The sequence below is a fragment of the Neobacillus sp. 19 genome (genome assembly GCF_049463095.1).
Lineage (GTDB): Bacteria > Bacillota > Bacilli > Bacillales > Cytobacillaceae > Neobacillus.
Genome location: NZ_JBMPZU010000052.1, coordinates 1 through 57297, shown reverse-complemented (window position 1 = coordinate 57297; position 57297 = coordinate 1). Strand labels below are relative to the sequence as shown.

At 38.2% G+C, this 57297-nt stretch carries 65 protein-coding genes, 4 pseudogenes and 1 riboswitch (1 of these 70 only partly in view); of the genes and pseudogenes, 61 read left to right on the top strand and 8 right to left on the bottom strand.

Features of this window, described 5'->3' with window-relative positions:
* The 5 genes from ACO1D1_RS16380 to lysA form a co-directional block, all read left to right on the top strand.
* A protein-coding gene (locus tag ACO1D1_RS16380) for a stage V sporulation protein AA (protein ID WP_423336479.1) crosses the window boundary here: on the top strand, window positions 1-251 show its 3' end. Its footprint begins 373 nt before the window's first position; only the last 251 of its 624 coding nucleotides appear in the window; the start codon falls outside the window, past its left edge; it ends in the stop codon at window positions 249-251.
* A complete protein-coding gene (locus ACO1D1_RS16375; protein WP_149870855.1) occupies window positions 238-663 on the top strand; it encodes a stage V sporulation protein AB in 426 nt (141 codons plus the stop codon). The genes ACO1D1_RS16380 and ACO1D1_RS16375 overlap by 14 nt, the downstream gene beginning before the upstream one ends.
* A gap of 29 nt (window positions 664-692) precedes the next feature.
* Entirely contained in the window at window positions 693-1268 is a 576-nt protein-coding gene (locus ACO1D1_RS16370) for a stage V sporulation protein AE (RefSeq protein WP_423336478.1), read from the top strand.
* Window positions 1255-2745 (top strand): spore germination protein, encoded by a 1491-nt coding sequence (locus ACO1D1_RS16365; protein ID WP_149870853.1) that lies wholly within the window; start codon window positions 1255-1257, stop codon window positions 2743-2745. Before ACO1D1_RS16370 ends, ACO1D1_RS16365 begins: the two co-directional genes overlap by 14 nt.
* Window positions 2746-2900: 155 nt before the next feature.
* Window positions 2901-4205, top strand: coding sequence for a diaminopimelate decarboxylase (lysA, locus tag ACO1D1_RS16360; RefSeq protein ID WP_149870852.1), 1305 nt, complete (start codon window positions 2901-2903; stop codon window positions 4203-4205).
* A 30-nt stretch (window positions 4206-4235) separates the two neighbouring features.
* On the opposite strand, the gene ACO1D1_RS16355 is transcribed toward lysA, so the two are convergent.
* A complete protein-coding gene (locus ACO1D1_RS16355; protein ID WP_149870850.1) occupies window positions 4236-5099 on the bottom strand; it encodes a DUF1002 domain-containing protein in 864 nt (287 codons plus the stop codon).
* 485 nt (window positions 5100-5584) lie between these two features.
* On the opposite strand from ACO1D1_RS16355, the gene ACO1D1_RS16350 reads away from it, so the two are divergent.
* Window positions 5585-5935, top strand: coding sequence for a GNAT family N-acetyltransferase (locus ACO1D1_RS16350; RefSeq protein ID WP_149870849.1), 351 nt, complete (start codon window positions 5585-5587; stop codon window positions 5933-5935).
* A 29-nt stretch (window positions 5936-5964) separates the two neighbouring features.
* Here the strand turns inward: ACO1D1_RS16350 and ACO1D1_RS16345 are convergent, their stop codons facing one another.
* Window positions 5965-6486 (bottom strand): DUF309 domain-containing protein, encoded by a 522-nt coding sequence (locus ACO1D1_RS16345; protein ID WP_149870848.1) that lies wholly within the window; start codon window positions 6484-6486, stop codon window positions 5965-5967.
* A gap of 85 nt (window positions 6487-6571) precedes the next feature.
* Complete coding sequence (locus ACO1D1_RS16340; RefSeq protein ID WP_149872750.1) at window positions 6572-6658, bottom strand: YjcZ family sporulation protein; 87 nt, start codon at window positions 6656-6658, stop codon at window positions 6572-6574.
* Window positions 6659-6853: 195 nt separating this feature from the next.
* On the opposite strand from ACO1D1_RS16340, the gene ACO1D1_RS16335 reads away from it, so the two are divergent.
* The 18 genes and pseudogenes from ACO1D1_RS16335 to ACO1D1_RS16250 all read left to right on the top strand — a co-directional run bounded on the left by ACO1D1_RS16335 (window position 6854) and on the right by ACO1D1_RS16250 (window position 23611).
* Complete coding sequence (locus tag ACO1D1_RS16335; RefSeq protein WP_149872749.1) at window positions 6854-7624, top strand: segregation/condensation protein A; 771 nt, start codon at window positions 6854-6856, stop codon at window positions 7622-7624.
* Window positions 7611-8195, top strand: a complete 585-nt coding sequence (scpB, locus tag ACO1D1_RS16330; RefSeq protein WP_423336477.1) for an SMC-Scp complex subunit ScpB — start codon at window positions 7611-7613, stop codon at window positions 8193-8195. The genes ACO1D1_RS16335 and scpB overlap by 14 nt, the downstream gene beginning before the upstream one ends.
* A gap of 105 nt (window positions 8196-8300) precedes the next feature.
* Window positions 8301-8720 carry a hypothetical protein gene (locus tag ACO1D1_RS16325; RefSeq protein ID WP_423336511.1) on the top strand — a complete coding sequence of 140 codons (420 nt, stop codon included), beginning with the start codon at window positions 8301-8303 and terminating at the stop codon, window positions 8718-8720.
* 32 nt (window positions 8721-8752) lie between these two features.
* Window positions 8753-9241, top strand: coding sequence for a YpuI family protein (locus ACO1D1_RS16320; protein WP_149870845.1), 489 nt, complete (start codon window positions 8753-8755; stop codon window positions 9239-9241).
* A gap of 115 nt (window positions 9242-9356) precedes the next feature.
* A complete protein-coding gene (locus tag ACO1D1_RS16315) occupies window positions 9357-10247 on the top strand; it encodes a superoxide dismutase (protein ID WP_149870844.1) in 891 nt (296 codons plus the stop codon).
* Window positions 10248-10400: 153 nt separating this feature from the next.
* Window positions 10401-11546 (top strand): D-alanyl-D-alanine carboxypeptidase family protein, encoded by a 1146-nt coding sequence (locus ACO1D1_RS16310; RefSeq protein WP_423336476.1) that lies wholly within the window; start codon window positions 10401-10403, stop codon window positions 11544-11546.
* Window positions 11539-12126, top strand: a complete 588-nt coding sequence (locus ACO1D1_RS16305; protein ID WP_149872748.1) for a nucleoside recognition domain-containing protein — start codon at window positions 11539-11541, stop codon at window positions 12124-12126. Before ACO1D1_RS16310 ends, ACO1D1_RS16305 begins: the two co-directional genes overlap by 8 nt.
* A 7-nt stretch (window positions 12127-12133) precedes the next feature.
* Window positions 12134-12670 (top strand): spore maturation protein, encoded by a 537-nt coding sequence (locus tag ACO1D1_RS16300; protein ID WP_149872747.1) that lies wholly within the window; start codon window positions 12134-12136, stop codon window positions 12668-12670.
* A 195-nt stretch (window positions 12671-12865) separates the two neighbouring features.
* Window positions 12866-13603, top strand: coding sequence for a 23S rRNA pseudouridine(2605) synthase RluB (gene rluB, locus ACO1D1_RS16295; protein ID WP_149870842.1), 738 nt, complete (start codon window positions 12866-12868; stop codon window positions 13601-13603).
* Window positions 13604-13701: 98 nt separating this feature from the next.
* Window positions 13702-14226 (top strand): thiol-disulfide oxidoreductase ResA, encoded by a 525-nt coding sequence (gene resA, locus ACO1D1_RS16290; protein ID WP_149870841.1) that lies wholly within the window; start codon window positions 13702-13704, stop codon window positions 14224-14226.
* A 23-nt stretch (window positions 14227-14249) separates the two neighbouring features.
* A complete protein-coding gene (gene resB / locus ACO1D1_RS16285) occupies window positions 14250-15875 on the top strand; it encodes a cytochrome c biogenesis protein ResB (protein ID WP_149870840.1) in 1626 nt (541 codons plus the stop codon).
* On the top strand, window positions 15876-17057 hold the full coding sequence (gene ccsB / locus ACO1D1_RS16280) for a c-type cytochrome biogenesis protein CcsB (protein ID WP_149870839.1): 1182 nt from the start codon (window positions 15876-15878) through the stop codon (window positions 17055-17057).
* A 197-nt stretch (window positions 17058-17254) separates the two neighbouring features.
* The gene (locus ACO1D1_RS16275; RefSeq protein WP_149870838.1) at window positions 17255-17971 is read left to right on the top strand and encodes a response regulator transcription factor; all 717 of its coding nucleotides are present in this window, start codon (window positions 17255-17257) and stop codon (window positions 17969-17971) included.
* On the top strand, window positions 17968-19746 hold the full coding sequence (locus ACO1D1_RS16270) for an ATP-binding protein (RefSeq protein WP_149870837.1): 1779 nt from the start codon (window positions 17968-17970) through the stop codon (window positions 19744-19746). The genes ACO1D1_RS16275 and ACO1D1_RS16270 overlap by 4 nt, the downstream gene beginning before the upstream one ends.
* Before the next feature lie 200 nt (window positions 19747-19946).
* A pseudogene (sigX, locus tag ACO1D1_RS16265) lies at window positions 19947-20499 on the top strand (RNA polymerase sigma factor SigX).
* A complete protein-coding gene (locus ACO1D1_RS16260) occupies window positions 20474-21667 on the top strand; it encodes a hypothetical protein (protein ID WP_423336475.1) in 1194 nt (397 codons plus the stop codon). Before sigX ends, ACO1D1_RS16260 begins: the two are co-directional and overlap by 26 nt.
* Window positions 21668-21843: 176 nt before the next feature.
* Window positions 21844-22590 carry a peptidoglycan DD-metalloendopeptidase family protein gene (locus ACO1D1_RS16255; RefSeq protein WP_149870834.1) on the top strand — a complete coding sequence of 249 codons (747 nt, stop codon included), beginning with the start codon at window positions 21844-21846 and terminating at the stop codon, window positions 22588-22590.
* Window positions 22591-22725: 135 nt separating this feature from the next.
* Window positions 22726-22861: riboswitch (FMN riboswitch) on the top strand.
* 162 nt (window positions 22862-23023) lie between these two features.
* Entirely contained in the window at window positions 23024-23611 is a 588-nt protein-coding gene (locus ACO1D1_RS16250) for an ECF transporter S component (protein ID WP_149870833.1), read from the top strand.
* Between the two features lie 110 nt (window positions 23612-23721).
* On the opposite strand, the gene ACO1D1_RS16245 is transcribed toward ACO1D1_RS16250, so the two are convergent.
* Window positions 23722-23970, bottom strand: coding sequence for a ferredoxin (locus tag ACO1D1_RS16245; RefSeq protein ID WP_098574836.1), 249 nt, complete (start codon window positions 23968-23970; stop codon window positions 23722-23724).
* 260 nt (window positions 23971-24230) lie between these two features.
* Here ACO1D1_RS16245 and ACO1D1_RS16240 point away from each other — a divergent pair, with 260 nt between their 5' ends.
* The 5 genes from ACO1D1_RS16240 (at window position 24231) to ACO1D1_RS16220 (ending at window position 28651) form a co-directional block, all read left to right on the top strand.
* Complete coding sequence (locus tag ACO1D1_RS16240) at window positions 24231-25268, top strand: helix-turn-helix domain-containing protein (RefSeq protein WP_149870832.1); 1038 nt, start codon at window positions 24231-24233, stop codon at window positions 25266-25268.
* The gene (locus ACO1D1_RS16235; RefSeq protein WP_149870831.1) at window positions 25268-26776 is read left to right on the top strand and encodes a RecQ family ATP-dependent DNA helicase; all 1509 of its coding nucleotides are present in this window, start codon (window positions 25268-25270) and stop codon (window positions 26774-26776) included. Before ACO1D1_RS16240 ends, ACO1D1_RS16235 begins: the two co-directional genes overlap by 1 nt.
* Window positions 26773-27381 (top strand): CPBP family intramembrane glutamic endopeptidase, encoded by a 609-nt coding sequence (locus ACO1D1_RS16230; RefSeq protein WP_149870830.1) that lies wholly within the window; start codon window positions 26773-26775, stop codon window positions 27379-27381. The genes ACO1D1_RS16235 and ACO1D1_RS16230 overlap by 4 nt, the downstream gene beginning before the upstream one ends.
* Window positions 27374-28102, top strand: a complete 729-nt coding sequence (locus ACO1D1_RS16225; RefSeq protein WP_423336474.1) for a LysM peptidoglycan-binding domain-containing protein — start codon at window positions 27374-27376, stop codon at window positions 28100-28102. Before ACO1D1_RS16230 ends, ACO1D1_RS16225 begins: the two co-directional genes overlap by 8 nt.
* A 93-nt stretch (window positions 28103-28195) precedes the next feature.
* Complete coding sequence (locus ACO1D1_RS16220; RefSeq protein ID WP_149870828.1) at window positions 28196-28651, top strand: DUF2663 family protein; 456 nt, start codon at window positions 28196-28198, stop codon at window positions 28649-28651.
* Window positions 28652-28681: 30 nt separating this feature from the next.
* Here ACO1D1_RS16220 and cotJC read toward each other — a convergent pair whose 3' ends face one another.
* From cotJC to ACO1D1_RS16205, 3 genes are all read right to left on the bottom strand, one after another.
* The gene (cotJC, locus tag ACO1D1_RS16215; RefSeq protein ID WP_423336473.1) at window positions 28682-29251 is read right to left on the bottom strand and encodes a spore coat protein CotJC; all 570 of its coding nucleotides are present in this window, start codon (window positions 29249-29251) and stop codon (window positions 28682-28684) included.
* 77 nt (window positions 29252-29328) lie between these two features.
* Window positions 29329-29589 carry a spore coat protein CotJB gene (locus tag ACO1D1_RS16210; RefSeq protein ID WP_149870826.1) on the bottom strand — a complete coding sequence of 87 codons (261 nt, stop codon included), beginning with the start codon at window positions 29587-29589 and terminating at the stop codon, window positions 29329-29331.
* A complete protein-coding gene (locus ACO1D1_RS16205) occupies window positions 29586-29816 on the bottom strand; it encodes a spore coat associated protein CotJA (protein WP_149870825.1) in 231 nt (76 codons plus the stop codon). The genes ACO1D1_RS16210 and ACO1D1_RS16205 overlap by 4 nt, the downstream gene beginning before the upstream one ends.
* Window positions 29817-29961: 145 nt before the next feature.
* On the opposite strand from ACO1D1_RS16205, the gene ACO1D1_RS16200 reads away from it, so the two are divergent.
* From ACO1D1_RS16200 to fni, 14 genes and pseudogenes are all read left to right on the top strand, one after another.
* Window positions 29962-30597: a CBS domain-containing protein gene (locus ACO1D1_RS16200; protein WP_149870824.1), complete on the top strand. Its 636-nt coding sequence runs from the start codon at window positions 29962-29964 to the stop codon at window positions 30595-30597.
* A gap of 111 nt (window positions 30598-30708) precedes the next feature.
* A complete protein-coding gene (locus ACO1D1_RS16195) occupies window positions 30709-31491 on the top strand; it encodes a metallophosphoesterase (RefSeq protein WP_423336472.1) in 783 nt (260 codons plus the stop codon).
* 80 nt (window positions 31492-31571) lie between these two features.
* Window positions 31572-32156, top strand: a complete 585-nt coding sequence (locus tag ACO1D1_RS16190; RefSeq protein WP_423336471.1) for a genetic competence negative regulator — start codon at window positions 31572-31574, stop codon at window positions 32154-32156.
* A gap of 215 nt (window positions 32157-32371) precedes the next feature.
* Window positions 32372-33649 (top strand): Glu/Leu/Phe/Val family dehydrogenase, encoded by a 1278-nt coding sequence (locus ACO1D1_RS16185; protein ID WP_149870821.1) that lies wholly within the window; start codon window positions 32372-32374, stop codon window positions 33647-33649.
* 186 nt (window positions 33650-33835) lie between these two features.
* The gene (locus ACO1D1_RS16180; protein WP_149870820.1) at window positions 33836-34807 is read left to right on the top strand and encodes a YpdA family putative bacillithiol disulfide reductase; all 972 of its coding nucleotides are present in this window, start codon (window positions 33836-33838) and stop codon (window positions 34805-34807) included.
* Window positions 34808-34813: 6 nt separating this feature from the next.
* Window positions 34814-35770, top strand: coding sequence for an asparaginase (locus tag ACO1D1_RS16175; RefSeq protein WP_149870819.1), 957 nt, complete (start codon window positions 34814-34816; stop codon window positions 35768-35770).
* Window positions 35771-35859: 89 nt separating this feature from the next.
* On the top strand, window positions 35860-36549 hold the full coding sequence (prsW, locus tag ACO1D1_RS16170) for a glutamic-type intramembrane protease PrsW (RefSeq protein WP_149870818.1): 690 nt from the start codon (window positions 35860-35862) through the stop codon (window positions 36547-36549).
* Window positions 36550-36651: 102 nt separating this feature from the next.
* Entirely contained in the window at window positions 36652-37533 is an 882-nt protein-coding gene (gene sleB, locus ACO1D1_RS16165) for a spore cortex-lytic enzyme (RefSeq protein ID WP_423336470.1), read from the top strand.
* A gap of 14 nt (window positions 37534-37547) precedes the next feature.
* Window positions 37548-38897: a germination protein YpeB gene (gene ypeB, locus ACO1D1_RS16160; RefSeq protein ID WP_149870816.1), complete on the top strand. Its 1350-nt coding sequence runs from the start codon at window positions 37548-37550 to the stop codon at window positions 38895-38897.
* A gap of 67 nt (window positions 38898-38964) precedes the next feature.
* Window positions 38965-39150, top strand: a complete 186-nt coding sequence (locus tag ACO1D1_RS16155) for a YpfB family protein (protein ID WP_149870815.1) — start codon at window positions 38965-38967, stop codon at window positions 39148-39150.
* Window positions 39151-39286: 136 nt separating this feature from the next.
* Window positions 39287-39961, top strand: coding sequence for a (d)CMP kinase (gene cmk, locus ACO1D1_RS16150; RefSeq protein WP_149870814.1), 675 nt, complete (start codon window positions 39287-39289; stop codon window positions 39959-39961).
* Between the two features lie 2 nt (window positions 39962-39963).
* Window positions 39964-40545 carry a lysophospholipid acyltransferase family protein gene (locus tag ACO1D1_RS16145; RefSeq protein ID WP_149870813.1) on the top strand — a complete coding sequence of 194 codons (582 nt, stop codon included), beginning with the start codon at window positions 39964-39966 and terminating at the stop codon, window positions 40543-40545.
* Window positions 40546-40690: 145 nt separating this feature from the next.
* Window positions 40691-41830, top strand: a complete 1140-nt coding sequence (rpsA, locus tag ACO1D1_RS16140; RefSeq protein ID WP_149870812.1) for a 30S ribosomal protein S1 — start codon at window positions 40691-40693, stop codon at window positions 41828-41830.
* A gap of 11 nt (window positions 41831-41841) precedes the next feature.
* Window positions 41842-42901, top strand: a pseudogene (gene fni / locus ACO1D1_RS16135) (type 2 isopentenyl-diphosphate Delta-isomerase).
* Between the two features lie 43 nt (window positions 42902-42944).
* Here the strand turns inward: fni and ACO1D1_RS16130 are convergent.
* Complete coding sequence (locus ACO1D1_RS16130) at window positions 42945-43085, bottom strand: YpzI family protein (protein ID WP_149870810.1); 141 nt, start codon at window positions 43083-43085, stop codon at window positions 42945-42947.
* A 120-nt stretch (window positions 43086-43205) separates the two neighbouring features.
* Between ACO1D1_RS16130 and ACO1D1_RS16125 the strand changes: the two genes are divergently transcribed.
* The 18 genes and pseudogenes from ACO1D1_RS16125 to ACO1D1_RS16040 all read left to right on the top strand — a co-directional run.
* On the top strand, window positions 43206-43802 hold the full coding sequence (locus tag ACO1D1_RS16125; protein WP_149870809.1) for a YphA family membrane protein: 597 nt from the start codon (window positions 43206-43208) through the stop codon (window positions 43800-43802).
* Window positions 43803-43954: 152 nt separating this feature from the next.
* Complete coding sequence (der, locus tag ACO1D1_RS16120) at window positions 43955-45265, top strand: ribosome biogenesis GTPase Der (RefSeq protein WP_149870808.1); 1311 nt, start codon at window positions 43955-43957, stop codon at window positions 45263-45265.
* A gap of 21 nt (window positions 45266-45286) precedes the next feature.
* Window positions 45287-46342 (top strand): NAD(P)H-dependent glycerol-3-phosphate dehydrogenase, encoded by a 1056-nt coding sequence (locus ACO1D1_RS16115; RefSeq protein WP_149870807.1) that lies wholly within the window; start codon window positions 45287-45289, stop codon window positions 46340-46342.
* Window positions 46343-46565: 223 nt separating this feature from the next.
* The gene (locus ACO1D1_RS16110) at window positions 46566-46751 is read left to right on the top strand and encodes a DUF2768 domain-containing protein (protein WP_149870806.1); all 186 of its coding nucleotides are present in this window, start codon (window positions 46566-46568) and stop codon (window positions 46749-46751) included.
* Window positions 46752-46783: 32 nt separating this feature from the next.
* The gene (locus ACO1D1_RS16105; RefSeq protein WP_423336469.1) at window positions 46784-47494 is read left to right on the top strand and encodes a hypothetical protein; all 711 of its coding nucleotides are present in this window, start codon (window positions 46784-46786) and stop codon (window positions 47492-47494) included.
* Between the two features lie 302 nt (window positions 47495-47796).
* Window positions 47797-49275: a stage IV sporulation protein A gene (spoIVA, locus tag ACO1D1_RS16100; protein WP_149870804.1), complete on the top strand. Its 1479-nt coding sequence runs from the start codon at window positions 47797-47799 to the stop codon at window positions 49273-49275.
* Between the two features lie 359 nt (window positions 49276-49634).
* Window positions 49635-49907: an HU family DNA-binding protein gene (locus tag ACO1D1_RS16095; RefSeq protein ID WP_007084878.1), complete on the top strand. Its 273-nt coding sequence runs from the start codon at window positions 49635-49637 to the stop codon at window positions 49905-49907.
* A 154-nt stretch (window positions 49908-50061) separates the two neighbouring features.
* Entirely contained in the window at window positions 50062-50625 is a 564-nt protein-coding gene (gene folE, locus ACO1D1_RS16090) for a GTP cyclohydrolase I FolE (RefSeq protein ID WP_149870803.1), read from the top strand.
* A 37-nt stretch (window positions 50626-50662) separates the two neighbouring features.
* A complete protein-coding gene (gene mtrB, locus ACO1D1_RS16085; protein WP_149870802.1) occupies window positions 50663-50899 on the top strand; it encodes a trp RNA-binding attenuation protein MtrB in 237 nt (78 codons plus the stop codon).
* A 212-nt stretch (window positions 50900-51111) separates the two neighbouring features.
* A complete protein-coding gene (locus ACO1D1_RS16080) occupies window positions 51112-51933 on the top strand; it encodes a heptaprenyl diphosphate synthase component 1 (RefSeq protein WP_223820793.1) in 822 nt (273 codons plus the stop codon).
* Between the two features lie 3 nt (window positions 51934-51936).
* Complete coding sequence (locus ACO1D1_RS16075; protein WP_149870801.1) at window positions 51937-52641, top strand: demethylmenaquinone methyltransferase; 705 nt, start codon at window positions 51937-51939, stop codon at window positions 52639-52641.
* Between the two features lie 40 nt (window positions 52642-52681).
* Window positions 52682-53644 carry a heptaprenyl diphosphate synthase component II gene (gene hepT / locus ACO1D1_RS16070; protein ID WP_423336468.1) on the top strand — a complete coding sequence of 321 codons (963 nt, stop codon included), beginning with the start codon at window positions 52682-52684 and terminating at the stop codon, window positions 53642-53644.
* 141 nt (window positions 53645-53785) lie between these two features.
* Window positions 53786-54232 carry a nucleoside-diphosphate kinase gene (gene ndk / locus ACO1D1_RS16065; protein ID WP_149870799.1) on the top strand — a complete coding sequence of 149 codons (447 nt, stop codon included), beginning with the start codon at window positions 53786-53788 and terminating at the stop codon, window positions 54230-54232.
* A gap of 168 nt (window positions 54233-54400) precedes the next feature.
* The gene (gene aroC / locus ACO1D1_RS16060) at window positions 54401-55573 is read left to right on the top strand and encodes a chorismate synthase (RefSeq protein WP_149872745.1); all 1173 of its coding nucleotides are present in this window, start codon (window positions 54401-54403) and stop codon (window positions 55571-55573) included.
* Window positions 55573-56045: pseudogene (locus ACO1D1_RS16055) on the top strand (iron-containing alcohol dehydrogenase); the annotation flags it as partial. The gene aroC and the pseudogene ACO1D1_RS16055, both read left to right, overlap by 1 nt.
* On the top strand, window positions 56025-56642 hold the full coding sequence (locus ACO1D1_RS16050) for a 3-dehydroquinate synthase family protein (RefSeq protein WP_423336510.1): 618 nt from the start codon (window positions 56025-56027) through the stop codon (window positions 56640-56642). The pseudogene ACO1D1_RS16055 and the gene ACO1D1_RS16050, both read left to right, overlap by 21 nt.
* A gap of 18 nt (window positions 56643-56660) precedes the next feature.
* Window positions 56661-57032 (top strand): chorismate mutase, encoded by a 372-nt coding sequence (aroH, locus tag ACO1D1_RS16045; protein WP_149870797.1) that lies wholly within the window; start codon window positions 56661-56663, stop codon window positions 57030-57032.
* Window positions 57033-57080: 48 nt separating this feature from the next.
* Window positions 57081-57297, top strand: a pseudogene (locus ACO1D1_RS16040) (histidinol-phosphate transaminase); the annotation flags it as partial.

Below are 57297 nucleotides of genomic sequence, written 5' to 3'. Positions count from 1 at the left end.
GTGTCCATGAAAAAATCTATACCATCATCACGGGTGAGAAGGACACGAAGCCATTACTTTTTCAAATACCTTATTCCATTGGTCTCGGTCTAGGCATGATTCTATTTTTCAATCATGTATTTAAGAAGCGGCTAAATGAAGAACCAAGTCCACTTGAAGTAGAAATGTTTAATTATCAAATGGATTTAGACAATTATGTCATTATTCATGAAAACAAAGAAAGTATGAAACGGCTTAATGACAACGATTAAAATATTGGCAGTATTATTTATTGGATTAGCAAGTGGATTAGCCGTAGGTTCTGGTTTTGTGGCGTTTCTTACCGTACTTGGAGTAATTCCAAGGCTGATGCAGTTAAGTAAGACAATGAAAATGATTCATCAGTATGAATGGGCTGTTGTAACCGGTGCTTTAGCAGGAGTCATCGGAAGCCTAAGAGATCCAGTATTGCATATTCCATCCTTTTTTTTAATTCTGTTGGGTATTACTGGCGGAATATTTGTTGGGATGCTGGGAGCTGCATTGACAGAAGTATTAAATGTTTTCCCCATTCTGGCGAAAAGGATTCGGCTGGATGGGCAAATTATCATATTAATCATGGCAATTGTATTTGGAAAAATATTTGGAGCTATTTTTCAATGGCTTTATTTTGTTCATCATTAAAAGGGTTTGTTATGAAAGGACATCAAAGTATGAGTAATCGGAGGCGGGTCATATTAGTAACAGATGGTGATGATTATGCAAGAAGAGCTGTTGAGTATGTTGCAAAGGAGATTGGCGGACGCTGCATTTCCCATTCTCATGGGAATCCTTCTACACTAACGGGTCCGGAAATCGTTAAGTTAATAAAAAAGGCCCCCCATGATCCTGTATTGGTGATGTTTGATGATAGCGGCATTGTAGGGGAAGGAGCGGGTGAATCAGCACTAAAGTTTGTAGCATTACATAAAGATATAGAGGTCCTTGGGGTTATTGCGGTAGCCGCAAAATCGAGACATGAGGAGTGGACAAGGGTAGACGTAAGTATTGACCGCGAGGGAGAGCTTACGCCGTATGGTGTTGATAAATATGGTATAGCAGAACTTGAAATCGGGAGAATAAATGGGGATACCGTTTACTGTCTTGATGAACTAGACATCCCCATTATCGTAGGAATTGGTGATATTGGCAAAATGGCAAGGCGTGACTCTTATAAACTTGGTTCACCAATTACAAAAAAAGCAGTGGAAATAATCCTTGAAAGGAGTGGCTTTCATGGCAAGAAATAATGAGCAAATGTGGCCGGTCCCGGAATCCGTAAATGAAATTGAAAACTATATGAAACAACGTGCAGGCCTTGGGGTAAGTTTTGATATAGGGATTAGAAAGTTAAAAATTCTTAAAAAAGATGTTCATATCTATTATGTAAATGGATTATGTGATTCGTTATATATCATTCAGCTGATTGAAGAATTAGTAGAGATCAATGATCATGAAAAATTATCAACAGATTTATTTAAAATTATTGATAATAGACTTGTTAACCAGTCGGTTGAACAGGTTAAAACACTTGATAAAATAGTCACTCAAGTCCTGTCAGGATTAATTGCCATTGTGATGGAAGGGCAAAATACTGCACTTGTCGTCGACGTAAGGAGCTATCCTGGCAGATCCCCGCAGGAGCCTGATACGGAAAAGGTTGTTCGAGGATCTCGTGATGGATTTGTCGAAAATATTATTCTCAACACAGCATTAACAAGAAGGAGAATCAGAGATGAACGGCTTCGCTTTGAAATGCTTCATGTAGGAAAGCGTTCAAAAACGGATGTAGCTCTTGGTTATTTAGAAGACGTAGCAGACGCTGATTTATTAAATATTCTACGTAAGGAAATTCTAGCAATCGATGTTGACGGAATTCCTATGGGAGATAAAACCATTGAAGAGTTTATCGTTAAACAAGGATGGAATCCGTTTCCAATGGTTAGATATACCGAAAGAGCAGATGTGGCGGCAGCTCATATTTTAGAAGGTCATGTGATTATTTATTGTGATACCTCACCAAGTGTCATTATCTCGCCAACCACTTATTTTCATCATGTTCAGCATGCTGAAGAATTTCGAGAATCACCGGCAATGGGGACATTTGTCCGTTGGACGCGGTTTTTAGGTGTTCTTGCGTCGATTGTGTTACTTCCGTTATGGTTACTATTCGTTTTGGAGCCGTCCTTATTACCTGAAAAGGTCTCCTTTATAGGTCCGAATGAACAAACTAATATTCCTGTTGTGGTTCAATTAATCATGGCCGATTTCGGTATCGAATTTTTAAGGATGGCAGCCATTCATACCCCGACTCCGTTATCAACTGCAATGGGCTTAATTGCTGCTGTGTTGATTGGTCAAATCGCGATTGACGTTGGTCTATTCGTTCCTGAGGTAATCCTTTATGTGGCAGTGGCAGGTATAGGAACATTTACAACTCCAAGCTATGAATTAGGTGTGGCCAATAAAATGGCCAGAATGGCATTAATGATATTGGTAGCGATCTTCCATACGCCAGGATTAATCATAGGCAGCACATTAATGTTTTTATTTGTTGTAAAAATGCGTGCGCTAAATACACCATACTTTTGGCCATTTCTTCCTTTTGAACCAAAAGGATTTATGCAGATTGTCTTCCGCAGGGCGATCCCTGGATCATTACTTAGACCTAGTATTGTCCACCCGCGGAATCGTTACCGGCAGCCGCCAAAGGCGAATGAGAAATAATTGCGGTTTTTTTTCTGTTATGCTAAAGTAATTTTAATTAAATAAAGGGATAAAAAATTTAAAAATAGGCAGTATCTTATGGAGATTCTGTCTATTTATTTATTATAATGGACTACATAAACTAAAGTGAGTTGTTTACGGAGAGAGGGAATAGAATGTATTTTTATGGGTCAACTGGGGTAAATAAAAACGGGCATTTAGAAATAGGCGGGGTTGATGCTGTCGAATTAGCGCAGCAATATGGAACACCGCTTTATGTGTATGATGTCGCCTTAATGAGAGAAAGAGCACGAGGATTTAAACAAACATTCGAAGAACTTAATGTAAAGGCACAGGTTGCTTATGCCAGTAAAGCATTTTCAACGATTGCCATGATCCAGATTGCAGAGGAAGAGGGGCTATCACTCGATGTTGTGTCCGGCGGAGAATTGTACACGGCCATAAAAGCCGGATTTCCGGTAGAAAAAATTCATTTTCACGGAAATAATAAAAGCCGGGAAGAATTGGAAATGGCATTAGACCACAAAGTTGGTTGTATAGTAGTTGATAATTTTACAGAACTGGAACTATTAAAAACAATCTGTCAAAAGAAACATGTGAATGTTAGTATTTTATTAAGGGTTACACCTGGAATTGAGGCACACACCCATGACTACATTTTAACTGGACAAGAAGATTCAAAATTTGGTTTTGATCTTCAAAATGGACAGGCGGAAGAGGCATTAAAAATGGCGATTCAGCTTAAAAATTTTGATGTTCTCGGAATTCATTGCCATATTGGTTCACAAATTTTTGAAACAACCGGGTTTTTGCTGGCTGCAAAAAAAATTGTTGAAAAGATGGAACAGTGGAAACATGAGTTTTCCTTTGAGGCAAAAGTGCTGAACTTGGGCGGCGGTTTTGGGATTCGTTATACAAAAGAGGATGAGCCAATACCCCCATCCCAATATGTAAGGGAGATTATTACTGAGGTGAAAAAATTGGCCGAACAGCACGCATTAACTATGCCGGAAATCTGGATAGAGCCTGGCCGGTCACTTGTTGGTGATGCCGGTATTACCCTATATCAGGTCGGTTCTTCAAAAGAAGTTCCAGGCGTCCGTAAATATTTAGCTGTTGATGGCGGAATGAGTGATAATATTCGCCCAGCTCTTTATCAAGCGAAATATGAAGCGGTCCTTGCTAATAAACCATTAGCTAAAGCCGATGAAACCGTCTCAATTGCCGGGAAATGCTGTGAATCGGGTGATATGTTAATTTGGGATTTACCACTTCCCGAGGCAGGAGAAGAGGATATTCTTGCCGTATTTTGCACAGGTGCATATGGCTATTCCATGTCGAACAACTATAACCGGATTCCGCGGCCTGCTGTCGTATTTGTTGAAAACGGAAAAGCCACTCTTGTTGTAAAAAGAGAAACGTATGAGGATTTAGTAAGGCTCGATCTGCCACTCAAATAAAGAAAAGCTGCCGCAATGCGGCAGCTTTTCTTATGAAAAAATAGATTTTATTGCATCGATAAGCCAAATGAAAAATTGCTTGATTTTTTCTAAAAATCCCTGACCTTCTTCGGATTGCAGGAATTTTGAAATCCGGTCTTTCGCTTTATTTAGCTGATCGCTTACTTGGTTCCAGTCAATGTTTAAATCCTTCAGTTTGTTAAAAAAGTCAATCAGCCTTTGCATTTCATCAGCGGTAAGGGTTACATTTAAATCTTTTGCAGCCTGTTCAATAATTTTTCGTAGTTCTTCATCATTTTTCGGTTTGTTTTTAGCAATTTCTTCTTTTACTTTTGCAATTAGGGCAGCAGCATTCTTTTCACCGATGGAGTCACCGAGTTTGGCGGTTTCTACCATTTCTTGATTCGCAGCCTGTTTTACCTCTTCTGGAATCGTTTTATCGGCTGAAATTTCATATGCCTTGATAATGCCTGTTAGGGCTGCGGTTCCGGAAACAGATATAGGGGCTGTAATATAGATATTGGCATCTTTAACCCCTGCGGTGATCAAGGCATTGACATACATTTCATCCGTAACCCAGTTAATGTTCTTGGTTTTTACCGTTATCCCTGACCCTTTAGGTGCAATGGTAATGGCTGAGGAGGAGATGGCCTTAGTGCCGATAAGTGATTTTGCGACATAGTTCCCTAAATATTGATGCTCCTCTTGATTCGATACAGTGACAATTTGGACGTCAGTTGGTGCACCCATTTCTTCTAGCAGGGTAGTTTTTTGTGTTTCCGTTAAATTTTCGCCTAAGGTAACAATCATATCCCCCTCTGCCATGTCCGCAAAGCTGTGGTTGGGCAGAGTGAATATCATCATTGATAGCAGAAGAACGATTATTTTTTTCATTGTTTGCCTCCTTGAAGTGTATCCATAAGAAAAAGGTTTTTTATAGCTCTTTTACTAATATAACCGAAACCCTTAATATAAACGAAAAATTTACTCTGGAAGTTTCATAGTTTTAAAAATATTTATGGTTTAATTTACATCTTTGAAAGTGAAAATAGATTATTTTTGTTATTTAGTGTAGAATGGTGGCAGGAAAGAACTCTTTTGGGGGATAAGTTTTCATGAGAAAGAATTGGATTTTGTTTGGTGTCCTTATTGGTATTTCGGTCATATGGGGATTAATCTACTGGCTTTTTATTGCACCTAATCGATAGAAATTTTTGTATTTGATGATTGCCTTTAATTTATGTATGATTGTGTTTAGTGAAACATAATAAAATCTACTACATATAATGTATAATGATTAGTAATGATTTTTTTGGAAAAAATATACTATTGTTAAACCAGGAATTTCATCGGTTTATTTAATATAATGAGGGATCAAAATGTTAATTCGTTATAAGAAGACATTCGAAAAAATCGCCATGGGTTTATTGTCCTTTATGCCAAATGAAAAGGATTTGAAGAAGCTCCAGATCACAATGAAGGAATATGAGACCGAAGAGGATTGGCAGCTTTTTTTGTGGAAAGAAGAAGACATAATTGGACTTCTTGGTATTCTTTATCAGAATGATGCGAATGCCTTGGTGATTCAGCATATATCAGTAAACCCTTCCCATCGTTTTCAGGGTATTGGGAAAAAAATGGTGAAGGCATTGAAAGAAATGTATGCAGACAAGGAAATAATCTCAAATGAAAATACGGCGGCATTTATTGAAAAATGTGATGTTTGCTAGTTAGACTATATCAAAAGGCAGAGAATAAATTATTCTTTGCCTTTCCGCATTTTCAAGGACTGATGTCTTTCCTCGATAACGCCTGATCGATCCCGTAAGGTATGGCGATGAATGAGGCTGATATTAGTGTAATCACTATCTTTTCCCCAGGGAAAACCTGCTTTTACACAATAGTTTTCGCACATTTTTAGCAGCGTTGAGTCACAAATCGGTAAATCAAAACTGCTATAGGCTGCCTCTTTTTCAATTAAGGATAAACGGACTGTTAATAAATCATTTAGGAGCTGCTTCTCCAAGCCAAGTTTTCTTAACCAGCCAGCCTGTGTCTCAAAAATCTTTATTGCCTTTTCTAATGTCCTTCTTGCCCCATTGAAATTGCTCCTGCGGTGATGATAGGTAGAAACCGCTAATAATATGAGACCAACCCAGATAGATGATTTATTTCGGCAATCTGTGTTTTTCCAATATTCCTCAAGTATTTCATGACATTCAAAATAATCCCGGTCTCCATGAAAATGGGCTAAAAATTGGATATACTCTTTTGGATACAAGCAATCACTCCTAAGCAGTTTATGTAATTTCTATTTTAACATAAAAGCCCGCCAAAATTGACGGGCCTCATATTGCGCTTATTACTTAGTAAACCCAAGCAGCACCAACGATAATTAATAAAATGAATAAAACAACAATTAAGGCGAAGCCGCCGCCATATGCGCCATCCATATTAAAACCTCCTACATATTTTTTATTCGTTTCCTTGTCATTTTATGTAGGAGTATTGTCCATTGTTATGGGCAAACATCCTGTTTTCAATAGAAAGTATGATAGGTGATTTTTCTATTGGATAACCCCTTCGGAATCCTCTATACTATACATGGTGTACAAAAATTTATTTTTTAAGAATTTTGGTGAATGAACATGCCATATCAGGTGAAGATTGATGCGTTTGAAGGGCCGTTAGATTTGCTTCTCCATTTAATTAATCGGCTCGAAATTGATATCTATGATATTCCAGTTGCTGAAATTACCGAGCAATACTTCCTATATATTAAAACGATGAATGAACTGCAACTTGATGTTGCCAGTGAATTTTTAGTAATGGCGGCTACATTACTCGTAATTAAAAGTAAGATGCTTTTACCAAAGCATGAAGAGGTATTCGATGAGGCTGATTCTGAACTGACGTACGAAGAAGACCCGAGGGAAGAGCTTGTTGAGCGCTTAATTGAGTATCGAAAATATAAAGAGGCTGCACATGACCTGAAAACAATGGAAGAAGAACGAGGACTTATGTATACCAAGCCGCCAAGTGATCTTTCTGATTTTGCAAAAGAAAAACAGCCGGAAAAAGCAGAATTAAATGTCTCTTTGTACGATATGCTTGCTGCCTTCCAGAAGCTTCTGCGAAGGAAAAAATTGCAGCGGCCAATGACAACAAAAATTGCCCGTCAAGAAATATCGATAGAAAAAAGAATGACAGAAATTATGGTTGAATTAAAACAGCTTAAAGGAAGAAAAAACTTTAATGAATTATTTCCATATCCCGCTAAGGATCATATAGTTGTAACGTTTCTGGCTATATTGGAACTTATTAAGAGAAACGTGATCGACGTGGAACAGAACGGAAACTTTGGTGACATCTTTGTGGAAGCTGTAAAGAAAGGGGCAGAAGCAGTTGGAAATAATTAATTGGAGCAGCATACTTGAAAGCCTATTATTTGCAGCCGGTGATGAGGGCCTTTCGCTAAAGCAGCTAGCGGAGGTTTTGGAAGTAGATGAACTTAGAGTAAATGAACTGATTGAGAACTTAAGGAAGGAATATGAAGAAGCGAATAGAGGCATAATGGTTGTCCAACTGGCTGGAACCTACCAACTTGCAACTAAGAAAGAAAATGCGGTCTATTTAAAGAAGCTAGTCGATTCTCCCCATACATCTACACTGTCTCAGGCAGCGTTAGAGACGTTGGCCATTATTGCCTATAAACAGCCCATTACCCGTGCTGAAATTGAGGAGATTCGCGGTGTGAAAACGGAAAGGCCGCTGCATACACTTGTATCAAAGATATTAATTAAGGAGGTTGGCAGGGCTGAAGGGACAGGAAGGGCTTTTCTATATGGTACAACAAAGGAATTTCTTGATTATTTTGGTTTAAAAAGTCTCAAAGAGCTTCCACAGCTTCCGGAAAAAGTGGAGGAAAAATTTATCCAAGAAGAAGCAGACCTGTTTTTTGAGAAATTTACAGAAACAATTAATTCCTAAACTACAATCACAGGAAGTTTTTATGCTAAAATAAATATACGTTTTCATAATGGTTATTCAGTTATCCAAGAAGAATTGGGCATTTCGATGAGGAGCGGGATGAAGTTGCTAATTAAAGAGTGTAAAGGTTTTGAATTAGAAAAAGAAAAGTCAAATACTTCAGAGGACTTTTTTAACAGAAGTGAAGTGAAGTTCGTTGAGGATGGAGAGGAAAAAACCCTTCACGTTCTATATGTGAGGTATTTTGATCAAATTATCTCTGAGTTTACTCCGTATCAGCAAGACCCGGTTATTACCCAAGAAGGATTTGAAGTGTATTTTAAAGAAATAGCAGCACTTGTCTGTCTGTTGAAAAATCCTGGTCTTCGCAGCCGTAAACGTCTATATATTAATTCTAAGCATGAATTTGCTGCTTATTTTCAAAATATTAATTTTACAAAATTACCTGAAATATTGCTTTCTGTTAAACAAAATAAAGGGTATGAGCTTCGATCACCACTTGAGTTTGTCTTGCAGCCGCAATAAACGATCCATGGGGATATATTTAGGGGGTAATTATGGGAAATACGTTGGTTAAAACGCAGCTAAATGATGTGAAAGAATTTTTAACGAAGTCGATCGCAACACTTGAGGATTTTTTAAATGAATCAACTATTTCGCAATTATCAATAGAAACTGATGAGGATCGTAATTACAATAAATTAGTCTTTTCTAATTTACGGAAATTAGTTGTATTTAGTGGAGAAGGTCTTGAAACTTGCTCTATTATTTTGCTGAACGAACCTTTTCAAAAAGCGGCAGCAGAAAAAACTCTTTATAAAATTTATCATCAATGTATCGAAGAGTTTTTCTCGCCGAAGAATGATGCATGGTTTGAAGATAGCAGGTCTGCCTATACAGGAAGGAACTCAATTAAATTTTATCGAAATGTTTCGGAGAGTATAGTACAACTGATCCAGAGCTTAGAAGGAGACTTTCAGAGAATTAGAGAAGAACTGGAGTACTATGAAACAGATTACCGAACAAAGATGATACAAACGAAATAAAGTGATGACTGTCCAGTAGATGGGCAGTCTTTTTCGTTCTTAACCATTGAAAAAACTCATACCCTTTAGGAAGAATGCCTGATGACCAAAACACTGAATAGATGGAGTGAGCAGAATGGATCGTTTCAGCCAATATGTAAATGAACTATTTGATTGGAATGAACAAATGAAGCAATTTCTACAATCAGAGAAGGTTGGCCACGACTCTGAATTATGGGAAAAACTTGATGAATTTACCGAATTAATTGAAGGTACGAACCGGGAGTTATCATCAGAAGAATTGCTTAGTTTGCAAGCGAAAGCCGAGAACATCCATGAGCAATTGGAGCATTACTTTCGAAGGAAACAAGAGGTTGGGAATATTTGGATTATAGAAAAAGCTCTCCCTCCTGGCGGGCATACCCTTCCAGATCTGCCATACCCCTATAATGGTTTAGAGCCATATATATCAGAGGAAATCATGAAATTGCATCACGACAAGCACCACCGATCATATGTTGATGGATTAAATCGGGCGGAACTCCATTTAAAAAAGGCAAGGGAAACCAATGATTTTTCATTGATAAAACATTGGTCTAGAGAACTTGCCTTTCATGGATCGGGTCATTATCTTCATACAATTTTTTGGCGGGTTATGAGCCCCAATGGCGGAGGAAATCCACAAGGATTGTTAAATGAAGAAGTACAACGATATTTTGGAAGTGTTGAGGCCTTTAAAAAACAGTTTTCAGAAGCTGCCAAGCAAGTAGAGGGTGGCGGATGGGCCATTTTGGTTTGGTCACCGAGAGCGAGACATTTAGAAGTACTGCAAACTGAGCGGCATATGTTGTTAACGCAATGGGATACAATTCCTCTCCTCGTTCTCGATGTTTGGGAGCATGCTTATTATCTGCAATATAAGAATAACAGGGCAGAATATGTAGACAATTGGTGGAATATCGTGAACTGGCATGAGGTAGAAATTCGGTTTGAAAAAGCGGCAGATATTAAGTGGCCCGCCTTTTGATCCAGAAAAAAGCAATGAATTTAGCATTCGACCCCTTATCGAATGCTTTCTTTTTTATCTATGAAATTGTCATAACAGTCCTTGTCTTGCATAAAATTGAATTGTACAAGGCTAAATAAGATAGATTGCTAAGAAGGAGACGAGGTTGATCGGATGAGAATGAAATCAAAACTGTTAACAATTTCCCTCGTGGTCTCACTATTTATGGTTAACATTCCTCAAAAGGTTGATGCTTCTCCTGGGGTAAGTGCAGCAAGCGCTGTGCTAATAGAGCAGAAAACTGGACGAGTTCTCTTTGAGAAGGATGCACACACAAAGAGAAGAATCGCTAGCATAACTAAAATCATGACAGCGATTCTTGCGATTGAATCGGGGAAATTGAATCAAACAGTTAAAGTGAGCGAACAAGCGACTCGTGCCGAAGGGTCGTCGGTTTATTTAAAACCTGGCGAAGAAATTAAGCTTAACGATCTTGTCTATGGTTTAATGCTGCGGTCTGGTAATGATACTGCTGTGGCCATTGCCGAGAAGGTGGGAGGAAGCTTAGATGGCTTTGTCTATTTAATGAATCAAAAGGCTAAGGAAATTGGGATGTATAATACCCATTTCTCCAATCCACATGGACTTGATGATCATGAAAATCATTATTCTACGGCATATGATATGGCCATCCTCATGCGCTATGCAATGAAAGACAAAACCTTTCAAAAAATCTCAGGGACAAAGGTATATAAAGCACCGAATCCAACAGAAAATTGGGACAGGGTATGGAAAAACAAAAATCGCCTCCTAACAAAATATAAGTATACTACTGGCGGAAAGACCGGCTATACAAAACGTGCAAAACGAACGCTTGTCACGACAGCCACAAAAGGGGATATGAATTTAATTGCTGTAACTTTAAACGGCCCGGATGATTGGAATGACCATATATCTATGTATGAAGGCGGGTTTAAAGAATATGATATGGCGGAAGTGGTTGCAAAGGGGAAAATCGATGCAGCAAACACCCAATATTATAAAGGTGTTTTGTATGTAAAAAAATCAATTGTTTACCCCGCCACTAATAATGAAATGAATTTGTTTTCTGTTAAATTGAAATTAAATAAATCTAAGAAAAAATGGATCGTTTCGAAAAATGAAGAAATAGTTGGAAAAGCAGCTGTATATTTGGATGGAAAAGTTGTTCAGGAGGAACCTATTTATTTCCAAAAAGTTCAAGAAAAAAAGAAAAAGAGTCTGTTTGATTTTGTAAAGGAAATTTTTCTTTCGATTGTCGGTGTGAATGGCAATGGTTAATTACATTTGGGTAGGTATGATGATCATTGGATTTGTATTTGCGCTGTTTAACGGGACAATAGGAGAAGTAAATAAGGCAGTTTTCGATGGTGCTAAAGAAGCGGTCACACTCTGTATCGGTCTCATTAGTGTTCTTGTTTTCTGGCTTGGAATGATGCGGATTGCGGAAGAGTCCGGGCTCCTCGAAAAACTGTCAAAGTTATTTCGTCCACTGGTAAAAATCTTATTTCCTGAAGTTCCCCATAAACATCCGGCGATGGGCTACATCCTATCTAATATGATTTCGAATATGTTTGGTTTAGGAAATGCTGCAACCCCCCTGGGAATCAAGGCGATGGAGGAACTAAAGAAATTAAATGGAGGGAGAAATGAAGCAAGCAGATCTATGGTTACCTTTTTAGCCATCAATACTGCAAGTATTACAATTATTCCCACTACGGTTATTGCTATAAGGATGAACTATCATTCTGCATCACCAACAGAAATCGTAGTGCCTACTATCATTGCAACGATCCTTTCAGCAATAGGGGCAGTGCTGATTGACCGTTATTTCTATTATCGCAGAAGTAGAAAAGGATGATGAAGTTATGGGGTTAATCTCAACTATTTCACTGACTTTTATTCCTTTGCTAATTGGGTTTATTCTTTTATATGGCACATTTAAGCGGGTGCCAACGTATGAAAGCTTTGTTGAAGGGGGAAAAGAAGGAATAAAAATAGCTGTTTCTATCATTCCCTTCCTGGTCGGAATGCTAGTTGCCATCTCAATCTTTCGTGCGTCCGGTGCATTAGATGCCTTGATGAATTGGATTAGGCCTTTGATGACGACGATGGGAATACCAGCAGAAATTGTTCCCTTGCTTATTATTAGGCCAATCTCGGGAACAGCTGCGCTGGGAATGACCAGTGATTTAATTGCCGTTTACGGTCCTGATTCTTTCATTGGTCGGCTTGCATCTGTCTTGCAAGGAAGTACCGATACCACGTTTTATGTATTAACCGTTTATTTCGGTGCAGTTGGGATTAAAAAAATGGGTGATGCCCTAAAAGTAGGACTCCTTGCGGATGTGGTAGGAATTATCGTTTCTATTATCATAGTTGGTTTTATTTTTGGCACTAAATAGTTTAAAGCTAGGGTATGTTCCATTAGGAACATACTTTTTTATTTTTTCAATAAAATAATAGCCGTTACTTTGAAAAGTGGAGAAATTGTGTCATAATTCATGAGGATAGAATAATGAAATGCTCCCTTACTAAATAGGAAATATTTCTATTAAGGTCAGGTTTTCAATATATCCGGAAAATTTTGAGGTGAAAAAATGGAAAGATTACAAAAGGTAATAGCCCGGGCGGGTATTGCTTCAAGGAGAAAATCCGAAGAGTTGATTAAAGAAGGCAGAGTAAAAGTGAATGGCAAAGTTGTTACTGAACTGGGTATAAAGGTCTCCCCATCAGATAAGGTAGAGGTAAATGAAATCCAAATTGAGAAAGAGGAACCCGTTTATTTCCTTTTATATAAGCCGAGAGGAGTTATATCAAGTGTCAGCGATGACAAAGGCAGGAAGGTTGTCACTGATTTTTTTTCGCAGTTTAAGGAAAGAATTTTCCCGGTCGGCCGTCTTGATTATGATACATCAGGATTGCTGCTAATAACAAATGACGGCGAGTTTGCTAATTTATTGATGCACCCAAAAAATGAAATCGACAAAGTGTATGTCGCGAAAACAAAAGGAATTCCTTTAAAGGAAGACTTGAGAAAATTGGAAAAAGGAATCCGTCTTGAGGATGGAAAGACAGCCCCTGCGAAGGTCAAATTGCTATCGGTAGATAAAAAGAAGCAAACAGCGATTGTTGAAATTGCCATTCATGAGGGCCGAAACAGGCAAGTGAGAAGGATGTTCGAAGCGATCGGAAATGAGGTTCTGAAATTAAAGCGTGAACGATATGGTTTCTTAACATTAAATGGGTTAAAAACCGGTGAGGCAAGAGAATTGACTCCACACGAAGTAAAGCAGCTGAGAGCTCTTGCTATGGATAAACCAAAGAAAAATTCATAAAATCGTCACAATTGCTACTTACCTTAACACTATGTAAGTATTGGAAAATGCTATAATTTAAGACGAACTGTGTCGTGTTATGTACGGGAGGTTTTTTTATGAAGAAACGGCGACTTGTCATAAGGACTATTATTTTACTTATTTTAGCTGCTGCGGTTGGTTATTCTCTTTATTCTAATCTTACAAAAGATAACAAACAAAAGGTTGCGGTGGGGGATGCGGCTCCTGACTTTGCCTTGGTCGATATGCAAGGAAATAAACACCGCCTTTCTGACTATCGCGGGCAAGGAGTGTTTTTAAACTTCTGGGGAACTTGGTGCCCCCCTTGTAAGAAAGAAATGCCTTATATCAATAATCAATATCATCAGTATACGGATCAAGGTGTACAAGTCGTGTCTGTCGATATACAGGATACTGAACTTGCGGTTAATCAATTTGCTGAACGTCTCAAGCTGGATTTCCCGATCATGATTGACAAGGATAAAGAAGTGATGAATGTTTATGGTGTAGATCTTCTGCCTGCAACATTTTTAATTGATAAAGACGGCAAGGTGGTAGAATATTATACCGGCGAACTCACGGAATATAAGGTTAAGGAGTTTATGGAGAAAATAAAACCATAAGGGATTGTAGGGAGTTTTTTACAATGAAAGATGTAAAATGTGAATGCGGGCATGTAAATCCGCATGGAACCGTGTTATGCGAAGCCTGTGGTAAAGTGCTGGATGAACAGGATCGAAATAATAAAGAACTTCTTGATATGCGGTATGAGGGAAGTGCCAGGCGCTCACAAACGTATAGCAAAACCTTTATTGATAAAATATGGAATTTTTTTTCGTCGGTAAAGGTAGGTGTTTGGCTGATTATCATTACATTGCTTGCCTCCATAGTAGGAACCATTCTGCCGCAGGAAATGTATATAAACTTGCCGGCGGATGTGTACTATGAACAAGAATATGGCTGGTTTGGCAACTTATATTATCAGTTAGGATTTCATGATTTATTCGGCTCATGGTGGTATTTATTATTAATTGCCATGATCGGTATTTCCCTTGTTATTTGCAGTCTTGACAGGGTTGTTCCGTTATATAAGGCATTAAAGGCACAAAGAGTCACTAGACATGAAGGGTTTTTAAAGCGTCAAAGGGTATTTGGTGTGAATGAGACCGTCGATGAAAAAGATTTTCTCACCATCAAAAAGAACCTAAAGGAAAAACGATATCACGTTCGCGAAGAAAATGGTGATTTATTAGCTGAAAAAGGCCGATTTTCCCGCTGGGGTCCCTATGTAAACCATGTGGGCCTAATTATCTTCTTATTTGGCGGAATGCTTCGGTTTATCCCTGGTTTTTATGTGAATGAGAACTTATGGGTAAAAGAAGGTGAAACTTCTGTCGTACCGGAAACAGGTGAACGCTTCTACATTAAGAACAACCAATTTATTCTGCAGCACTATGATAAAAATGAAGATAAAACGTTCGAAAAAGCGCTTGAGCAAGCTGGTGATGTTGTTAAGAATTATCAATCGAACGTTGTTTTATTCGAACGTGTTAGTGAAAACCTTCCGGGTGAGGAGCCTAAATTAGAAAAGATTAAGGAATATAAGATTCGAGTGAATCATCCGTTGTCCTTTGATGGTTACTCCGTTTTCCAATCCTCATATAGAAGTGAGCTCAAGGCGATGACTTTTTTGCTAACAAATAAAGATACAAATCAGACATTTGGTGAGGTTCAAATTTCCCTGGAAGATCCAAAGGCTAAATATGATTTGGGGAATGGCTATTCTGTCAGGATATTAAATTATTTTCCGGACTTTGAATTTGACAAGAATGGGGAACCTTCTACGAAATCGCGTACACCCAATAATCCTGCCTTTGTTTTTGAGATGACTTCACCTGATACTGCAAAACCTGAAACGAGTTTTGTTGCCATTAAGCAAACGATTGAGCCGTTCGGTGATAATACGTATAAAATGGCATTTAAAGGGATAGATACGAAAAATGTTTCAGGTTTCACTGTTCGTAAAGACTCATCCTTATGGGCGTTCATTTTAGGAGGCATCATTTTTATGATTGGTGTCATTCAAGGTGCTTATTGGAACCATCGGAGAATTTGGGTGCAAAAGAAGAACGGCCAAGTTTGGGTTGCTGCCCATACAAATAAAAACTGGTACGGATTAAAACAGGAACTTAATACGATACTTCATGATACAAAGCTTGATATTCCAGAAGATCAGCTTCAAAGGGAACATGCGGATAAGGAGGGCATCTAGTTGGCAAATTTAAGCAGTAATTTATTATTTATCGCTTTTATTCTTTATTTAGTTGCAACACTATTTTATGGTGGATCAATTAAAGCGAAGAAGGGAAATGAAAAGAAAGGAACCAACAAATGGGGGACTATTGCCGTATTTTTAACGATCGTCGGCTTTATTTCACAGCTTGGTTATTTTATCACCAGATGGATTGCGGCAGGACATGCTCCCGTAAGTAATATGTTTGAGTTTACGACATTCTTCGGAATGGCTCTAGTTGGTGCATTTATCGTTCTTTATTTTATTTACCGGACAACTTTACTCGGACTATTTACCATGCCTGTAGCAATCCTTGTTATTGCTTATGCAAGTATGTTTCCTAAGGATATTTCTCCGTTAATACCGGCATTGCAAAGTTATTGGCTTCATATCCATGTTACCACTGCAGCAATCGGGGAAGCGATTCTGGCCATCAGTTTTGCAGCAGGTCTTATCTATCTAGTAAAGGCAATTGATCAGACAAGATCGAGCAAACGAACCTTTTGGCTTGAAGCGGTTATGTTCTCATTGGTTGTGGTACTTGGTTTTGTTGTTGTATCCTCCGTATTTTCAGGCATGGGTTATCATGAGAAATTCAATTGGATTGATAAGAATAGTAATCAAGCCGTTGTAGAATATAAGATGCCTGCTATTACTGGCCCTAATGAAGGAGAATTACTGACAAAAGACGGATTTAAGCCAATCATTGAGATGCCTGCAATTATTAATGCCAAAAAATTAAATACAGTTGTATGGTCTTTACTAGCAGGGATTTTACTTTATGGTGCTATTAGGCTAATCTTAAGGAAGAGGATTGCAGCAGCACTTCAGCCGCTTGTAAAAAATATTAAACTCGACTTTGTTGATGAGATAAGCTATCGCTCAGTGTTAATCGGTTTCCCTGTATTTACGCTAGGGGCACTTATTTTTGCAATGATTTGGGCGCAAATGGCCTGGTCAAGATTTTGGGGCTGGGATCCAAAAGAGGTTTGGGCACTCATCACATGGTTGTTCTATGCCGCTTTTATGCATCTCCGACTCTCAAAAGGCTGGCATGGCGAAAAATCGGCATGGCTTGCCGTAATAGGCTTTGTCATCATTATGTTTAACCTTGTTGCCGTTAATCTGGTTATTGCTGGTCTGCATTCTTACGCCGGGTAAATGACTTGGATAGGAAACAAATTATATAGCCTTCACTTTTTTATAAGTGAGGGCTTTTTTAAAACATAATAAAACGGTAAACTATCTAATAAATTGGCGTTGTCAAATTTTTGACACTTTTTAAAAGAGTATTTACCGTGAAAATATAGAAAAATACAATACCATTTTGTACAATAAACTTCATGGGGGGATTATTAATGGAAAAAGACGTGAAAATTTTAGTTGTTGATGATGAAGAAAGAATTCGCCGTTTATTAAAAATGTATTTAGAACGCGAAGATTATATAATCGATGAAGCAGAGGATGGAAATGAAGCCTTAGCAAAAGCATTTACTAATGATTATGACGTCATTTTACTTGACTTAATGATGCCGGGTAAGGATGGCATTGAGGTTTGCCGTGAATTAAGAGAGAAAAAGGCTACTCCTGTTATTATGTTAACAGCAAAGGGAGAAGAGGTAAATCGAGTTCAGGGCTTTGAAGTCGGGACGGATGATTATATTGTTAAACCATTCAGCCCCCGGGAAGTGGTCCTACGAGTAAAAGCATTATTAAGAAGGGCATCACAAACAACCTATTTGCAAACAGAAACAACTACAAAGGATGTTATTGTCTTCCCTCATTTAACAATTGATAATGATGCACACAGGGTGAGTGCAAATGGCAAGGAAGTAAGCTTAACGCCTAAAGAGTATGAATTGCTTTATTTCTTGGCAAAGGCACCGGATAAAGTGTTCGATCGGGAACAATTGTTGAAAGAAGTTTGGCATTATGAATTTTTCGGAGATTTACGAACAGTGGATACACACGTAAAACGTCTCCGTGAAAAATTAAACAAGGTGTCAGAGCAAGCTGCGAGTATGATTGTAACAGTGTGGGGAGTCGGCTACAAATTCGAGGTTGTAAATGAATGACCTTTTTACGAAGCGTTGTAGGTAAACTTTGGTTTACCATCCTTTTATTAGTTTCATTTGTTCTATTTATCTTAACAGTCATGCTGCTAGAATTCTTTCAAAACTATAACATTGATCAAACAAAAAAGGCTTTAACCAATACGGCTGAAAAAATTGCCTATGTTTTGGAAGAGCATCCCGATACATTATCACTTGGTTTAGAAATATCCTGGGAATTTGTCGATGAAGTAACAAAAGTAGTAGTTGTTAAAAATGAAGATGAAGTCTATTATTCCCCAAATACCGAAAAGGCAAAGAAATTGTCGATTCAGGATATTAAAAATGATCCAGATTTGGCTCAAATATTTTACAACAATAAAACCGTTGAAAAGGTTTCCGACCTTTCGATAAATAACGGTAATCAGGATGCCAATTATTCCATTATTGGTGTGCCATTGCATCTTCCAGGTGAAAAAAATGGTGCTGTATTTATTTATCAGTCATTAGAAGCAATGCAAGAAACTTCGCATAACGCTACCAAATTTATTTTGCTTGTTGCTGGTGTTGCCATTATTCTTACAACCATCTTTGCCTTTTTTTTATCGACAAGAATTACAGCCCCGTTAAGGAAAATGAGAGAAGCGGCATTTGAGGTGGCGCGAGGGAAATTTGATACAAAGGTCCCAATCCTTACTCATGATGAAATCGGGGAGTTGGCAACGGCTTTTAATCAGATGGGCAGACAATTAAAGTTCAATATGAATGCCCTTAGTCAGGAAAAAGAACAGCTGGCCAGTATCTTGAGCAGTATGGCGGATGGGGTAATTACCTTTAATCGAGATGGGACAATTTTAATAACCAATCCACCGGCTGATCGCTTTCTGCAATATTGGTATTATGAAAAAGGGGGATTCAGTTCTGATTCCGAGTCAATTCCTTCACAAGTAATGGAACTTTTTCAGCAGGCGGTAGATACAGAAAAAGAGCAGATTGGTGAAATTTCTCTTCAAGGCCGTCATTGGGTCATTTTGGTTAGCCCATTGTACAGCAATCAATTTATTCGGGGAGCAGTAGCTGTATTAAGGGACATGACAGAGGAAAGACAATTAGATAAAATGAGAAAAGACTTTATAGCGAATGTTTCCCATGAACTGAGAACGCCTATTTCCATGTTACAAGGATACAGTGAAGCAATCGTAGATGACATTGCGGAATCACAAGAAGAGAAAAAAGAAATGGCAAAGGTCATTTATGATGAATCATTGCGTATGGGCCGCCTTGTAAATGAACTGCTTGATCTTGCCCGTATGGAAGCGGGACATATTCATCTATCGATGGAAGATGTAAATCTTTCACCTTTTATTAATCGGATTATCCATAAATTTCAGGGATTGGCAAGAGACAAAGAAATCAAATTACATGCGGAGATTGAAAATGGAGTTTCGACGTTTGTATTTGACCCGGATCGTATTGAACAGGTTCTGACAAATTTAATTGATAATGCGATAAGGCATACACCAAGGGGTGGAGCAGTTTCTTTATTGGTAGCCTCCGAAGACAAGGGAATAAGGATGGAAGTTAAAGACTCCGGCTCTGGAATCCCAGAAGAAGATCTGCCTTTTGTGTTTGAACGCTTTTATAAAGCAGATAAAGCTAGAACAAGGGGAAGAGCTGGTACAGGCTTAGGGTTGGCAATTGTAAAAAATATTATTGATGCCCACCGCGGTCATATTTCCGTTCAGAGTAAAATGGATAAGGGAACGACATTTTCCTTTCTTCTCCCACGAAAAAAGTAAAAAAACTAAGTATTTTGACGATTGTTCTTGATTCACAAGGAACAATGTAAAGCTCATCTTTCATCGATGAGCTTCTTTGTATTTAACCGACAGTTCCCAATAAATACCTTTCTTTTTGCCTCGAAAAAGTCTATATTTAAAAGGGTGAAACTTTTTATACATATACATCGACTAATATTAATGAACGGGGAGGGGAATTGATGGACTCCGTTTTCGATGAGCTATATCAAAAATATCATCATGACGTTTTTCAATTTCTATTTTATATGGTTAGAAACAAAGAACAAGCTGAAGATCTTGTCCAGGGAAGTGTCTATTCGGGTATTTAAGTCCTATCATCGTTTTGAAGGAAAAAGCAGTGAAAAAACATGGCTGTTTTCGATTGCAAGAAATGTAGCTATAGACTTTTTCCGTAAACAAAAGGGGTGGAAGGATAGAATACTCGAAAAATTTGATTGGTCTACCAATCAAGTAAAAGATGAGTATCCAATTCCAGAAGAAATAACCGTACAAAACGAAGAAATTAGATGGATTTATAAATGTCTTGAATTTTGCACACTGGATCAGCGTTCGGTTATCATTTTACGATACCTTCATGATTTATCTATTTCGGAAACAGCCCAAGCTTTAGGGTGGACGGAAAGTAAGGTTAAAACTACACAGCACCGCTCCTTAAAGGTCTTAAAGAAGCATATGGAAATGTTTTTTGAAAAGGAGGGATTAACTAGTGAAAAAGTCAGAGTGGAGCGATAGAGAGCTCGAAGAATTATTAAGGCAAATGCCAAGAATACAAGATCATCGCGATCCTCGTGACATTTACCAAAATCTTTCTTTAAAAAAGCGTAAAAGGAAACCTTGGCTGCTCCCGGGCATCGCTGCAGTGGCTGCACTACTTCTATTTTTTATCTTAGCCCCAAAATTAATGGATGGGACAAATATCTCCTTTGATCAAACAACAGAGGAAAAATCATCAGCAACCAAAGAAATAGCAGTTGCTGACAAGGATTCGAACATTCTTCTAAAGAAAGAAGATGCTTCATCAAAAGAACAAGCATATACGGGAACGGCACAGACGGAGTTAGCGAAAGGCGGAAGCATAAAAACGGCTGTTTATGATGCCGATGTAGAAAGCGGTAAGGTATTTACCTACTGGATTCCGGATCCGCAAGCGCAAATACTTATACCAGTTTCCACAATTATCAATGATACCGAGGAGCAATCTTGGCTTACTGTATATACCAAGAACATGGAAAATTTAAAAGAAGCGGAATGGGGGTTATCAGACTTCTATCCCTTAAAGGTGACGATGGTGCTAGATGAAAAAACAAACACTGTCTTGGTTGATGTTCCGGCCGACCATCAGTATGGACAAGGGGCTGCCACCGAAACCAATTTTTTAAATATATTAAAAAAGGACATAGCCTCTAATAGCAGCAGTATTAAGAAAATTAAATTTTCTACCAATGGTGTACCGGGAATCGAACTTGGGAATTATGGGTCGATGAACGAATTAGATGTTGTTCAAGAAACAAAACATGCTTTTTTATTTTATTATCCTGAAGGTAGTGAAATTCCATATTTAACAACCACTAAAGAAACATTTAACGATATTAATCAGGCGATTGAAGCAATGAAGTCAGATCAGCCGCAATTGGGATTAAAGAGTTCACTAAAGCCCCTGCTCCCATTACACGATGTGTCTGTCATTGATAAAACATTATATGTATCATTAAAGGGAAATACTAGTCTGCAAGACAACCAGCAGACAACAACTTCTTTTGAGTCATTACTAATGACAGCAAAGGAATTTGGACTTGAAAAAGTAGTAGTTAAGGATTCTGTGCTCCCACATATCGGTCCATTTGATTTATCATTAGAGCAGAAGGTTCCATTAGCGCCAAATTTGCAGAATATAGATTGATTCTTTAAATCAACCAACCTGGTTGATTTTTTTTTATGAATAAAATAGCAAAGGTCTCCAAATTATAACAACTATGCTTAGGTCTCTTCTCAGTTGTGCATTGTGGTCTAAACGTGAACCAATGCACATATGGTGTGGAGGAGAGGACAAGATATATTAAGGAGGATATAAAAAGAATGCGTGATTATATTAAAAGATTTTTAATTGCCATTATTATGGCGCTCTGTGTAAGCTTATTATTTTTAGGAGGTAAACATTCGGAGGCAGCGGGTGTTCAAGAATCTAAGAGAATGTATGAACAATGGATTTGGCCGGCAGACGGTGTCATTTCCGATACATATGGAACAAGGCAAGGAAAACATAAAGGAATCGATATTGCTGGAAAATTGGACGCATCAGTGCTGGCTGTTGATGATGGAACGGTTGTCAAGTCCTACTATTCTAATACATATGGTAATGTGATTTTTATTAAACATCCCAGTAATTTTGTAACGGTTTATGCTCACTTAAACAGACGGATAGTGTCAGTTGGCCAAACGGTTAAACAAGGTGATGTAATCGGAAAAATGGGAAGGACTGGACAAGCTACCGGAACCCATCTTCATTTTGAAACTCATCAATTAGAATGGAGATATGATAAGAAATATGCATTGAACCCAGAAAAGATTTTGGGTAAGGCAGATGTCGGTGAATTCGTCCAAGGAGGCATTGCAAGTATTGGAAATCATGTCTTAGCAGCAAACAGCCTGCCGCATATGGATGGCGGTACATCGCAAATTAACACTGTAAAATATACTGTTAAACAAGGGGATACTCTATCCGCTATTGCTCGAAAACAAAATACTTCTGTAGAAAGAATTAAACAAATAAACAATCTGACAACTGATCTCATTAAGCCAAATCAAACGTTAATTGTTCAATAATATCCTAGAAACCCGTTGGCATTTGTCAGCGGGAATTTTTTTACTTTTAGAAAAGTGACAATTAAAGAACATAGGAAACCTTATACTTAACAAATAAGAATTTCTTTAGTATAATAAAGTTGTAATTTAATATCGATCTATCTTCGGGGCAGGGTGAAATTCCCGATCGGCGGTATTTGGAGCAATGCTCCATGAGCCCGCGAGCCTTTATAAGGCAGGATTTGGTGCGATTCCAAAGCCGACAGTATAGTCTGGATGGGAGAAGATGGAGGTTCTGCAGACGTTCAAAAAATGTTGATTTATCGAACGTTTATTAAGCGTGCCTTTGTAAAATCCCTCAAGCGATTTGTCTTGAGGGATTTTTATATACTTGGGCCGTCTTTTGGCTGAACCTCTCTTCCTTATGCGATGGATCAAAAAAGGAGAGAGGAAGATGAAAGAAATGAAGAAAACGAAGAAAATATCGGTAAAAGCGTATGTGTCAATTGGGATGTTGAGCAGTATAGCCTACCTATTAATGCTTTTAAATTTCCCGCTGCCGCTATTCCCTAATTTTTTGTTTGTCGATTTCAGTGACATTCCTGCATTGATTGCCGCTTTAATTTTCGGGCCGATAGCAGGAATATTAGTAGAGTTATTTAAGAATATTCTAAATTATATAGCGACAGGAAGCCAAACCGGTATTCCTGTAGGCCATATTGCCAATTTCCTAGCAGGAATTGTCTTTATCCTGCCAACTTATTTTGTTTATAACAAACTCAGGACTAAAAAGGGAATGACCCTTGGATTAATCGCTGGGACCGTAATAATGGGCGTTGTAATGAGCATTTTAAATTATTTCTTCATATTACCAGCCTACACAGTTCTCATGGGTTTTCCAGATATGCGTAATTTAGTGGTACCGGCAATCCTGCCTTTTAATATTCTAAAAGGTATCATGATGTCTGTTATCTTTATGCTGTTGTTTATTCGGTTGCAGGCATGGATTAAAAAATTATCAACAACTGTAAAAAGTGCATAAAAAAGCAGCAGGGAATTTCTTTATCCCTGCTACTTTTTATTTTATAAAGTAAAAACCCCGTCTGAAAAGACGGGGATTAGTAGCTTAAGAATATTACATGGGTAAAAAGATTATTCGAATTTTGTTGGGTTACCATCGAATGCTTCGTCTGCAACTTTAATTGAATCCGTTGGGCATCCTTCAAATGCATCCATCATGTCATCGATTAAAACATCCGGAATTTCAACGATTCCTTCGTTATCGTCAAGAGTTACATATGCAATGCCTTCATCATCGTAATCATAAATATCTGGTGCTGCTGCGCCACATGCACCACATGCGATGCAAGTTTCCTTATCAACAATCGTGTACTTTGCCATGAAAAAAAACCTCCCAGTTAAATAACAATAATTAGTTTAACATGTTTCCCAAGAAAAAATGGAAACGCATTACTCATATCTATTGTAAATCTGTATCAACAACTTTTCAATAGAAAAATACTAATTAAACATGGGAGCATTAAATTCAATTTCACAAACTTATACATTTTAGAATAACAAGTCCCTTCATTTCATGGTAAAATAAAATAAGAAAAATCGGAGAATTTGTCGATATAATGTAGAAAAAGTGGTGTAGCAAAATGCTGCAAGTTGAAGCCATCATTCTTTATTGTTTACAACAGCTAAATAGTGACCGGACAATTTACTCTGTCTATCACCTTTTGAATGGAAAAAAGTCATCACAAACGCTTCAGGATGCTCATTTATTTTCTTTGAAGAGATTTTTTGGGATTTACGAAACATTAACAAGGGAATCCTTCGATGAAATAATCGATTCGATGTTCAGAAACCAATGGATTCACCGTTCGGGGGAGCAGCATTATCTTCTAACGCATTCTGGCAAATTGTTTTTAGAAAAGAATCCATTGCCATCCTATATAGATGGGTGGAGCTATCACTCATTTACTTCAGTGTTTTGGGAAAGACTGGCTCTATTTATTCAGGTTACGTCAAATCTTGTGTATGGGGAGTCAGGGTATCTCCCCATACAGAAAAACAAAGATGTTCATCGCTGGATGAAATCTTCCTTAAAGCAACTCAGAGTGTCAAAGAAAGAGTTAGGCAGGATTGTATACTCCGAGTTGAGAGAATGCCTTAATGATACGAAGGATATCGATCCCTCTAATCTGGTATTTCGATTAACTGGTTTTCAGCAAATTGGTCTAACTCCACATCAACTGATGAAAAGGTTAAATAGTGACATTCATAATTACCATATTGGTTTTATTCATACACTTCATTATTTGATACAAACGATTCAGCAAAATCCTAAGCGCTTTCGTGTGTTAACACTTCTTATCCAAGATTTTCATCAGCGGGATGAATTAACTCTTTCATCTAGACGAACATGGAATTTATTAAGCCAAGGCTTATCCCCTGACAAGATTGCTGAGTTCAGACAGTTGAAATTAAGTACGATTGAAGATCATCTTGTAGAATTTGCCTTAAATGTTGATCATTTCTCAATAGATTCCTATGTTGACAACGCGTTACAAATAAAGATTTTAGAAATATCCCGGCAGAATGGTACCAGGCAGCTAAAACTGATTAAGGACCAATTGGAATCAGCGACTTATTTTCAAATAAGATTAGTGCTGGCAAAGTATGGTGATAGATAATGGAATTAGATACACTTTTAAACAAGCACTTTGGATTTCAATCCTTTAAAACTGGCCAAAAAGAAGTGATTTCGGCAGTACTTGCAGGTCAGCATACATTGGCTATGCTTCCAACAGGTACCGGGAAATCCTTGTGTTACCAGCTTCCGGGTTATATCCTAAAGGGGCAAATTTTGATCATTTCTCCTCTTCTTTCCTTAATGCAAGATCAAGTCGAGCAATTTAAGCGGTTTGGGGAGAAGAGAGTTATAGCGTTGAATTCATTTCTTTCTCATGCAGAAAAAAATAATGTTCTTCTTCATTTAAAGGAATATAAGTTCATTTTCATTTCTCCTGAAATGCTGCGTGTTCCTTTTATTTTAAGGTTGCTGCAACAACTAACCATTTCTTTATTTGTTGTCGATGAAGCTCATTGTATATCCCAATGGGGTCTTGACTTTCGCCCCGATTATTCTAAATTAGGTGACATCCGGAATAAGTTAGGGAATCCGCTCACCCTTGCACTTACTGCAACAGCTACCAAAAAGGTCCGTGAGGATATTATTGATTCTTTAGGCCTTAATGAAGTAGTGAAAATTGAATCCTCAGCAGACCGCCCTAATATTGCTTTTTATGTAGAAGAATTATCAGATTACCATGATAAGCAAAACCGGCTAATGACCCTTGTTTCACGTCTGAAAAAACCGGGAATTATTTATTTTTCCAGTAAAAAAATTGCAGAACAAATGGCGGCTCTGCTTGATGAAAAAGGCATCTGTCGGGTAATGGCCTATCATGGGGGATTGGATCAAAATACGAGAATTTTAATCCAGCAGCAGTTTATCCATGACCAGCTGGATGTCATTTGTGCAACGAGTGCCTTTGGAATGGGAATCAACAAAGAAAATATTCGTTTTGTTATCCATTACCATATGCCGATGCAAATTGAATCGTATCTTCAGGAAATTGGCAGGGCCGGCCGTGATGGAAACCCCAGTGTTGCTATTTTATTATCCTCCCCTGGAGATGAACAACTCCCGCTTCAGCTTGCAGAAAGCGAACTGCCCTCAGACCAGCAAATTGATTGGTTATTTGCAAACAAGCAGGTAGATGGGCTGCAAAGAGATGGCAAAATGGAACTAAATCCGCAATTAAGAGAACTGGGTGGGTTTTCAGATATTCAGTGGAGAATTATTGAGGACTTTATTATGAATCACCCTGAAAAGGGCTGCTCTCCTGAAATGTTAGGGAGTGCCCTGAAGGAATTTGTGAAAAAACGTGTTACCGCGAAGGTTTATAATGTTTTTCAAATGAAAAAATGGGTGGAGTCCACTTCGTGCAGACGCGAACGGGTCCTTCAATATTTTGATGAGATATTGCAAAAAAAGGTTTCCTCATGCTGTGACATTTGTGGTTTTGAGCTACAGGATTATCAATCTACCCAAAATGGAACACCTGATAAATCACGTGTTGAAAAGTGGGAGGATTACCTTGCTAAAATTTTAATCAATAGTGAGTTGAGTGAATGAAAAAGAAGTATAATGAATTAATCGAAAGTTTAACGGATAAAGAACTGCTTTATCATCTTTATTTAACCCAGATCATTCTCTTAGCTATCTCTCTTATTTTAGGTTTTCTTTTATATGATCATTTCTCGTATCTTCATCAAATCCGCTTACGTGATGTTGATATCGTTGCAATCGGCGTGCCTGCAGGTGTTGCTGTGGTCGTAATGGATATTGTATTAATGAAATGGCTGCCTTCTTCCTATTATGACGATGGAGGATTAAATGAAAGAATCTTTAAAAATAGAAATGTGTTTCATATTCTTGTCATTGCTCTAATTGTCGCATTTAGTGAGGAATTGCTTTTTAGAGGAATCATACAAACAAAAGTGGGTCTTATCGTGGCCAGTCTTATTTTTGCTATAATCCACTATCGGTACCTTTTTAATTGGTTTTTATTTTTGAATATCGTCCTGCTTAGCTTTTTAATAGGTATGATATACGAATGGACAGGAAATTTAGCAGTAACCATAATAATGCACTTCATTATTGATTTCCTATTAGGCTTATATATTAAATTTAGACATACAACCCTTAATGAAAAACAGGGAGGGGAGCTCCGTGAATAAAGAAGAACCATACAGAGATCAGGCGGAAAGATTAAAGAAGCGGATACAAAAAATAAATGATAAGGTCGAAGCCGGCGACAAATTGCCCCCAAGAGAACAAGTGCACCGTCAAAAAAAGAAGAAAACCAAATGGAAGCTAAAGTATCCAGTCATTCGGTTATTAGTCTTATGTTTTATTCTTCTGCCAATCATTATTTTTAGTGTGATTTCCTACCGTGATAACGGGAAAAAAATAAATGGGATTGAAAAAACGTCTGGAAGTTCTGTGGGGTACGAAACCATCAATCTTGAAAAGCCGAATCAAGCTGATGAAACCGTTGTTGAGGAACCTAGAGAAACGGTTGAAGAGAACATTGACTTGAAAGAAGAGGAAGAAAAGAGTAAAACGATTCAGGATGTGGCAGGCCAATCCAATTCTAGCAATAATTCCAACTCAACCGTTCAGGCATCTAGTTCAAATGAAGCAGCTGCTAATAAGCAGGCTCCAGAAAATAACAGTCAGCAGCAAACAGTGACTGTTAAAAATGAAACAAATGCAACTTCAACGGAAAAAACAAGTAAGGTTGTTTATCATACGGTTAAACCACAAGAAACACTTTTTAAAATTGCGATGACCTATTATCAATCACAGAAAGGTATCGACATTATTAAGAAAGCAAATAGGCTGCAAAATGAAGGTATCTATGCTGGTCAAGTATTAAAAATCCCTTTAGACAATTAGCCGATCACACCGATCGGTTTTTTTCTATGCCTATAAACATAATTCGTTGGACAAGGTCATAAGTATATAGGGAGAAATGGAGGGTGATAGCTAATGGATTCTCCAATCCAATTACTTGAACATACTGATAAAGCAACGAAGCAAATGTTAGAAAATGTAAGGAAGAGGAAGAAAAAGTTTGATGACACGAAAATGTGGCATTTTATGACGATTTATGCAACACTGTTTTGTGCCTTTATTTTTGTTGTTTATTTCTATATAACGATTGTCAAACATTATTCTAATTCCTACCTATCGATGTTATCTGTAACTTTAAAGGATACGGCTGCCGTGTCTTTATTAGCGTTAACACTAATCGGACTCGGTGCAATGAATTTGTTAAAACAGCAAAAGGAAAAAAAAGAAAAGGAATACCAGGAGTTAAGGTGTGAAATAGTTGACCGAAGTAAGGATTTATGGAAAAAAGAAGAGGAATGGCAGAACCGCCACATTGTCTTTGAAATCATGAAAAAGCAGTATGATATCAATCTGTACCACGAAAAGAAATAAGAAGCAGACCTCTGCTGCCTCTTATTTCTTTTAAAATATCTTCTTTTTATCACGTTCTTCTTTTAATATTTCTACTGCTTCACGGAATCTAAGTGAGTGAATGATCTCCCGTTCACGCAAAAATCGCAGACTATCATTGATATCAGGATCATCACTCATGTTAATCAGCCATTGATAAGTAGAGCGTGCTTTTTCTTCAGCGGCTATATCCTCATAGAGGTCTGCGATGGGATCACCTTTTGCTTGAATATACGTTGCTGTCCAAGGGGTTCCGGCAGCATTATGATAATGTAACGCACCATCATGATCTGCATAATGTGCCCCCAGCCCAGCTGCCTTTAATTGCTCTGGGGTGGCGTCTTTTGTTAACTTATACACCATGGTTGCAATCATTTCGAGATGGGCAAATTCCTCGGTACCAATATCTGTAAGAAGGCCGATGACTTTATCGGGTATCGTATATCTTTGATTTAAATATCGCAGTGCTGCTGCAAGTTCTCCGTCAGCGCCGCCATATTGCTCAATTAAATATTTTGCAAGTGTTGGGTTACAAGTACTGACACGAACAGGATATTGTAATTTCTTTTCATAAACCCACATTTACTTCGCTCCCTCCCCAATTACTTCGATAACTGTCTAGCTCCAGTCCATACGCAGCTAAACGGGCGCTTCCTCTTTTAAACTTGCCAAGGCCACGGTGTGTCGTCCCAATTCCAAGGGTAACCGGAGTAACTGTTTCCATATTGCAATAAGGGACCAAATTGGCTTTCAAATTCCTTTTTTAAACGTTTTCTTTCTTTTGCATAATGGTTAAATTGGTGGATTGCCTCAATGTCATCATTGTGGGTATCCAGGTACAGTGTCAGCTCGACTAAAACAAAGTCAACGGCTTGAAGCTGCTCCATTAATTGATAGTATTCCGCAGGTACTTGTTTCATGTTGAAAGTCCCCCTTTCGCCTTCTCTAAAGGGTTAAAGTATGGGTCATATAGTTCTTTCCAAAGCGTACCCGCTCTTAAAGCTTCAAGCGGCGTAAATTGAGGCAGGTTTGGTGGTTGAAACCTCATATATAAATGAGGCGGGGTAGAATAGGTTTTTGTTGTAATTGGTTGACAAGGGTCAAACGGACTCGCATAAGGATGATACGATTTATGATGAGTATTCATAGTAGCCCTCCCTTTATTCAGCATCAACTAATCATATGAACGATTTCCTGTAACATGACATAAATCTTTAATATCTTAAAGGATTTTTTTAGGTCCCGTCGAAGTATAATGAAGAAGAAGGATTACTACTATGAGGTGATGGGAATTGTTCGTAAAAAATATCATGATACCAAAGCATGAATGTTATACGGCGCAAGCTGATGTAACCCTAAAAGATGCTTTAGAATTATTAGAAAAGTATCAAATTGATGGATTACCTGTCCTACAAGGAGATAAGTATGTAGGAGTTGCTACAAGATATAACATCTATGAAGCCTATTTTCTGTCCAATCAACCAAGAGAAGAATATTTAGCTTCAACTTTGGTTAAAGATGCTGCAACACATCAAAGTAAGTTTTTACAAGGCGAAGAATTATTTGAGAGAACACTTATTGATTTGAAAGATTTCCCATTATTGGCTGTTGTTGATGCAAATGAAAATTTCCTTGGGATTGTTACTCGTGCGGATGTAATTAGTTCGTTTGAAAGTGCGTTTGGTGTAAATCGTCCCGGTGTCAGAATTGCTTTTACATCAGTTGAAACGGAAGGAAGGATTGCCCGCCTTTCTGAAATTGCTCACCAATTCCATGAACACATCATTTCTCTTGTAACCTTCGACGAAACTGATAAACTAGTCCGAAGAATAGTGATGAAGATTGAAAAGAAAGACAATATAAATCGATTTACTAAAAAACTAGAGGAACATGGATTCCGTATATTAAGTATTCAGGAAGACGAATAAATGGAATAGGGAAAGATTGAAATTCCTTCTCATACATTAGTATGGGAGGAATTTTTTTTGTGGTATGATTTCTATACAACTATTTAGCAAGGAAAAGGGGAAAAGAGTGATATGAATATATTTTTTGTTGGAGTGTTGATAGTAGGGGGAGGACTTCTCCTGCTTTTATATATGGTTCGTGAAGCATTTTTAAATAATGTAGCAGAGCATGAATTACACTTTTCGGATTTTCCTGCATCTTTCGGCAAGGTGACGATTTTTTTTATTTCAGATATTCATCGGCGAACCGTTTCAGATAGAATTATTCAAGAAATTAAAGGTAAGGCTGACCTTGTCATCATAGGGGGGGATCTAACCGAAAAAGGTGTTCCTTTTGAAAAAGTAAAATCAAATTTATTAAAATTAAAGGAAATTGGCCCTGTTTACTTTGTTTGGGGAAACAATGATTATGAAGTTGATTTTCGTAAATTGGATGCCATTCTGCTCGATTTAGGTGTAAAGGTATTAGCTAATACTTCAGTGACCTTTGAGTCAGAAATCGGAGAGAAATTGTGTTTACTTGGGGTAGATGACCTGAGTCAGGAACGAGATCGGCTTGATCTAGCCCTTTTCGATGCGGAGAGAAATAGTTTCAAAATTTTGGCCAGCCACTTTCCAGCAATCACGGAAAAGATTTTCCCTGAGCACGAAATTCGCTTAGTGTTAAGTGGACATACTCATGGGGGACAGATTCATCTATTCGGGTACAGTCCATATAAAAGAGGAGGAATAAAAAAATTAAACAGCACTATTCTTCTCATTAGTAATGGTTATGGAACTACCGCTCTTCCATTAAGGCTGGGGGCTCCGGCGGAGACTCATCTTATTACGATAAAGCGGGGAACAAATGAGTAACGGTAAGGTAGACAATTCACCAATGAAACCCTAAGGCATAAACTGAAAATAAGAGTTATGTCACGGCAGGGGGCAAAAGCATGCGCTTAGAACGCTTAACGGCCAATAAAATTAAAATCTTTTTAACATCTGATGATTTGTTTGAAAGAGGGCTTTCCAAAGAAGATATTTGGAAAGATTCAAGCAAGTGGAATCAGCTCTTTCATGATATGCTGGAAGAGGCGAGCGAGGAATTTGATGTTGATATCCAGGGCTCTGTGGCTGTTGAAATATTCTCCCTTCAGGCACAGGGGATGATTTTGATCATTACGGTTGATGAAGTAAAAGATGATGAAGACTTATTGTATGACGGGTACATCGAAATGCAGGTTAGGGTTGAAGGCTGTGAGGAACTCTTATACGAGTTTGTAGAATTTGAAGATATCATCAGCCTTTCAAAAAGGTTGTCTTACATTGACATACTAGGTGGAAGTCTATATTCATTTCAAAATCGCTATTATCTTTTAATGGACCTGTCAGATGCGGCTAAAAAAGAAAAGGCAGCCTGCATATTATCTGAATATGGTAATCCCTCTATTCTTAGCCCTTTTGTGCTTGCTGAATATGGGAAACTAATCATTGAGCAGAAAACAGTGGAAACGATTTTGCATTTTTTTTATAACTGATGTAAAGGGGCAATTGCCCCTTTAAATATTTTAGACAGATTTATATGCAGATAGGCATAAAAAGGCCCTATAAAAAATGAATCTCAGCGTTTACATAGTAGTGCTTAAAAATAAATAAATGTGCGGTTTTCTTCTTGCATAAATCAATTAAACGTGTATACTTGTGACTGAAAGCGGACAACATTCGTAAAAGAGATTTCTTAGGAGGATTACAAATGGTAGCCGAAAATGGTACAGAAAAAACTAATCAAGTGGAAAAGAATGATGTGTTGAAATCAACACAAACAGTGATTCATAAAGCCCTTGAGAAGTTAGGTTATCCTGAAGAGGTATACGAGCTCTTAAAAGAGCCGTTACGTATGATGACAGTGAAAATTCCAATAAGAATGGATGACGGCTCAACAAAAATATTTACGGGATACCGTGCACAGCATAATGATGCAGTAGGTCCAACAAAGGGAGGAATTCGTTTTCACCCGGGAGTGACAGAAACAGAAGTGAAAGCCCTTTCAATTTGGATGAGCTTGAAATGCGGGATTGTTGATCTTCCGTACGGCGGCGGTAAGGGTGGGATCATTTGCGATCCTCGAGATATGTCCTTTAGAGAACTTGAAAGATTAAGCCGGGGATATGTAAGGGCAATCAGTCAAATTGTAGGGCCAACAAAGGATATTCCGGCACCAGATGTGTTTACAAATTCGCAAATTATGGCTTGGATGATGGATGAATACAGCCGAATCGATGAATTCAATTCTCCTGGTTTCATTACAGGCAAGCCGCTTGTCTTAGGAGGCTCGCACGGTCGTGAATCAGCGACCGCTAAAGGTGTAACGATCTGCATCCGCGAGGCCGCCAAGAAAAAAGGCATTCAAATTGAGGGTGCAAGGGTAGTTGTCCAAGGCTTCGGAAATGCGGGTAGTTATTTATCTAAATTTATGCACGATGCCGGGGCAAAAGTAATTGGAATTTCCGATGCGTATGGTGCCTTGTACGATCCAAACGGACTTGATATTGATTATCTTTTAGATAGACGAGACAGCTTTGGAACGGTAACGAAATTATTTAATAATACAATAACAAATAAAGAATTGCTTGAACTTGATTGTGATATTCTCGTTCCTGCTGCCATCGAAAATCAAATTACGGCAGAAAATGCTCATAATATTCGAGCCAGTATTGTTGTTGAGGCAGCAAACGGGCCGACTACTTTGGAGGCTACCGAAATTTTAACAGAGCGTGGCATTCTTCTTGTTCCAGATGTATTAGCATCTGCAGGCGGCGTGACTGTTTCCTACTTTGAGTGGGTTCAAAATAACCAAGGATACTATTGGACAGAAGAAGAAGTGGAAGAAAAGCTTGAAAAAGTGATGGTAAAATCATTTAAAAATATTTATGATACCGCCCAAACGCGCCGTGTCGATATGAGACTTGCAGCCTACATGGTTGGGGTTAGAAAAATGGCAGAAGCAAGCCGCTTCAGAGGGTGGATTTAAGTACTTTACATTGAATTATCATAAAAAAACTCCTATCATATACAAGGTAGGAGTTTTTTTTATATGGCCGAGAGGAAAGTATAACGTTCCTATCAGGCATAAGTGCAACTACGCCTCTGTCGTCGCCCTTAAGGGCTCGTCAGTCGGCGGGTTTTCTTTATAATCGTAATAAGGAGTGTATCCATTGTGCAATCAGAAGATATTATTATAATTGGCGGAGGTCCCTGTGGTTTAGCGGCGGCCATTTCACTACAGGAAATGGGGAGAAAGCCTTTAATTATTGAAAAGGGAAATGTGGTTAATTCCATTTATCATTATCCAACACATCAAACCTTTTTTAGCACAAGTGAAAAACTAGAAATTGGCGGAATGCCCTTTGTAACCGATAGCTATAAGCCCAAAAGAAACCAGGCCCTCGTCTATTATCGAGAGGTAGCAAAACGCAAAGAGCTCCGGATAAACTCATATGAGACTGTTACAAAAGTGGCAAAACAGAATCACCAATTTCATGTTTATACCGATAAAAATACGTATGCCGCAAAATACGTAGTCATTGCAACGGGTTACTATGATCACCCGAACTTCATGGAAGTCCCTGGTGAAGACTTACCAAAGGTTTTTCATTATTTTAAAGAAGCTCATCCATATTTTGATAAGGATGTTTGTGTTATTGGCGGAAAAAATTCAAGCGTTGATGCTGCTCTAGAACTCGTAAAGGCAGGAGCACGGGTAACCGTTTTGTATCGCGGTTCAGAGTATTCTCCAAGCATTAAACCTTGGATTCTGCCTGAATTTGATTCTTTAGTAAGAAATGGCATAATTACGTTGGAGTTTCGTGCAAGTGTTAAGGAAATCACTGAAAACAAGATTGTATATGTGAAAGATGGAAAACAAAATTCAATCAAAAATGATTTTGTTTTCGCAATGACCGGTTATCATCCAGACCATCAATTTTTACAATCTATGGGCATTAAAATTGATGTCGAAACGGGGAGGCCTCTATTTAATCCCGAGACAATGGAGACGAATATCAAGGGAATGTATATCGCCGGGGTCATTGCAGCTGGAAATAATGCAAATGAGATCTTCATTGAAAATGGCCGGTTCCATGGCGGACAAATCGCACGTTCTATTTTAGAAAATGACACAAAAGGATGATAATAGATGAATAAGGTTGTTCTTTTAACTACTGGTGGCACAATTGCAAGTAAAACGAATAAGGATTCAGGAAAGCTAGCTTCAGGTGCTTTAACGGGTGAAGAGCTGGCTGCGATGTGTAATTTGCCAAATGATATTGAAGTGATTGTGGATTCTGTTTTTCAAAAAGCAAGTATCCATATTACCTTTGATGACTTAGTTTTTCTGAAAAATAGAATTGAAGAATATTTTAAAGATGAATCAGTTTCTGGTGTGGTTGTCACCCATGGCACAGATACGATGGAAGAAACAGCCTATTTCCTCGATTTAACGGTAAATGATCAACGACCAGTTGTTGTAACAGGTTCACAGCGGTCACCTGAAGATTTAGGAAGTGATGTATACATTAACTTACGGCATGCTATTTATTCTGCCTGTTCAAGTGATTTACATGGTGCAGGCACCGTTGTTGTTTTCAACGAACGAATTTTTGCAGCTAGATATGTCAAAAAAGAACATGCCTCAAATATCCAGGGATTTAATGTTTTTGGATTCGGCTATCTTGGTATTATTGACAATGACCGAGTACATGTCTTTCAGAAACCAATTAAGAGAGAATGTTATAAAATCGGTACATCTATCCCGCAGGTAGAAATTATCAAATGTTATATTGGTGCAGATGGGAAATTTATCAAAGCTGCTCGCGAAGCCGGAGTTGCAGGGATTGTTCTTGAAGGAGTAGGAAGAGGTCAGGTTGCACCAAAGATGATGGAAGAGATTGAAAAGTCCATTCAAGCAGGAATTAAACTAGTGATAACAACTAGTGCTGAAGAGGGAGCTGTGTATACCACTTATGATTATGAGGGTAGTGCGTATGATCTTTATAATAAGGGTGTTATACTTGGAAGTGATAATGACTCCAAAAAGGCAAGAATTAAATTGGCCGTCGTAATGGCAAGCGGCTTAGAAACCATTAATTTTTAATTTCGCTAAAAAGGCTGGAAGGAATCTTTCATTTTCTTTGTGTGATTTCCATGTTACGATTAAGAAAAAGGAGGGGGAGTAGGTTCATCATGCTGGGAATTTTATCTGCCGGAGTTGCCCCCGGTCTGGCATTACTAAGTTATTTTTATTTAAAAGATGAATATGAGCCAGAACCAATTTCCTTTGTTCTTCGGACGTTTATTTATGGAGCTCTCCTAGTTTTTCCTATAATGTTTATCCAACATGTTCTAGAAGTAGAGCATTTGCTTAAATCGAATCTTTTTAATGCGTTCCTGAGTTCAAGTTTGCTTGAAGAATTTTTTAAATGGTTCATTCTTTTTTATGTTGTTTACCAGCATGTTGAGTTTGACGAACCATTTGACGGGATTGTATATGGCGTAGCAGTTTCCCTAGGCTTTGCCACTGTTGAAAATATCTTTTATTTAATAGCAAATGGGATTGAACATGCGATGGCACGGGCCTTATTGCCGGTATCCAGCCATGCACTCTTTGGCGTAATTATGGGTTTTTATATTGGAAAAGCAAAATTTACTGATGGAAATAAAGCCAAATGGGTACTGCTCTCTTTGCTTTTACCTTTCACTCTTCACGGATTCTACGATTTTATATTGATTTCCTTAGAACATTGGCTGTTTATTATTTTTCCTTTTATGATTTTCCTGTGGTGGTTTGGCTTAAGGAAAGTGAAAAAAGCGAAAGTAATGAGCGCGAATCATTTCAAAAAACAATATCCCGTACAAAAGACTCTTCATTCCTGATGAAGGGTTTTTTTAATTAATCTGCATTAAATGGAATAAAAACACCAAAGTAACAAAAAATAGGGTTACTGTTAAAAAGATTCATATGGGGGTTATCATTCCATGAAAAAGAAAAACATCCTAATCAAATACGTCATCCTTATTTTTTTCTGTACCGTGCCATTAACCTTAATGAAGCACCATACGGCCCATGCCTTCACCAATCAGGTGATCCAAAAAGGAGCTGTTGGTGATGATGTCATTGAGCTCCAATCTAGGCTCCAATATATTGGGTACTATAATGGGAAAATAGATGGGGTCTTTGGTTGGGGTACATATTGGGCGCTTAGAAACTTTCAATATGAATTTGGGCTGCCCATTGATGGATTGGCTGGTGCAACAACGAAAGCAAAACTAGTTAAAGCAAGTAAATACGATAAACAATTTGTGAAAAACCAAATTAATGCGGGAAAGAAATTTACTCATTACGGCGGTGTTGATAAAAATAAACAAAGTGCACCAAGTCCTAAAGCACCTGCAAACAAAGCACCAGCCAATAATGCTGCGCCTAAGCCTGCCGCACCTAAGCCGGCGGCGCCTCAAAAAGCAGCACCAAAAAAGCCGACGGCCGCAAACACTCCAAACGGATTTTCACAAAACGATATTCGCTTAATGGCAAATGCTGTCCATGGCGAGTCAAGGGGAGAACCGTATATAGGCCAGGTTGCAGTTGCGGCGGTTATATTGAACCGGGTAAATAGTGCTTCATTCCCTAACACTGTTTCAGGAGTGATTTTTGAACCGGGAGCATTCACCGCTGTTACAGATGGACAGATTTGGCTGACACCGAATGAAACCTCAAAAAAGGCGGTATTAGATGCAATTAATGGATGGGATCCAACGGGTGAGGCAATTTACTACTTTAACCCTGATACAGCCACCAGCGGCTGGATATGGGGAAGACCGCAAATCAAACGGATTGGTCAACATATTTTTTGCAAGTAGAGAGGTGAATAGAATTGATTAGAGGAATATTAATTGGTGTTCTAGCAGTCGGTGTCGCTGGAACCGCTTATTGGGGCTACCAAGAACATCAAGAAAAAAATGCAATCCTATTAAACGCAGAAAACAATTATCAACGTGCATTCCATAATCTTTCCTACCGGATGGATATACTCCACGATAAGATTGGGACAACACTAGCGATGAACTCTAAGGACACTTTGTCTCCTTCATTAATTGAAGTGTGGAGGCTTACATCGCAAGCGCACGGGGATGTGGGTCAACTTCCATTAACATTATTACCGTTTAACAAGACAGAAGAATTCCTGGCTAACATCGGAAACTTTAGTTATCGAACCGCTGTTAGGGATTTAGGAAAAGAGCCTTTAACAGATAAGGAATATGACACATTAAAGGTGCTTTATAAGCAATCCGGAGACATTCAAAATGAACTGAGAAGTGTCCAGCATATGGTATTAAAAAATAACCTTCGATGGATGGATGTTGAGTTAGCGTTGGCATCGGGAAAAGAAACGACTGATAACACCATTATTGATGGTTTTAAAACGGTTGAAAAAACTGTTTCCGGCTATGAGGAAACTGATTTCGGGCCGACAATTACGAATATGCAAAAAAAGGATGAAAACTTTAAAAAAATAAAAGGAAAAACTATTTCTAGCCGAGAAGCAATCCAAATTGCAAAAAAATATATGAAGTTTGATGGTAATTCACAGATAAAGGTTACTGAAAATGGCAAAGGCTCTGATTATGGCTTTTACAGTGTGTCAATTAAAAATAAACAAACCGGGCAAGAAGCAAGCATGGACATTACGAAAAAGGCCGGTCATCCTATTTGGTTTATTAATAACAGGGAAATAGCGAAACAAACGCTCAGTCTAAATCAGGCTGACAACAAGGCTGCCGCATTTTTAAAGGAAACTGGATTTAAAGATTTAGAAGTGTTTGAAAGCACACAATATGATAATATCGGCATGTTTAATTTTGTTACAAACATTAACGGAATTAGAATATATCCACAATCAGTAAAAGTAAAAGTGGCCTTAGATAATGGCGATATTATTGGTGTTTCAGCAGAGGATTACTTAAAATCTCTAAATACTAGAACAATTGAGAAACCTGCAATGACAATGGAACAGGCGAGATCTAAGGTAAATCCGAAATTAAAAGTTATGGAAGACCGTCAAGCCATTATTTTGAACGATTTAAATGAAGAAGTATTATGTTATGAGTTCCTTGGAACCATTAATGATGATACCTATCGAATATTCATAAACGCAAAAAATGGGTATGAAGAGAAAGTCGAAAAGCTAAAAAATGCAGAGGCTGTATACGAGGATGTTCTATAAGGAATAGGAGTATAAAAAAAACAATCACTCCAATACTAGTTCTATATGAGCTATTGGAGTGATTGGCATGAAAAGAGTAGAAGGGTTTCTCATTAAAGTGATCATTATACAATTTGTATTTCTATTTTTATCTCAGCTTATTTTTCATCAAATAGATGTTTTCCCGCAAATTAAACAATTGACCAAATATGAAGGGGTAAATGAAAATACTCTCACTGAAATTCTCCAAACCTTTCAAGAAAGAGACAAATAATTCAAAAAATAAAGCAGGAGCTCCTGCTTTATTTTTATTGATTTAAAATGCTAAAAAAAAGGGGGATTTTGATAACTTGTGGTAAAATATATAGAAGACAACATATGAGACAACCATGTTTGCATTAGGAGGATTTATGGAAAAGAAATTATCAATTGCAATTGACGGCCCTGCTGCAGCCGGAAAGAGTACCGTAGCAAAAATTGTAGCAGAAAAACTTTCATATGTGTATATCGATACTGGTGCGATGTATCGGGCATTGACATATAAAGCAATCATGAACCATCTTAATCTGGAAGATGAAGCATCATTAGTAGATACCCTTTCAACGACTGATATTAAGCTGCTTCCTTCAGAAATAGGTCAATTAGTCTATCTAGACAAAAAAGATGTAACACAAGAGATTCGTTCCTCAGTGGTTACTAATAATGTTTCGATTGTTTCCATTCATAAAAAGGTCCGTGAAGAAATGGTAAGAAGACAACAAAGTTTTGCCACAGAAGGCGGTGTTGTCATGGATGGACGAGATATCGGTACGCATGTTTTGCCTAATGCAGAAGTAAAGGTTTTTTTGCTTGCAAGTGTAGTGGAAAGAGCAGAAAGGCGCCATCAAGAAAATCTGCAAAAAGGATTTGCTTCTGATTTAGAAAAATTAAAAGAAGAAATTGCACGTAGAGATAAAATCGACTCTGAAAGAGAAGTGGCTCCATTAAAAAAAGCCGAAGATGCAACTGAAATTGACACAACCTCATTAGCCATTCCTGAAGTTGTAGAAAAAATTATGGCTCTGGTGCACGAAAGGATTGGGTAATCGTGACGTTTTATGATTTTGCAAAATCAGTCGTTTTTACCATTTTTAAACCATGGTATAGGGTAGAGGCTATTGGAGTAGAAAATATTCCAAAAGAAGGCGGAGTCCTTCTATGTTCCAATCACATTCATAACTTAGATCCAATAATTGTTGGCATCATGGCACCCCGACCGGTTCATTATATGGCGAAGGAGGAAATATTTCGCGTCCCTGTACTTGGCGGCATCGTTAGGAAATGTAATGCCTTCCCGGTAAAAAGGGGATTTAGTGACCGTGAGGCGCTTAGAACTGGTTTAAAGATTCTAAAAGATGGGCATGTATTTGGTCTCTTCCCGGAGGGAACAAGAAGTAAGACTGGAGAGCTGGGCAAAGGTCTTTCCGGAGCTGGATTCTTTGCCTTAAGGTCAGATGCGCAGGTTGTTCCATGCGCAGTTATTGGCCCGTATAAAAGTTTGAAGAAATTAAAAATGGTTTACGGGAAACCAATTGATATGGATGAAATGCGAAAGACAAAAGCGTCAGCGGAGCAGGTTACTGAATTAATTATGTCAGAAATTCATAAACTTATAAAAGAGCATCAATAGCTTCTGCTTGACAAAATAGACTATTTGTAAGAAGTTAGTTAAAAGAGATTTTTTTTGAATATTCTTTTATATGTGGTGACTGCTCGGCGGCTTTCACCAAATCATATATAGATTTTTGGAGTAAATGGATTAAGGAGGAATACATATGTCGGAAGAATTAAATCAAGTAGAAGTGAAAAGTTTTGAGGTTGGGGATAAAGTAACCGGACAAGTTACGAAGGTTGAAGAAAAACAGGTGCTTGTGGCTGTACAAGGAAGTAAACTAGATGGGATTATTCCAATTAGTGAACTTTCAAGTCTGCATATTGAAAAAGCATCTGATGCGGCGTCAGAAGGTGATGAGTTAGAGCTTGAAGTGTTAAAAGTAGAGGAAGAAGCGTTAATCCTCTCGAAAAGGAAAGTTGATGCAGAAAAGGCTTGGGATAGCTTAGAACAACAATTTCAAAATGGTGAGGTTTTTGAGACAGAAGTAAAGGACGTTGTGAAGGGCGGCCTTGTTGTCGATCTTGGAGTCCGTGGGTTTGTCCCTGCATCGCTGGTTGAAGCACATTTTGTCGAGGATTTCAGTGATTACAAAGGACGTACGCTTACCTTTAAAATTGTTGAACTGGATAAAGAAAAGAACCGCTTAATCCTTTCACATCGAGCAGTTGTCGAGGAAGAAAAAGGTAAACAAAAACAAAATCTTCTTGGCGCGCTTAAGGTAGGTGAAGTCATTGACGGGACAGTTCAACGGATTACTGATTTTGGAGCATTCGTAGATATTGGTGGAATCGATGGACTTGTTCATATTTCACAATTATCCTATGAGCATGTTGATAAGCCTGCAGATGTTGTACAGGAAGGTCAACAGGTCAAAGTAAAGGTATTAAGTGTGGACCGCGATAACGAAAGGATTTCTTTATCGATAAAAGAAACACTTCCAGGACCATGGTCCAATATTTCAGAAAAAGCACCTAAAGGCAGTGTTTTAGATGGAATCGTTAAAAGAATAGTTTCTTATGGCGCTTTTGTAGAAGTTTTCCCAGGTGTAGAAGGTCTTGTTCATATTTCTCAAATTGCTCATAAGCACATTGGAACACCGCATGAAGTGTTAAAAGAAGGACAAGAAGTAAAAGTTAAAGTGCTTGAGGCGAATGAGCAGGATCAACGCCTATCATTAAGCATCAAAGAATTGCTTGAAAAAGAGGTTGAGGAAAACCTCGATTATGAGCTTCCAGAAGAGTCAAAAGGCTTCCAGCTTGGAGAAGTTATTGGAGATAAATTAAAGAATCTAAGAAAATAATGGTGATTTAAGTGTCAAGATCTGAACGAAAATGGGATCATATTCGCTTTGCCCTTAATAAAAGGCAAAAACGTTCAACAGTTTTTGATGATATCAAGTTTATTCACCAAAGCTTGCCGAATATCAGTGTCGCTGATATTCGCTTAGACCACTCAAATTGGCGGACTTTCTTTAAGTTCGCCAATTTTTATCAATGCGATGACTGGCGGCGGCGGGGAAAAAACGTATCAGATTAACAAAGAGCTGGCTAAGGCAGCGAAAATGACTGGAATAGCTATGGCGGTAGGGTCACAAATGTCTGCAATTAAGGAAAAGGGTGAAAGGTATACATACGAAATAGTTCGAAAAGAAAATCCAAGTGGGATCATTATTGCGAATTTAGGCAGTGAAGCAACAATTGAGAATGCCAAATTGGCAATTGATATGATTGAGGCCAATGCCTTGCAAATCCATTTAAATGTGATCCAAGAACTGACGATGCCTGAGGGGGATCGTGATTTCTCGGGAGCCTTAAAGAGAATTGAGGACATTGTTAATGCTGTACATATTCCCGTTATTGTCAAAGAAGTAGGGTTCGGAATGACAAAGGAAACAGTAAAATCACTTTCCCAAGTTGGCGTTGCTGCGGTTGATATCGGAGGATCCGGAGGAACAAATTTTGCAGAAATAGAAAATAAGCGTAGAGAAAAAACGTTCTCGTTTTTTAATGAATGGGGTATTCCTACGCCAATTTCTATCATTGAGGCTGCGGTGATGTCTGAGGAAATCTCGATCATTGGCTCGGGAGGATTTTTAACTGCGCATGAAATTGCAAAAGGCATAGCATTGGGGGCAAATGCCATTGGCATGGCGGGATATTTGCTGCGGATTCTTGTAGAAAAAGGAATAGAAGGATTGCAGAATGAAATAGAAACTTTTCACCACGAATTAATGATGATAATGACCGCTTTAGGAGCAAAAACTATTTCAGATTTAAAAAAGGCACCGTTGGTGATCTCCGGAGAAACTTATCATTGGTTAAGTCAAAGGGGTATTGATACAAAACATTTTAGCCGTCGTTCTATTCATTAAAAGCTCTCGTTCCTGCTACGAGAGCTTTTTTAGATTAATTTTTTTATTTTTTCCCGTCGTTTAAACCTCTTGCTTCTTCTGGACTTGACAGCTTTGTTGCGCCTGGATAGTGTAATGCTTGATCTCGGTCTGACTCTACTCTTCTACTTGCTTTTAACTTTTTTTCTTGGCGGTCTCTTCCCATTCACCAACACCTCCTATTAATAAGATGAATCACTCCCGAAAAATTATACAAATAAGTATGAAACTACATAAGGATTACCAATAATGATAATAATAGGAGGTGAGGAACATAGAAGGTGTAATGTTTTATTGGATTTGCTGGTCTATTTGGGTGTATCTGACATTTTTAGTAAATAAAAAAAATCCATACAGGTTGAATTTATCAGCGACCATTCTTGTGGTGATTTTTTTATCTAATTATCAGTTCTCCATTGGAATCTTTACAATCCAGGCTAGTGGTTTATTTTTATTGATTATTTCATATTTATTCTTTAGCCAAGAAAAGCGCGGGGCTATCATCTATTATTTTATTTGTTCATTTATTGTATCAATTGCATATGTGACATTCCATTTATTTGAGATTTTTGACCCTATTTGGATTATCTTTAAAAAGGAATGGATGATGGGAATTGTTTTTGGTTATCTAGCGATTCTTTTGCAAAAGACATTAAAAGGACGATTGCAAATTATTATTTGCGGAACCATACAGGGTGAATTTCTTTATGCTTATATCTTAAATAAATTTCCTTTCCCCTATACAATTGGATCATTTGGATACTTAGATGTTTGTTCCTTAATTGCTGCATTGCTGGCCGGATGGAGTTTATTGGAAAATGCCGGAACAATCGTACAAAACCATTATCATTACTTTGAAAAGGGAAAACAAAAAACATCATAAGCTTTCCATTGCGGGAAAGGATTAACATTGATAAAATAATAAAGTTAGGCCCTTCTAGATGACAGAAGGGTTTCTTTACTTAATAAGAACCTTATGAATTATTGCTAACATAATAATAAGTTATTTCAATATAAGAAAGGATGGCGATCGAAATGGTAAAACCAGTTATTGCCATTGTAGGACGTCCCAACGTTGGAAAGTCAACAATTTTTAATAGAATTGTCGGGGAACGAATTTCCATTGTCGAGGATATTCCGGGAGTAACAAGAGATCGTATATATAGTTCAGGAGAGTGGTTGACACATGATTTTAATGTCATTGACACTGGTGGAATTGATATTGGCGATGAACCGTTTTTAGAGCAAATTCGTCAACAAGCAGAAGTGGCGATTGATGAAGCAGATGTGATAATCTTCCTTACAAATGGGCGAGAAGGGGTAACAGCTGCTGATGAAGAAGTAGCAAAAATTTTATACAAGTCGAAAAAACCGATTGTTTTAGGAGTAAATAAAATTGATAATCCTGAAATGCGGGAGCAAATTTATGACTTTTATTCTTTAGGATTTGGTGAACCGATCCCTGTTTCTGGTTCTCACGGACTGGGTCTGGGTGATTTATTGGACGAGGCAGCAAAACACTTTCCAAAAAATAAGCCAATCGAATATGATGAAGATGTGGTCAAGTTTTCCTTAATTGGCAGACCGAATGTCGGAAAGTCTTCGCTTGTGAATGCAATTTTAGGTGAAGACCGTGTGATCGTCAGCAATATTGCCGGTACCACTCGTGATGCGATTGATTCACCATATACGTATAATGGGCAAAAATATGTCATCATTGATACTGCGGGAATAAGAAAAAAAGGGAAAGTGTATGAGAGTACTGAAAAATATAGTGTTCTCCGTGCACTTAGAGCCATTGAGCGTTCGGATGTGGTCCTTGTGGTTATTAACGCAGAAGAAGGAATCATCGAACAGGATAAGAAGATAGCCGGATACGCTCATGAGGCTGGACGAGCCGTTGTTATTGTGGTCAATAAATGGGACGCAATTGAAAAAGATGAGAAGACAATGAAAGAGCTGGAACAAAAGATTCGGGAACATTTCTTATTTCTTAGCTATGCTCCAATTGTGTTTTTATCTGCCAAAACGAAAAAGCGGATTCATACTCTTATACCCATGATTAATACGGCAAGTGAAAACCATTCCATGCGGGTAGAAACAAGTGTGTTAAATGATGTCATAATGGACGCTGTGGCGATGAATCCGACACCAACAGACAAGGGGAAACGCTTGAAAATTTATTATGCTACACAAGTTGCAGTCAAACCTCCTGCATTTGTTGTCTTTGTTAATGAACCTGAATTAATGCATTTCTCCTATGAGCGGTTTCTTGAAAATCGAATTAGAGACGCTTTTGGATTCGAGGGAACCCCTATCAAAATTTATGCCAGAGAAAGAAAATAAAGATAAGGCGGGTGTACTTTCATGCAGGATAAAAAAACAACCATTGCCGTTGTTGGCGCCGGGAGCTGGGGAACCGCACTGGCGATTGTGCTTGCAGATAATAATCATGAGGTTCGTCTTTGGAGCCATAATGAAAACCAAGTAAAGGAAATCAATGAATTTCACACGAATAAAAAATATTTACCTGAAATTAATCTGCCAGAATTAATTACTGGCTTTGCTTCATTACGTGATGCTTTAGCTGGAGTAGAGACGGTTATATTGGCTGTCCCAACGAAGGCAATTCGTGAAGTGCTTGGGAAAATACGTGAGGTACAAGCAGGTCCATTGACGATTGCTCATGTTAGTAAAGGAATTGAGCCTGATACCCTTTTACGAATAACCGAAATGATTAAAGAAGAAATGCCAAAAGGGCTCTTAAAGGACGTAGTGGTTCTTTCGGGCCCAAGTCATGCTGAAGAAGTAAGCTTAAGACATCCAACAACGGTTACGGTTACTTCGGAAAATATGGAAGCGGCTGAAAAAATTCAAGATTTATTCATCAACCACAATTTTCGTGTTTATACGAATTCTGATGTCATTGGAGTTGAAATTGGCGGTGCATTAAAGAATATTATCGCATTGGCTGCAGGGATCACAGATGGGCTGGGATATGGTGATAATGCTAAGGCTGCTTTAATGACCCGCGGATTGGCGGAAATAGCACGCCTGGGTACCAAAATGGGTGCTAATCCGTTAACATTTTCCGGATTAACAGGAATAGGCGATTTAATTGTTACCTGTACCAGCGTCCATTCAAGGAACTGGAGAGCCGGTAATTTGCTTGGTAAGGGGAAAACTCTAGATGAGGTGCTGGATAATATGGGAATGGTTGTGGAAGGCGTCAGGACAACCAAAGCAGCCTATCAGCTAGCTAAAAAGTACGATGTCAAGATGCCAATTACCTTTGCCCTTTATGACGTCTTATTTAATGGGAAAAATGCCAAGGATGCGGTTGATGTGTTAATGGCGCGCGGGAAAACCCATGAAATGGAAGATTTAGTGAATGTACTGGATGAAAAAAACAGTGAAGACTAAAAAATGTGCGTTTACCTTCATAAAATAGGCGTTCACATGATACGTTTTTACCTTTAATTGCATACAATGCAACGAAGCAACCTGGTAGTATGACGCTGGAGAATGGGTTATTTAGTCCATTTGACTGAAGTAGAGAATTCGCCCCTCTTTACTTCAGTTTTTTTTATTTCTTTTACAAGATGAACCTATGGTATAATTGCAGTCGAAAAAGGGGGAATGATGTTTGTCACCAGGTATGTTAAAAATGTGGATTTCAATTGCAGGAATGGCGCTAATGTTTCTTGCAATCATAACCATTTATGTAAGCAGATATAAGTTAAAAGGGGTCCTCCGAGTTATAACAGCAATTGTCGCTTATTTGTTTTTGATCGTTGCAGGATTGACTCTCTTGATTGTATTCCTGGGATAACGGGAATCATTACATAGATAAAAGGTGATTTTATGAAAAGAAAAAGGATTGTCTATTTTTTTGTCTTAACTGTTATGCTGTTATCGGGATGTATGTACCCAAAGGAAGAATTAGCACAGAATCAAGTCCCTTATAAAGATCAAATCCAAGCAGTTCAAACGGCCGTAGATGACTTTAAAAAGGACAATGGGGGTATCCTGCCAATCAAAACAAAGGAAGCAGATACACCAATTTATCAAAAATATCCAATTGAATTTAAAAAAATTGCCCCTCGGTATATCGCTGAACCACCGGGGAATGCCTATGAAAGCGGGGGGGTTTTTCAATATGTGCTGGTAGATGTGGAAACCAATCCAACTGTTAAATTATTAGATTTAAGGATGACAGAAACAATCCGTGACATAAATCTAAGAATAAAATCAAACGGTTATCCACCTTTTAAGGCACAGATTGCTAAAAATGTATTTTCACTCGATTTTAAACAATTGGGGTTCAAAGAACCTCCTTATGTTATTAGTCCATATACAAACCAAAACCTTTCCCTCGTTATAACAGGTGATGCTGTAGTATACGTGGATTATCGACCTGACCTATATAATAAGCTCAAGAAATCGAAAGAAGATCTGAAACCGGGAGAGGATATCCGCTCTATTTTGGTAAATGATTCCATGTTTGTTCCTGCCTATTCCTTGCCATACACGATCGATTCCAAGCGTAAGGAACCTGTATTTTTGGAAGAATAGTCATAACCCCTTCTCTAAGAAATATATTGTAGGAGAAGGGTTTTTTTTATGCTGAAAAACAACAACGTGATATGGATATTTATTTAGTTTCCATTTCCGAAATCATAGTTAGAAACCCTCCATAAATTTAAACGCTCAGCGAAATACAGATATCAGTACATCGAAGGAATTTTTAATAAGGGGGTAAAAATTTTAGAAAAGTGTCATAAGAAGATAGGACAACGTCATAAACATATACTGTCCAAAAACACCTAAAATGGATGATATTATCCCACTTTAGTCTATGATCAGGAGGGGATCACTTGGAAAAGGTCGATATTTTTAAGGATATTGCCGAAAGAACAGGCGGTGATATTTATTTAGGAGTAGTAGGTGCAGTACGTACAGGAAAGTCAACATTTATTAAAAAATTTATGGAGCTTGTTGTTTTACCGAATATAAACAGTGAAGCAGAGAGATCCCGGGCACAAGATGAGCTGCCGCAAAGTGCTGCGGGTAAAACAATCATGACAACTGAACCTAAATTTGTGCCAAATCAGGCAGCGACTGTTCATGTCGACGAGGGTCTTAACGTTAATATCAGGCTTGTTGACTGTGTAGGTTATACCGTACCAGGAGCGAAAGGCTATGAGGATGAAAATGGGCCGAGAATGATTAATACGCCTTGGTATGAAGAACCAATCCCGTTTCATGAAGCAGCGGAAATTGGCACAAGAAAAGTAATTCAAGAACATTCCACAATTGGAGTAGTTGTCACTACGGATGGAACCATTGGGGAAATTCCTCGCAGTAACTATATTGAGGCGGAAGAAAGAGTAATCAATGAGCTCAAAGAAGTTGGTAAACCATTTATTATGGTGGTTAACAGTGCACAGCCGTACCACCCTAGCACGGAAACACTTAGAACAAGTTTAGCAGAAAAATATGACATTCCAGTTATCGCTATGAGTGTGGAAAGTATGCGTGACAGCGATGTCCTCAATGTTCTTCGTGAGGCACTTTATGAGTTCCCGGTCCTTGAAGTAAATGTGAATCTTCCTAGCTGGGTAATGGTGCTTAGAGAAAACCATTGGCTCCGTGAAAGCTACCAAGATGCTGTGAAGGAAACCGTAAAAGATATCAAGAGATTACGAGATGTGGACCATGTTGTCCAGCAGTTTAGTGATTTTGAATTCATTGAGAGAGCCGGCTTAGCTGGAATTGAGATGGGTACCGGTGTAGCTGAAATTGATTTAATGGCTCCGGATGAATTATATGATGATATTTTAAAAGAAATTGTCGGGGTTGAAATCAGAGGAAAAGATCATCTTCTTGAATTGATGCAGGACTTTGCCCATGCGAAAGCAGAATATGATCATATTGCCGACGCCTTAAAAATGGTCAAACAAACGGGTTATGGGATTGCCTCGCCGACACTCGCTGATATGAGTCTTGAAGAACCGGAAATCATCCGCCAGGGTGCAAGATTTGGAGTCAGACTGCGAGCGGTGGCTCCATCCATTCATATGATAAAGGTCGATGTTGAATCGGAATTTGCCCCAATTATCGGCACGGAAAAACAAAGTGAGGAGCTTGTCCGCTATTTAATGCAGGATTTCGAGGATGATCCACTATCGATTTGGAATTCTGATATATTTGGCAGGTCATTAAGTTCCATTGTCCGTGAAGGGATTCAAGCCAAGCTTTCCTTGATGCCGGAGAATGCAAGATATAAATTAAAAGAAACGTTAGAGAGAATCATAAACGAAGGCTCTGGCGGTTTGATTGCCATCATCCTCTAAATTTCGGACTCCCAATCGGAGTCTTTTTTTTATTCTTTTGACAATTTACACATATAAGGCCCAAAAGAGTAGTATTTTGTAGAACAAAAGAAAAGATTACCATAATTTCATGAAATCTTCTTGATATGCTGAATTGATTATGATAATCTTTTAACAGAATTACGTTATAGTGCTTAAAACCTTTATTTAATAGGGTTTTATTAAACAAATAGATTTAGGACACCAAATTCGGGAATATGTATGAATTTGGTAATAAAACCTTACTATGACGTATAGAAATTAGAAAAATTGTTTAGAAATGTAGATAAGTAATCTTATTTACAAATTCTCAGATCTTTCTTTGGGAGGAGGTGAATGGCATGAACAAGACAGAACTTATTAACGCAGTTGCTGAAGCTAGCGAGCTTTCCAAAAAAGACGCTACAAAAGCAGTTGATGCTGTTTTTGATGCGATTTTAGATGCTTTAAAAAATGGTGATAAAGTACAATTAATCGGTTTTGGAAACTTTGAAGTACGCGAGCGTGCAGCACGTAAAGGTCGTAACCCTCAAACAGGTGACGAAATTGAAATTGCTGCTAGCAAGGTTCCAGCTTTCAAACCAGGTAAGGCGCTTAAAGACGCAGTTAAATAATTACATAAATTATTGCTTTAAGCCATTGCTAAAGCAAAAAGGTCATGGGAAAAATCCATGGCCTTTTTTCTTATATTTTTGCTTACTTTTAAAAGATTATGCTAATATGTATCTGTCGTCTAAACTTGTAGGTACACTCAAGGAGGTAAAAAATATGTCTGAAGTGAATCGTGCCCAAATTGAAGAGGCGGTACGTTTAATATTAGAAGCAATCGGAGAAGACCCAAATCGGGAAGGCCTGCTTGACACACCAAAAAGAGTTGCGAAAATGTATGAGGAAGTGTTCAGCGGATTAAGTGAAGATCCAAAGCAGCATTTTGAAACAATTTTTAGTGAGGACCATGAAGAGTTAGTGTTAGTGAAAGATATCCCGTTTTATTCGATGTGTGAACATCATCTTGTCCCGTTCTTTGGAAAAGCGCATGTCGCTTATATTCCGCAGAATGGCCGTGTTACAGGATTAAGTAAATTAGCAAGGGCTGTTGAGGCAGTGGCAAAAAGACCACAGCTTCAGGAACGCATTACCTCGACCATTGCGGACAGCATGATGGAGCATCTTGAGCCCCATGGAGTAATGATTGTCGTAGAGGCGGAGCATATGTGCATGACAATGCGCGGTGTTAAAAAGCCGGGCTCAAAGACGGTGACAACCGCCGTTCGAGGCGTTTTTGCAAATGATGCTATTGCCCGTTCAGAGGTGCTTTCCTTAATAAAATAGAAATGATGATTATTTCGAATAATTTGGAGTGAGTAGAGTGGAAAAGCGCAATCAGCAAAATAGTGATTATGTGGTTATTAAGGCTATAGAAGATGGTGTAAGTGTAATAGGCTTAACAAGAGGCACAGATACAAGATTTCATCATTCGGAAAAGCTGGATAAAGGTGAGGTACTAATTGCTCAATTTACTGAACATACGTCAGCAATAAAAATAAGGGGTAATGCTAAGATTCTCACTCAGTATGGTGAAGTAGAAAGCGAAATAAAGAAATAAGGTGGGTGAAGTTTGTCTTCATTAGCCGTAAATAGAAGCTGATAAGAGATGTTTATTTTGTGAATTCCTGCCCATATGATGCCTTTTATGATATAATGGTGTCTGCCTTGTGTAAAATAATAAGAATGATGATTTCTTTGTTTTATGGGCATGAATCTTTCTTTCAATAAAAAAATAAAGATACATAAAGATATTACTTCGGGGAAGCAAGGGTGATCAGAGTGCAGGATATTCAACAAAAATTTATCATTATTAAGGAGCAAATCGAAAAAAGGGTATCTGACTCATACTTGCTTGAGTATATTGATACCCCCATTGTTGACGATGATAAACTTCTAATCCTCATCTCAGTAATGGATCGACTCGAATTGTCGTTTAGTGATATCCAAAACTATGCATTATCAACCATGTTAATTCAAATTGCCCTTGATACCCATGAACATATTTCAAATGCATCAATCGATGAAAAAAACCGTCAATTAACCGTCCTTGCCGGAGATTATTTTAGCGGTTTATATTACCATCTTCTTGCCGAATCAGAAGATATTATGATGATCAAAACACTCTCAAAAGGAGTAAAAGAAGTCAACGAAAATAAGATCCTTGTTTACCAATGTAACTTTGATAGGATTGAAAAATTGATTATCAGTATTGCACGGATAGAGAGTTCTTTACTAACTAAGCTCTCAGCTTATTTTAATATGGATTTATGGAATGAATTCCTTGCACATTTATTTATATTTAAACGGTTATTAAAAGAAAAGAAGCAATACTTTCATTCAGAAGGCTCTATTTTATTTGAGGCATTGAAGAAAATAATTTTCCCCGATATTGATTCAACAGCCCTCGAAATTACAGGTGAACAACGGAATTATTTATTGCAAATTTGCGACCACTATTTAGAGCAATCAAAACAAGTGATTGAAAAAGGATTGAAACAACTTCCTTACTTAAATGATTTACTTGAAAAAAGGATCAGATTGATGTTGAATCAGTACCAGCCATACGCAAAAACTTTTGTGGAAGAAGGGTGAACCATGCAGCAATCAAAAGAACAGCGCGTTCACAATGTGTTCGAAAAGATATCTGATAACTATGATAAAATGAACTCGGTTATTAGCTTTCAACAGCACATCAAGTGGCGGAAAGACACAATGAAAAAAATGAATGTTCAGCCTGGTTCAAAGGCTCTTGATGTATGCTGTGGAACGGCCGATTGGACAATTGCCTTAGCTGATGCCGTGGGCCCTGCAGGGGAAGTCACTGGCTTGGATTTCAGTCAAAACATGTTGAATGTGGGGATTGAAAAGGTTAAAAACTTAGGGCTTGAACAGGTTCATTTGATCCACGGCAACGCAATGGAACTCCCCTTTCCTGATAATAGCTTTGATTATGTAACGATTGGCTTTGGCTTAAGGAATGTCCCTGATTATATGCAGGTATTGAAGGAAATGAATCGGGTAGTAAAACCTGGAGGGATTGCTGTCTGTTTAGAGACATCACAGCCAACTTTAATCGGCTATAAGCAGCTTTATTATTTTTACTTCCGTTTCATCATGCCGCTATTTGGTAAATTGTTTGCCAAAAGCTATAGAGAATATTCGTGGCTTCACGAATCAGCACGTGATTTTCCGGGAATGAGAGAGCTTGCTAAAATGTTTGAAAAAGCTGGATTTAAAGATGTAAAATATAAAGCGTATAGCGGTGGTGCCGCTGCTGTTCATATTGGCAAAAAAAATTAACATTGAATTGAAGACAGGATGAAAAGCTGGGTGAATACAAATGAAATTAAAAATGATGTATTCATTTTTGAATTCGGATATTAACATAATCGAAAAAGAGTTAGAAGAGACGATTCAACCAGATTCTCTTCTTTTAAAACAAGCATCGATGCATACATTACAAGCCGGCGGAAAAAGAATTCGTCCTGTTTTTGTTTTGCTTGCAGGGAAATTTGGTCATTATGACATCCACGTGATGAAAAATGTTGCTGTTGCCCTTGAACTTATTCATATGGCATCACTTGTCCATGATGATGTAATAGATGATGCTGATCTCCGCAGAGGTCAGCCAACCGTTAAATCAAAATGGGATAACAAAATCGCGATGTACACCGGTGACTTTGTTTTTGCCTTGGCATTAGAATTAATGACAAATATCGAAAAACCTGCAGCCCATAAAATTTTAGCAAATACAATTGTTGAAGTAACCGTCGGGGAAATTCAACAGATAAAAGATAAATACCGTTTTAATCAAAATCTTCGGGACTATCTTCGAAGAATCAAAAGAAAAACAGCCTTATTAATTGCTGTCAGCTGCCAATTGGGTGCAATTGCGGCAGGGGTTGAAGAAGTCTTCCACAAGAAACTTTTCCGATTTGGGTACTATGTAGGGATGTCCTATCAAATTATTGATGACATATTAGATTTTACTGCAACCGAGAAGCAGTTAGGAAAGCCTGCGGGGAGTGACCTTTTACAAGGGAACATTACGGCGCCTGCTCTTTTTGCAATGGAAAATGACGATATTCGAAGAGAGATTGAAAAAGTTCATGAAAATATGGCACCTGAGGAGATATTATTTATTATTTCCCTTATCAAGCAATCGGGTGCAATCGAAAAATCGTTTGCTTTAAGTGATCATTATTTAGATAAAGCTTTAGCCCAAATAGAAGGATTACCAGATAACAAGGCCAAAAAAACACTTAGAGACATTGCTAAATATATTGGCAGACGAAAATTTTAGTGACCCTCTGGTTATGAATTCATGTGCTGAAGAAAGAGCCAAGCTATTAGATGTTGCGAAATAGTCAAAAAAGTGATACTATTTTCCATGGATTGTTCTCAAAGAAACAATCAATATACATAATATTTAGGAGTGGAATTCATGGAAAAAACTTTTTTAATGGTAAAGCCTGATGGCGTACAGCGTAATTTAATTGGTGAAATCGTTTCACGATTTGAAAGAAAGGGCTTCCAACTGGTTGGAGCTAAATTAATGAGCATTCCAACTGAACTTGCAGAAGAGCATTATGGTGAGCACAAGGAACGTCCGTTCTTTGGTGAATTAGTAGACTTCATCACATCCGGCCCGGTTTTTGCCATGGTTTGGCAAGGGGAGAATGTGATCGCTACTGCGCGCCAAATGATGGGCGCTACAAATCCAAAGGATGCTTCACCTGGAACGATTCGTGGTGATTTTGGTTTAACTGTTGGTAAAAATGTCATTCACGGCTCCGATTCACCAGCAAGTGCAGAACGGGAAATCGGCCTGTTTTTTAAAGATACTGGCGTTGTAGAGTATTCGAAATTAGTAAATGAATGGATTTATTAATCTAACATTGACAAGGCACTTGTATAGAACTTATACAAGTGCCTTGTTTTGTAATCGGATACAAAAATTTTCTGTTATTTTCTGAATTATTATACTATGTTTATTTACCACGATATGATATATTGATACATAATTCTTTAATGAGTTGAAGGGGGAAAGAGAATGGGGATTAGATATCTAACTGCTGGTGAATCCCATGGGCCGCAGTTAACAACTATTTTAGAGGGTTTGCCTGCGGGAATGCCGCTAGAGGCTGAAAATATAAATGAAGAGCTGGCAAGACGTCAAAAAGGTCATGGCCGAGGGCGCCGCATGCAAATAGAAAAAGATACGGCAGAAATAGTATCGGGTGTCCGCCATGGAAAAACGCTAGGGTCGCCAATTGCCCTGGTAGTGAAAAACAATGACTGGAAGCATTGGACAAAGATTATGGGTATTGAAGCAATAGAGGATGCGGAAGAGGAAGAAATAAAGCGTAAGGTAACAAGGGCAAGACCTGGCCATGCCGACTTAAATGGAGCGATGAAATATGGCCACAGGGATATGAGAAATGTCCTTGAACGATCATCAGCCCGTGAAACAACCGTTAGAGTGGCAGCCGGTGCTGTTGCCAAGAAACTTTTATCCTTGGTCGGTGTTGAACTTGTTTCACATGTTATCGAAATCGGGGGAATTAAAGCCACCGTTGATCCTTCTCTTTCAGTTACGGAACTTAAGGAACGGACTGAAAATTCACCTGTAAGAGTGGCCGATCCAAATGTCGAGCAGGAAATGATGAATGCGATTGACGAAGCCAAGAAAAATGGTGATTCAATTGGCGGGGTAGTTGAGGTTGTTGCTACTGGAATGCCAGCTGGGGTGGGAAGCTATGTCCACTATGATCGTAAATTAGACGGAAAATTAGCTGCAGCTATAATGAGTATAAACGCTTTTAAAGGTGTAGAGATTGGAATTGGATTTGAAGCAGCCAGAAAGCCCGGAAGTGAAGTCCACGATGAGATAGCCTGGGATAAAGAAGTAGGATATTACCGCAAGACAAACCGGCTTGGCGGGTTTGAAGGCGGTATGACTACTGGGATGCCTATTGTGGTCAGAGGAGTAATGAAGCCCATACCTACACTGTATAAACCATTAATGAGTGTTGATATTGAAACGAAAGAGCCGTTTGCAGCGAGTGTTGAACGCTCTGATAGCTGTGCCGTACCTGCGGCTGCCGTTGTTGCGGAACATGTCGTAGCCTGGGAGCTTGCGAATGCGCTAGTTGAACAATTTTACAGTGACCGCTTTGAAACCTTTGCCGATGAAATAAACAGGCAGCGTGAATATGCGAGGGAGTTTTAATGGAAACGATTCAAATTCAAACAGCATCAAAAACATATTCGGTCTTTGTTGGGGAAGGGGTAAGAAAAGAGCTTAGCACATTTCTAAGCAGTCATTTTCCTAACCTTACAAGAATACTGATTATTACAGATGAAACGGTTGCAAAACTTCATCTTGAGAAATTTTTGCTTGAATTAAAGCATTGGAATCCTGTTATTTTTACAGCTCCAAGCGGTGAAAAGGCAAAAACCTTTGAAGTGTATTATGATGCTTTATCAACGGCACTTGAGAACCGTTTGGATCGGCAATCTGTTATTCTTTCATTTGGCGGCGGGGCAGTTGGAGACTTGTCTGGCTTCGTTGCCGCTTCCTTTATGCGGGAATTCCTTTTATTCAAGTTCCAACTACCATATTGGCTCATGATAGTGCGGTTGGAGGCAAGGTAGCCATCAATCACCCACTTGGAAAGAATATGATTGGTGCTTTTTATCAGCCGGAGGCCGTATTTTATGATCTTGAACTGTTAAAAACATTGCCAATCCAAGAAATCCGCTCGGGGTTTGCTGAGGTTATTAAACATGCACTTATTGCCGATCCCCACTTCTATCAATGGTTAAAAATAAATGTTGTTGACTTGAATTCTTTAACTTTAGCTCAATTAACGGATTCGTTAGTGAAAGGGATCAAGATTAAAAACCAATTTGTTTCACAGGATGAAAGAGAAACAGGTGTCCGCGCTTATTTAAATTTGGGTCACACGCTTGGACATGCAATTGAATCGGAAATGGGCTATGGAAACTTCACACATGGTGAAGCAGTAATGATAGGGATGTTATTTGCATTGAAGTTAAGCAGAGAATTACTTGGGTTATCCTTTCAAATTCATGAATTTACCGATTGGGTTAAGACGTTAGGATATGAAATAACCATCCCTGAACAACTATCCTTAGATAGTCTGATCAGCAAAATGAGGCAGGATAAGAAGTCAATTGGTGAGTCCATTCGATTTGTATTGCTAAACGAAGTCGGACAGCCATGTCTCCAGGAAGTATCTGAAGCAATATTATTAAAAGAGCTAAAAAGTTTTTAATTCAAGGGGGATATTTACATGATCAGAGGGATGAGAGGAGCAACGACGGTCAGCACAAATACCGAGGAAGACATTATTTCTGCTACAGAGGAACTTTTGGCAAAATTAATAGAGGTTAATCAAATTCAACCTGATTCCGTCGCCTCAGTATTCATTTCAACTACAGAAGATATTAATGCAGTATTTCCGGCAAAGGCATTACGGAAATTTGCGGGATGGACTTACGTTCCGGTCATGTGTATGCGAGAGCTTCCTGTTCCTAATTCTCTAGATATGTGTGTCAGAATTATGATGCATGTAAATACAAGTTTGCCACAGGAACAAATTGGTCATGTATATTTAAGGAATGCAAAGGTGTTAAGACCCGATCTTGGAAATAGTGTAGTGTAAAACAGTTTAATGAAAATGATGACAATCAGAACGAATGGAGTGAGGAAAATGAGATGGAAAGAGAATGTTTTAGCGCTGACTCCTTATCAACCAGGGAAATCAATTGAGGCGGTCAAAAAACAATTTCAATTAGAACGGATTGTCAAACTGGCTTCCAATGAAAATCCATTCGGTTGCTCGGAACAGGCACTTTCAGCTCTTCAATCGTATCAATCTAGTTTAGCTATTTATCCTGATGGCTATGCTACTCATTTAAGAGAGACGC

Bases quoted from the DNA above. Each gene is read 5' to 3' on its own strand.
- ACO1D1_RS16320 (WP_149870845.1), top strand. From the start codon at position 8,753: ATGGGAAATACGTTGGTTAAAACGCAGCTAAATGATGTGAAAGAATTT.
- ACO1D1_RS16130 (WP_149870810.1), bottom strand. From the start codon at position 43,085: ATGGGAAGAGACCGCCAAGAAAAAAAGTTAAAAGCAAGTAGAAGAGTA.
- hepT (WP_423336468.1), top strand. From the start codon at position 52,682: ATGAAATTAAAAATGATGTATTCATTTTTGAATTCGGATATTAACATA.
- ACO1D1_RS16370 (WP_423336478.1), top strand. From the start codon at position 693: ATGAGTAATCGGAGGCGGGTCATATTAGTAACAGATGGTGATGATTAT.
- ACO1D1_RS16235 (WP_149870831.1), top strand. From the start codon at position 25,268: ATGGAATTAGATACACTTTTAAACAAGCACTTTGGATTTCAATCCTTT.
- ACO1D1_RS16315 (WP_149870844.1), top strand. From the start codon at position 9,357: ATGGATCGTTTCAGCCAATATGTAAATGAACTATTTGATTGGAATGAA.
- ACO1D1_RS16195 (WP_423336472.1), top strand. From the start codon at position 30,709: ATGAATATATTTTTTGTTGGAGTGTTGATAGTAGGGGGAGGACTTCTC.
- der (WP_149870808.1), top strand. From the start codon at position 43,955: ATGGTAAAACCAGTTATTGCCATTGTAGGACGTCCCAACGTTGGAAAG.
- ACO1D1_RS16190 (WP_423336471.1), top strand. From the start codon at position 31,572: ATGCGCTTAGAACGCTTAACGGCCAATAAAATTAAAATCTTTTTAACA.
- ACO1D1_RS16310 (WP_423336476.1), top strand. From the start codon at position 10,401: ATGAGAATGAAATCAAAACTGTTAACAATTTCCCTCGTGGTCTCACTA.
- ACO1D1_RS16050 (WP_423336510.1), top strand. From the start codon at position 56,025: ATGATTGGTGCTTTTTATCAGCCGGAGGCCGTATTTTATGATCTTGAA.
- ACO1D1_RS16115 (WP_149870807.1), top strand. From the start codon at position 45,287: ATGCAGGATAAAAAAACAACCATTGCCGTTGTTGGCGCCGGGAGCTGG.
- aroH (WP_149870797.1), top strand. From the start codon at position 56,661: ATGATCAGAGGGATGAGAGGAGCAACGACGGTCAGCACAAATACCGAG.
- resB (WP_149870840.1), top strand. From the start codon at position 14,250: ATGAAAGATGTAAAATGTGAATGCGGGCATGTAAATCCGCATGGAACC.
- rpsA (WP_149870812.1), top strand. From the start codon at position 40,691: ATGTCGGAAGAATTAAATCAAGTAGAAGTGAAAAGTTTTGAGGTTGGG.
- ACO1D1_RS16075 (WP_149870801.1), top strand. From the start codon at position 51,937: ATGCAGCAATCAAAAGAACAGCGCGTTCACAATGTGTTCGAAAAGATA.
- ACO1D1_RS16375 (WP_149870855.1), top strand. From the start codon at position 238: ATGACAACGATTAAAATATTGGCAGTATTATTTATTGGATTAGCAAGT.
- ACO1D1_RS16245 (WP_098574836.1), bottom strand. From the start codon at position 23,970: ATGGCAAAGTACACGATTGTTGATAAGGAAACTTGCATCGCATGTGGT.
- ACO1D1_RS16230 (WP_149870830.1), top strand. From the start codon at position 26,773: ATGAAAAAGAAGTATAATGAATTAATCGAAAGTTTAACGGATAAAGAA.
- prsW (WP_149870818.1), top strand. From the start codon at position 35,860: ATGCTGGGAATTTTATCTGCCGGAGTTGCCCCCGGTCTGGCATTACTA.
- ACO1D1_RS16255 (WP_149870834.1), top strand. From the start codon at position 21,844: ATGCGTGATTATATTAAAAGATTTTTAATTGCCATTATTATGGCGCTC.
- ACO1D1_RS16105 (WP_423336469.1), top strand. From the start codon at position 46,784: ATGAAAAGAAAAAGGATTGTCTATTTTTTTGTCTTAACTGTTATGCTG.
- ACO1D1_RS16095 (WP_007084878.1), top strand. From the start codon at position 49,635: ATGAACAAGACAGAACTTATTAACGCAGTTGCTGAAGCTAGCGAGCTT.
- ACO1D1_RS16240 (WP_149870832.1), top strand. From the start codon at position 24,231: ATGCTGCAAGTTGAAGCCATCATTCTTTATTGTTTACAACAGCTAAAT.
- folE (WP_149870803.1), top strand. From the start codon at position 50,062: ATGTCTGAAGTGAATCGTGCCCAAATTGAAGAGGCGGTACGTTTAATA.
- cmk (WP_149870814.1), top strand. From the start codon at position 39,287: ATGGAAAAGAAATTATCAATTGCAATTGACGGCCCTGCTGCAGCCGGA.
- ACO1D1_RS16300 (WP_149872747.1), top strand. From the start codon at position 12,134: ATGGGGTTAATCTCAACTATTTCACTGACTTTTATTCCTTTGCTAATT.
- rluB (WP_149870842.1), top strand. From the start codon at position 12,866: ATGGAAAGATTACAAAAGGTAATAGCCCGGGCGGGTATTGCTTCAAGG.
- sleB (WP_423336470.1), top strand. From the start codon at position 36,652: ATGAAAAAGAAAAACATCCTAATCAAATACGTCATCCTTATTTTTTTC.
- lysA (WP_149870852.1), top strand. From the start codon at position 2,901: ATGTATTTTTATGGGTCAACTGGGGTAAATAAAAACGGGCATTTAGAA.
- ACO1D1_RS16250 (WP_149870833.1), top strand. From the start codon at position 23,024: ATGAAAGAAATGAAGAAAACGAAGAAAATATCGGTAAAAGCGTATGTG.
- ACO1D1_RS16335 (WP_149872749.1), top strand. From the start codon at position 6,854: ATGCCATATCAGGTGAAGATTGATGCGTTTGAAGGGCCGTTAGATTTG.
- ACO1D1_RS16210 (WP_149870826.1), bottom strand. From the start codon at position 29,589: ATGAAACAAGTACCTGCGGAATACTATCAATTAATGGAGCAGCTTCAA.
- ACO1D1_RS16205 (WP_149870825.1), bottom strand. From the start codon at position 29,816: ATGAATACTCATCATAAATCGTATCATCCTTATGCGAGTCCGTTTGAC.
- ACO1D1_RS16340 (WP_149872750.1), bottom strand. From the start codon at position 6,658: ATGGATGGCGCATATGGCGGCGGCTTCGCCTTAATTGTTGTTTTATTC.
- ACO1D1_RS16185 (WP_149870821.1), top strand. From the start codon at position 32,372: ATGGTAGCCGAAAATGGTACAGAAAAAACTAATCAAGTGGAAAAGAAT.
- ACO1D1_RS16350 (WP_149870849.1), top strand. From the start codon at position 5,585: ATGTTAATTCGTTATAAGAAGACATTCGAAAAAATCGCCATGGGTTTA.
- ACO1D1_RS16125 (WP_149870809.1), top strand. From the start codon at position 43,206: ATGTTTTATTGGATTTGCTGGTCTATTTGGGTGTATCTGACATTTTTA.
- ACO1D1_RS16220 (WP_149870828.1), top strand. From the start codon at position 28,196: ATGGATTCTCCAATCCAATTACTTGAACATACTGATAAAGCAACGAAG.
- ACO1D1_RS16175 (WP_149870819.1), top strand. From the start codon at position 34,814: ATGAATAAGGTTGTTCTTTTAACTACTGGTGGCACAATTGCAAGTAAA.
- ACO1D1_RS16270 (WP_149870837.1), top strand. From the start codon at position 17,968: ATGACCTTTTTACGAAGCGTTGTAGGTAAACTTTGGTTTACCATCCTT.
- ACO1D1_RS16365 (WP_149870853.1), top strand. From the start codon at position 1,255: ATGGCAAGAAATAATGAGCAAATGTGGCCGGTCCCGGAATCCGTAAAT.
- ACO1D1_RS16275 (WP_149870838.1), top strand. From the start codon at position 17,255: ATGGAAAAAGACGTGAAAATTTTAGTTGTTGATGATGAAGAAAGAATT.
- ACO1D1_RS16355 (WP_149870850.1), bottom strand. From the start codon at position 5,099: ATGAAAAAAATAATCGTTCTTCTGCTATCAATGATGATATTCACTCTG.
- ACO1D1_RS16305 (WP_149872748.1), top strand. From the start codon at position 11,539: ATGGTTAATTACATTTGGGTAGGTATGATGATCATTGGATTTGTATTT.
- resA (WP_149870841.1), top strand. From the start codon at position 13,702: ATGAAGAAACGGCGACTTGTCATAAGGACTATTATTTTACTTATTTTA.
- ndk (WP_149870799.1), top strand. From the start codon at position 53,786: ATGGAAAAAACTTTTTTAATGGTAAAGCCTGATGGCGTACAGCGTAAT.
- ACO1D1_RS16155 (WP_149870815.1), top strand. From the start codon at position 38,965: ATGAAAAGAGTAGAAGGGTTTCTCATTAAAGTGATCATTATACAATTT.
- cotJC (WP_423336473.1), bottom strand. From the start codon at position 29,251: ATGTGGGTTTATGAAAAGAAATTACAATATCCTGTTCGTGTCAGTACT.